We start from the raw sequence: 54,685 nt of genomic DNA, 5'->3' as shown, positions 1-54,685 counted from the left end.
TGAGAACAAGAAACAGAAGAGCAGTACGCAGAACAGCCTGTTTTTCTAAAAAACAACTAAATCACGAAAATGCAATGAAACTAACTTTCTTCTATAGAAACTATCATACATTCTAGACCACAACCATATTTTGAATATGAAGAAGCTATCAGGCTTTAAGAATGCCTGACGAAGAAGGAACAGTATGTACCTTTACAAGCGGATCTAAAACTCTTGCCGTTGTGAAACAGCTAAATTATGCAAATAAAAATACTCTTCCGGAGGTGATTTAGGCTGCCGGATGCATAGGGTTATTTAGCGGCGAGGGTGTTCTTTGCGCCAGCCTACCACCAGTAATATTATCCAGACAGAGTAAAAAGGAGTAAAAACAGCTGCCAAATAAGGATCTATGGCAAAAGCTACTACCAGCTGAACAAGTAGGGTAAGGCCAGCGCCAGCAAAGCCAATAGTATAATATTTGTTTCGCTTTCTCATGGTGTCCTGTTACGAGGAAAGCTGCCTGTAAGATAACCCGGTAGAGCGGTTGAAGAGTTTCAGGAGAAGGCTAGTAAAAGTAGTAGACGATTGTACGGACAAAAAAATACCCGCACTTAGGGGCGGGTATTCATTAATCTAAACGCTTGCGCTCTTGTAATCTTCTTTTCCAGAACGAGCGGCTTATCATCTTCCTTGGCAATTACCAGGTAGTACTTGTTATCTTTATCTTGGTAAAAGATTAGCGTCGTTAAATCTTCATATCCAATACTATAGATTTTCCGAGGCTCCTCCTTGCCAAACTTAAAATAGTCTAAACTAATATTTTTCCTTAGTTTCATGTTTCAACTCCTTAATACTCTATTAACGCTTATTTCGGGTTGCATTGTTTCATTATATTAGTAAGGTGCAAATACATTCTTTTAAAATTTACATAATTGGTTGTCAATAGTTTAAAACAATGTGAAATTTGCGTAAATTTTGGATTTTGCACATAAATCTGCACGTATGTTTAAACAGTATACGATTAAATTGAGGATCTGATTGTTTGAACAATGAATTTATGAGTGCAATTATATATTTTCTGGTGCTTATATATAAATGCCCTTAAGCACTTGATAGCTCTTTGTCATGCTTCGGAAAAGTTATATTTTGCTTACTTATCTCCTGCTACAGCCTCTCCTCTCCTGCTTTTTTCTGCACTCCCATTCTTTTGCTAGGAAATATAAAATCCTGATGAAACTTACAAGGGATAAAACGAGAAAGCTTAATTTTGAGCCGGCATAGTGGGTGTTATAGCAAAGGCCAGTGTGCCTGCTTTGCTTGCCAGCCAAAAAGTTGTTTTGTTGTTTCAGTGCCACGGTAACGAAGCTGTGGCTGCTACCTTCGTTATTATGCCAGATACCACTATGCCAGCAGCGCCTGGTTCGGCGGTTGCTTATCAGATAAAGGAAATATTGGGGTTGGAGGCTATGCTGGAGCAACACCACCTGATAGAGCAGTTGAATCCTACCATGAGTCGCAGCAGGTATGAAGACTTGTTGCAGCAAATGCTGCCCAATGGTTACCGAATGGTGGGTGTGTTTGTGGCAGGAAGGTGTGTTGGCTTATCCGGGTTTTGGGTAAATGCAAAGTTATACTCCGGAAAATACCTGGAGGTAGATAATTTCGTTGTAGAGGCGGCGCATCGTTCCTGTGGCCTGGGCAAGGCATTGTCTGATTGGCTGGAGCAGGAGGCCCGGCTGCACCTGTGCGATACAATCATGCTGGATGCCTATGTCACAAACAGTGCAGCGCATAAGTTCTATTTCAGGGAAGGGTATCACATAAAAAGCTATCATTTTTTCAAAACTCTACAGTAAACCAACAATTGTTAGGCAGTATGACCTAGATAGGTGTTATTGGTATGGGATTTGTGCTGTTTTATAACCAACCAAAAGCTCCTGGAGCTGGTATATCCATTATTAATTTCAAAAATAATATATAAAGTTTTGCATGAACCGTCTTAAAAATATATTTATTCTCTGCCTTTTGCTGCTGGCTACAGGGTTAACAGCCGAGGCGCAGAGTACCATGGGGCAGCCTCGCCAGTACTTTGTGCAGCTGCGCGGCGGAGAAGTGGTGTATGCCAATAAGGTGCAGATCAAATCTCCCATCTTTAAGTCAGACTACTTCCTGCTGGACGACAGCCTGCAGTATGGCATTGAAGTGGTAGATACTTATCAGAACAACCAGGGGTACTTTACCCGCATAGCCCCAGGCAGCAGCGCAGATGCCTTTGCCAAACGCATAAGCGAAGGTCCACGGATCTCTAAATTTTACTCTACCCGCAATTACTATAACTACGGGTACGGTGCCTATGGCTATGGCATGGGCATGCCTGGGCACAGCCGCCGGCGTATCTATTATTTCTCTAAAGACTATGGGCCGCTTTATGAGTATAACTACAACAACCTGCAGCAAGCTTTGGCAGACAATGCATCTAGCATGGCCATTTTAAGGCAGTACCGCAGAAACAAAATTATTCATACCGGCATATCTATAGCTGGTGCAGGTCTGCTGGCTTACGGAGCTATTTCGTCGGCAAATAATTCACAGAATGGCGGTATGCCTAATATCTCCCCTGCCGTATATGGTGGGGCTGCCCTTATTGCAACACCTTTCGTTATTCAGCTCTTCCAGAAAGACAAGCTTACACAGGCCATGGAAGTGTATAATTACGAAATCAAACAATAACCTTACTTAACCTAAAGGCTGTTGCAGGTGCCGGAGCACAGGCACCAGCTTTTAGCTAGTTAAGTCAAACAGCATCTCCAATAAACTTAAGCCAACATGATAGGATCTTTTCTGAAATATGGTGCTGTAGGCCGCGCCGGCACAAATGTGCTCCTGAGTTGCCTGCTGCTAACCGGTATGGCATCGTGTGCCACTAAAACAGCTCAGTTTGGGCAGCGTGGCTACATAGAAGAAGGTAAGGCATCTTATTACAGCAAAAAGCTTCAAGGGCGTAAAATGGCAAACGGACAACCTTACAGGCAAAACAGGCTGACTGCCGCCCACCGCACCTTGCCATTTGGTACCCGGGTTAAAGTTACCAACCTGCAATCGAATAAAACGGTGAAGGTTACCATAACAGACAGAGGGCCTTTTGTGAAAGGAAGGGTAATAGACTTATCGGGAAGTGCTGCGAAAAAAATTAATTCAGTGCAGGCAGGCGTAGTGCCGGTAAGAGTAAAAGTAGTACGTGCCGCCACTCCAAAATCATGAGCAGCAACGAGAGGTAAGTTAGAAAAGATGCAGCCGGAGTGCAGTTAGTTGCATTTGTTTTGGATTAAATGCTTCATAGAAATATCCTACTGTTTTCTTGTAATAATAAAAAAATGGACGTAGATTTGAGCATGAATAATCTCTTAAAATCGAATCAATTTATGTTGCCCATTATGGCTGTGTTGTTTTTTTCGGCACTGGCATCTCCATTGGCTTCTGTTCGATCAGATGTTCATGCCCCTGCAACCTGTGTGCTGGAGTCTTGCGAGACAAAAAAAACTGGGCCGTGTACGAAGTCGACTGCAAGACCTGAACAAAAATCGGTATTGGATGCAGAAGCGCTGGAAAGCCCTATTACATTTTTCAAAGACATGATGTCTACTGACTCCGAAGAGGAAGACAGGTCCGCTACTTCTCCTGCCGGTCCTGTGCTTATTGCTGTTAAAGGCTTAGTGGCTACTTTACTCTCTACTATTATCTAGGCCAAACCCAAAGCCATTTTAACTATTCCAACCCACCGGAAGGCCCATTTCATTCGAATGATTCTGTTACTTACACCGCTCATACTGTCTTAGCTATTTTATTCGGTGTTAATGTCGGTATCTTTTCGAGGCGCTAAATCTTAAGCTCAAATAATAGCCCGAGCTACAAATTTAGGTTGCCTTGCCGCACACAGTCGATTACATCCAAGACAATATGGATGACCAGGCCCAGTCCGATTAAGCGGGTTTTGGGAATAATGGCAAGCACTACATATACAGCGCTAAGCCAGTAGCTGTGCAAGAAATGAAATCCTACACTGCAGCGGTCAGAGTCTACAATGGGTGTGGCCGCCAGGTGATCCAGGTCGATAAGGATGCCCGCAAGCATAATAAGTGTAGCACGTTTCCACTCGTTGCGGAAAAACAACCAGGCAACTACCAGCGGCACCACCAGGTGCAGAAACATGTGGAATAAAAATCCGAGGTGCATATTAGTTCAATTTTGCTTTACATACTGCCACCTGCCATGTTTGGTTTAAAATGAAACAACAAGTACCTGCTATTCGGCTTGTAGCGTTGTGCACAGGGGCTCACATCCCTTAATTGCAAAGCAGCCAAAAAGTCTCTGGAAGGCCTGTTTCATTAGAATAATTGCTTGGGCTGCCCGCAATTCATAGTTAGAGATTATACATACCTTTAAAAGTACCTATATACCAGCAAAACCTTAGCTCTTTTTTATCTAAGAAAGCTCCTGAAGGCCAAAATCATTAAAATAATTTAACGAGGCGCTGCTAAATGTATTACAGCAGGAGAATATAAAGAGCACACGCCTATTAGGGAAAGAAGCAGAACTCTCAGCTTAAATTATAAATAGCGACATCCCCAGCTTTCCGAGCGAACTATGAAGTATATAGCAGTAAGAACAGGTTTCTCGGTAACCAATGAGCGCTACCCCCTTTTCCTGTTGCTTATTGTACATTTTTGGCATACATTTTCGCCAGCCTTTACAGGCAATGGCTGATTGCAGCGTAAGCAGACGCTCTTTAACGAAATGGAATATGTCAAGAACTAATAATAAATAGGAGTAAAAAGCCTCCTCCTCCTAAAGAAGTTGCTAATACGGCCAAAATTTCATAATTTTTGCCTCTGGTAGTGAACCCTGTGCTTAGCAAATACAGCGCAGTTAATTTTTACTTGTTTTGTATTGCTTAAACAAAAGTATGTTTAATAGATTTCTAACTGAAACTCGAAATTATAGTAAGTTGAAATAAAGAGGATTAGCAGACCGGTAGAAATAGTATATTCTTTATTTCAGTTAATCATATTTTGGCCAATTCAGCGTTATGGAATCGTTGCAGCTTATACATTAATCTTTAATTCTGGCCTGATGCGCTTATTATTACCTAAGCCTGTTTATTTACTTTTGTTCCTGATGCTTGGAGCTGTGGTGCAGCTACAGGCGCAGACTTGCCCCCTCCCCGCTCCTAACTTTGAAATTGTAAGCCCTCCTGATATAACAGATCCACAAAGGTCAGCTTGCTCCGGCGATACTATCCGGTTCAGGATTCTGTCGGCTGTGGAGGGGGTAGAGTACTCCTGGAACTTTGGCGACACATCTCCCCGACAAACCGGTGCTACTATTTTTCATGTGTATAACAACCCCGGTGTAAGTACTACTCCCGATGCTTTTACAGTTTCTGTTACAGCATCCATTCCTGGCTGTGTTTCCGATCCAAGTGAGCAAACAATATACATTCGCCAGAAACCAGTTATAAACTTTGCGGATGAGGATGCTGCACAAAACTTTCAGATATGCGTGCCAGATACCGTTACCGCCACCGACACTACTTTTACCATCATTAACACCACCGAGCAGCAGTACCAGAACGTTATAACCAACTATTTTGTAGATTGGGGCAATGGAGGGGCTGTGCTGCCATACAACCCAGGCGATTTTCCCTTAGAAAGTCCTGTTTACAGCGAGTTTGGTAGTTATAACATAAGGGTTACAGGCACAGGGCCAAGTGGCTGTGTGGCTTCCTGGGAACAGGTTTTTAACTACACCCAGAACCCTAAAGCCCACTTTACCCTCGACAAGCAACCTGAGAGCACACCCCAAAGTTGTACGCCAGTAATAGTATCGGTTGGCGATAGCTCCAGCGGCGCAAACCTGACTTACGAGTGGGAAGTAATTGACCAGGGCAATATAGGAGGCTGGTCCATTGTGTACGGTGGAGTAGACCAGGATACGTTGGGTGTACGGTTCGAGAAATCAGGGCAGTTCCAGATCCAGCTTATTGTATCGAATGGTTGCGGCCGCGACACTACGGAGCAAAGCTTTGTTGTAGGCTGGCCGTCGGTGCAGTTGCCTGCCGAAATTCAGGCCTGCGGCGATACTACTATTGTCTATAACCAATCGAGTGGGGTGCAGATAGATCCTAACTTTGGACATACGGTTTCCTACCAGTGGTTTGTAGATGGAAAACAGGTCTCTACCGAAGAGTCGCCCTCTATTAGATTTGATACGCCTGGTACCTACACCGTTAGTGCCCTGGTCACGAATGAGTGCGGCAACAGCGATCAGCCCCAGGCACCGCAACCACAGCGGGTCATCATTCATGCCATACCAGGTAAGCCGGTGCTCGCTAATCCCGATGTAACTACCTGCGAAGGGGGCGCCTTAACCATTCGGCCAACAGGTGGTGGACCAGGATACGTTGTATTCGACTCGCCAAACAATACTTCCAATCCGATAGTGCCGCCAGGCCTGGTGCTAACCATACCTGCCCCTGCTACCAGCACGACCTACTATGTGCGCTCTATTAACCAAATTGGTTGCCTTAGCGACGAATCCACCGCACTCAACATTACGGTTATTCCGCCCATACAAAACGTAATTGAGCCCGATAACAGTGGTAGCGTATGTGCCGGACCAGGCAGCTTCTTTATTTTTGGAAACAGCGACTCTGGCTACACTTACCTGTGGCAGGTGAGCACCAACAGCGACTCCACAGGATTTAGCGCAGCGCCAGGTACCAATACAGAGCAGGATTACGAAGTTACAAACATTAGCGCCCGCTCCTGGTTCAGACGTGTGGTCACATCCGGCGATTGTGAGCTGCCATCTAATGTGGTAGAAATAAACGTACAGGAGGCGCCACGTACACCCACGATACCAGGCGGCAGAGACATAAACGTATGCTTAGATAGTGTGGCAGTAGTGCAGGTAACACCGCAGCCAGGGCTGATTTATCGTTGGTACGATGTAGCCACCGGAGGTTCACCACGTGGCGAAGGCGTTTCTTACGAAGTACGTGGCGTAGGCAGCAGCACTATTTATGTAGAGGCTGTGAATGCAGCAGGTTGTGCCAGCCCTCGTGCAGCTGTTAACGTAAATGTAACCAATGCAGAGGCCAATGCCGGTCCTGATGTAACCATTATTCAGGGGCGGCCGGCAGAGCTGCGAGGATCAGGAGCCGGAAACAATGGCTCTTACCTCTGGGAACCTGCCGAAGGGTTAAATAACCCAGCTCTCCGGAACCCGATTGCACGACCAGAAGAAACAACTACCTACACCCTCACCATAACCACACCGGACGGCTGTACCGATACTGATACCGTAACCGTAACTGTTATTCCGGCTATTAAAGCTCCGAATGCATTTTCGCCGAACCGAGATGGTGTAAATGAGGTCTGGGAGATCGAGAATATTACAAACTATCCTGATGCACGCGTTGAGATCTTTAACCGATGGGGCAACAAGATATTTAGTTCTACCGGATATGGCGTACCTTGGGACGGCACCTACAACGGTTCCGACTTGCCAGTGGCCACTTACTACTATATTATTTACCTCAACAGCACAGAGAGGCCGATCTCTGGCAACGTGACTATTATCAGATAATGAAGATGAGGAAGCCGCTCCTGCTTTTGATCGTTTTGGCAGCTGTTGCAGTACAGGCAGTAGCACAACAGCGCCCCCAGTACAGCCAGTACATGGTTAATAACTATATTCTGAACCCTGCTATTACCGGAATAGAAGATTACGCCGATATACGCGTAAGCAACCGTAGGCAGTGGATGGGGCTCGACGGTGCGCCTGTTACCTATTATGTCTCAGGCCACATGCCCCTGAACAAAGGCGCTGCCAGCAACAAGTACCACAAGGCCCTGGCTCACCATGGCGTAGGCTTCTTGCTACACACCGACCAGACCGGGCCATTGCGCCGTACCGGCGTTACAGGTTCGTATGCGTATCATTTGCCGCTTACAAACAAAATTAATGTGTCGGCAGGAGCATCGGCTGGTCTTATTCGAAACTCACTCAACTCCAACGAACTTGAGTTCACCAACCCCAATGATCCTTTGGTGGGAGGCGGAAACATAAACCGGAACATGCTCGACCTTAACCTGGGGCTGTGGCTATATTCAAACAATTTCTCAGTGGGCTTCGCCGGTGCTCAGTTGCTCAAAGATGCAGCAGGTTTCCGTTTGGCTGATGAAGAGCGCGCCACCCTTGGCCTGCAGCGCCACTACTTTGCAACCGGTAGCTACCGCTTTAGTGCAACCAGTACCATCGATGTAATTCCATCGGTAATGGTAAAGTTGGCCGGTCCAAGCCCATCTGCTGTCGATGCAAACGTGCGGGTAATGTACGACCAGCGTTTCTGGGTAGGCGGCTCTTATCGGCATAAAGATGCCCTTGTAGCCATGGTTGGCGTGTATGTAAGTCCCTTGTTAGATGTATCTTACTCCTACGATGCCACTACCTCAAATCTAAATAGCGTAAGTGCCGGAACACACGAGATTGTCGTTGGCTTTAAACTGTTTAACGACCGCAGAATTATTTGCCCGCAGTGGGTTTGGTAAACTGCTTTTAAGAAATAACGATTGCAGTAGCTAGTTAAACGAATTATTGCTTTACAAATGCTAATCCTCTGCCGCAGACCAATCTGTGGCAGAGGATTTTTTGTTTCATGCCTGATGCTTTTAACTCTGGCGAGGCTTGCCCCAACTGCAAAACTCCAGATAAACACTTTGCGGAAGCCGCAATTATTATAATGAAATGGGCCTTCCTGAGACTTTTTAAGGCTGATGGTTACTAGGGTTTGATGACTGAGAAAAAACAGCCACTTAATCCAGTTCAAAAGGTCTAAGCCTGCATGGAACCAGAACAGGATGCCTTTGAATAGTCGTCTCAACGAATAGGTAGTAAGATGTAGATTTGCAATTTTTCAGTGCTGCCTTCAAGCTACCTGTTTTCAGGTAGTTTCGGCTAAAATTCTTGCCTATCGTTTTGCCACCGGTTTAAAAAGCAATACCTCCTTTTTTCCTACTCTTACAATACAAGTGAAATTTTATATATATTAAAAACCTTATCTAATTTCTTAACTTTATTGTTGCGACAATTGCACTACATTTGGAGCAAATTCTAATTTGATTAATTGATATTAGCAGTGGTAAAATAAAGTGATTATCAGAAAAATTCTATGGCATTTTAAGTTTAGCTACCTATTATTCGTGCTATTGCATTAGCTGATAAAATAAAGCAATACAAGGCATTAAATCGTTTTAACAGGGAAATGAACTAAAACGCTCATTACGTATTTATAGGAAGATCTTAAAAAAAGATATTTTAGTTGGAAAAAGGATATCCATATAAAAAATTATTTTTTTCATATCGACTCATTTTGCCATAATATTGTAATCAATTCTGAATTTTAAGGTATCCTTTAATCAATCCGCTTTTCGAAAGAAGTAAGACAAAGACAATTAAATCTCAACTATAAAGTATAGATTATTATAAAAATTTTACCATTTTACATGAAAATTTTTAAAAAGCAAGCCATCTTTTATTTAGTTGGCTTCTGTTTGGCTTCCTTGGCTGGTCAGCTACATACGGCAGCAGCTTTTGGTATTATCATTAATAATATATCACCAACAGAAACTGTAAGCAAGGAACAAAACATCACAGTGGTTGAGCGCATCCAGCACTCGTTAGCAAAGGGTGAACACGTGCAGGAAGCAGATACGGCAGCAGGTATTCCGGGGCAGAAAATCCTATCCAACCCGAAGCTTGGCAATTCAACACTTGCTGCCGGAGCTTACAAAGTTAGCGGTAATGCTTACTTGGATGGGCCACTTACAGTAGCAACAGGAGCTGCCACGGTAATTCAGGTAACAGGAGACCTTATTATAACCGAAAAATTTTCCCTTAGAACCATAGCTGGAACACCGGCTGCCAATGTGTTTTGGTTAGTAGATGGTGAAGTAAAATCGTCTGCGCAGGCAACACTACCGGCAAATATTATCGCCAGAAGCAACACGTCTGCTCTTGTGAAGAGTGCTACTCCTTCTGCAACAAGGCAGGGAGTGCAGGCTAATTCCCTTCTGAACACAAATGCCGCTGATTTGCGGGTGTCGTTGCAAATAACGCAAAATGGCGTGCCCATTGTGCCTGGCCGAGCTATTCCGTACGGAACTATACTCACCTACACCTATGTGGTCGAGAACAGAGGCCCGGACCGGGAAACAAATGTGTCTGCCGAACTGACCATTCCAGGCATCAACAATGATCCTAATTACAACTATATCTGGAACATTGGCACTCTCAACAGCGAGCAGCTCATAACCTTTAATGTAACCATCAGGCTGGATATACCTGGAGCCTCCACTGTAAGTATTGCCGCAGCAGGCGAAGGAACCGACAGTAACCCCGGCAACAACAGTGTGTCGCAGCCAATATGTGTAACACCTCCTGTCGCGGGTACTATCTCAACTAATGTCTCTGGGAATTATGTTTGCGAGGGCAGTAAAATTAGATTTAGTGTGCCAGCCATACAGGGAGCCACCACTTACAATTGGGTAGTGCCCCAAGGGTGGACATGGATTCCACTTAATCCGGCTCAATCTTCAATAGAAGTAACTGTAGGTACCGGCACCGGAGAAATAACAGTTTTTGGTAGCAACGGCTGCGGTAATGGCAACAGAGCCACCCCCAGAAGCTATGTTTCTGTTAGTCCTAATGCTACTCCTGTTATACCTGTTATCACCAGCGAAGGTAGCCTTTGTACTGGCAACCAGATTACCTTTCGCCTCAGCAACCCCGAGGCGGGCATCAGCTACCGCTGGAACCGCCCCTCCGACTGGACAGTCATTTCTCAAACAGCTACCGCTATTACATTTATTACTTCGAGCCCTGGTGCTGTAAGTGTTACAGCCACAAATGCCTGTAACAAAACCAGCGTGAGCAGAACAGTAGAAGTATCGGCTGTGCCACCTGCCGCTGTTATTGCAAGTGAAGGTAATTTATGTATAGGCGGAGAAATTACCTTCCGGATTGTTCAACCCGTAACCGGCATGATTTACCGATGGGTGCACCCGGCTGGGTGGCAGGTGTTAGGAACAGATGCCACTTCTATTAGGCTATTGGCTTTAAGTGCCGGCGAAGTGCGTGCCACAGTAACAGCAGAAGTAGCCATGAACTGTACAAGTGAACCCGGCGAGCCTATTTTAGTTTCTGGCGTACCAGCCGCCGCACCGGTTATTGTAAGCGATGGTATTCCGTGCGCGGGCGATCAGGTAACTTTTCAGGTAAGTAACCCGGAGGCTGGCCTTATTTACCAATGGGATTATCCTGCCTCCTGGACCTTTGTATCGAGAGGAGCTTCTTCTATTACGCTGGTAACTGGTGCAGGCGACATAGCAGCACGTGCCGTAAATGCAGCTGGTTGTGTGAGTGCCCCAAGCAATGCGGTAACTGTAACCGAACGCCCGGCGGCTCCGACATTGTCCATTGATGGTGAACTTTGTCCTGGTTCAGAAGTTACCTTCCGGATTATGAGTCCGGTGGCAGGTGTAACCTACCAATGGGATTACCCCGCCTCCTGGACCAGAGTATCACAAACAACTGCCAGTATAAGCGTAAGAGTTGCGGCAGGAGAAATAACGGCAAGAGGAGTAAATGCGGCAGGCTGTATAGGAGAGCCAAGTGAACCTGTTGTGGTACTGAGCCTACCAGCCACACCTGTTATTGCCAACGAAGGTGCGCTTTGCCCAGGCTCCGAAATAGTTTTCAGAGTAGAGAACCCAGAAACAGGTATTGTATATAGCTGGAGCTACCCTTCCTCCTGGTCTTTTGTTTCTCAGGACAATGCCTCTATTAATTTAGTGGCTGGTGCAGGCCAGATTACAGCTACTGCTGAAAATGGTGCTGGCTGCCAAACAGGGCCAAGCAATAGCATTGCAGTACCGGCAGCCCCTGCTACGCCCATCATCAGCAACCAAGGAGCGTTGTGTGTAGGTAATCAGTTAACATTCCAAATCACAAACCCAGAGGCTGGGCAGTCTTATGTCTGGAAGTACCCATCAAACTGGGTGCTTGTCTCCGAAAGCAACACTGCCATTACACTTACAGTAGCAACCGGCGAAATTACAGCCAGCGCAGCAGCAGGTCTGTGTGGGCCAGGTCCGGAGAGCAATGCATTGGTCGTTTCTGAAGTACCGGCAGCACCAGTCATTTTTAGCGAAGGAGAGCTTTGTCCTGGTACTACAAAAGAGTTTAGAGTAGAGAATCCAGTGGCAGGCATGCAGTATAACTGGAGCTATCCGGCTACCTGGTCTTTCGTTTCAAAGAGTGCCGCATCTATAAGAGTTGTAATAGGAGTAGGCGAAATATCGGCCAGAGCCAGAAGTGCTACAGGCTGCGAAAGTGCGGTTAGCAATACAATTTCTGTTACAGAAGAGCTCCCCCCTGCCCCAGTTATTACAAACGAAGGAGGTTTATGTGCTGGCTCAGAAGTTACCTTCAGAATTGTGAGCCCGGTTGCAGGTACAACCTACCAATGGAATTACCCTTCTAACTGGACTTTGCTCTCAAAAGACGAAGCGTCCATAAGGCTACTCATAAGCTCAGGTACCATAACCGCTACTGCTCTAAATAGCTGCGATACACCTGGCAGTGCCAGCAATGCCATTGTGGTATCCGGTGAGGAAGCACCAGTGCCAGCCTTTATTGTGAGCGAAGGCACACTTTGTATAGGCGCTGAAGTTACATTTAGAGTGGCAAGTCCAGAAGCTGGTGCTACATACCAGTGGAACTATCCTGCCGGTTGGACTCTCTTGTCTGAAGATGGTGGATCTATCAAGCTCAGAGTAGGTACTGGTCTTATTACAGCTACTACCCTTAACAGCTGTGGTACCCCAGGAGAAACAGGCAATACTATTATTGTTTCAGATAATACCCAACCAGGAGCACCAGTCATTACATATCAGGGGAGTTTATGTGTGGGCTCAGAAGTAGTATTCAGAGTGCAGAATCCTCAGCCAGGTATGTCATATCAATGGAGTTATCCATCTAACTGGGCGATTCTCTCAGAAAGTGCTTCCTCTATCAGATTGGTGGTTGGTGCAGGTGCCATTACAGCTAAAGCTATTAATGGCTGTGGCTTACAAAGTAATGCCAGCAATGCCTTGGCTATAGTACCTGGAGAAGGACAACTTGCCGCACCTGTAATTGGCAGCCAAGGCGGCCTGTGTGCTGGCTCAGAGGTTACATTCCGCGTGCTAAATTCAGAAGCGGGCGTAACTTATAAATGGAATTATCCGGCCGATTGGGCTTTAATTTCGCAGGATGCCGCTTCTGTCAGATTAACTGTTGGAGTAGGAACTATAACAGCCTTGGCCCTGCCAGGAGCAACAGGAGGTTGCCCAAGTGAGGGTAGCAATGCCATCACCATTTCAGATAATATACCTCCTGCCGTGCCAGTTCTTGTAAGCGAAGGAAGTTTATGCGCTGGCTCAGAAGTAGTTTTCAGAATTACAGCACCGCAGGCAGGCTTAGACTACCGATGGAATTATCCTGTAAGCTGGTCGCTTGTATCACAGGATGCCGCTTCTATAACATTAGTTACAGGAACAGGAAATGTTAGTGTTACGGCAACGAACACCTGTAATGGCTTAACTGCTCCCAGTAATGTAATAGAAGTTGCCCCTACTCCAGCAGAACCTGGTGCCATAACAGCTGATGGTGCTTTTTGCGTAGGGCAGCAGCTGGTACTTAGTGTAGCAGCTGTACCAAATGCCAGTTCTTATGTCTGGTCGCTACCAGAAGGTTGGATTGGTGCTTCTACAGGCAGAACCATTGCTGTAACCGTTGGTGCAACAGGTGGCACCGTATCGGTGAGTAGCAGGTTAGGTAATTGCATTAGTGCAGCCAGCACCTTAAATGTTACTCCAAATGCGCTGCCAGCCCAGCCGGGTACCATTTCTGTTAGCGGCGCCTTCTGCGTGGGGCGGCAGGTGACGCTGAGCGTTCCCGCCGTGGCCGGCATGAGCTACGCCTGGACCGTGCCCGCCGGCTGGACGATCGACTCGCCACAGGGCACCTCCTCCGTTAGTGTCACGGTGGGCACGACAGGCGGTGCGATCACCGTGCAGGCCGCCAACGCCTCTGGCTGCACAGGCAGTACCAGCACCTTAAATGCCACACCTTTCGTAACGCCTGCGCAGCCGGGAGCCATTACAGCCAACGGAGCGCTGTGCGTGGGGCAGCTGGTAAGCTTTAGCGTCCCGGGCGTGCCAGGAGCCACTTATTATACTTGGGTGGTGCCAAGCGGTTGGACTATTACCGCCGGACAGGGCACAGGCACTATCACAGCCAGAGTAGGAGCAGCGGCAGGAGCAATAGCCGTAACGGCCGGTACCGGAAATGAGGGAGCCTGTGCCAGTGCTGCCAGCACCTTAAATGTTACTCCAAATGCGCTGCCAGCCCAGCCGGGTACCATTTCTGTTAGCGGCGCCTTCTGCGTGGGGCGGCAGGTGACGCTGAGCGTTCCCGCCGTGGCCGGCATGAGCTACGCCTGGACCGTGCCCGCCGGCTGGACGATCGACTCGCCACAGGGCACCTCCTCCGTTAGTGTCACGGTGGGCACGGCAGGCGGTGCGATCACCGTGCAGGCCGCCAATGCTTCTGGCTGCACAGGCAGCATCAGAACCTTGAATGTGTCTCCTTTTGTGATACCGACTCAGCCAGGGGGCATTATTGCCAATGGGTCGCAATGTGTGGGGCAGCTGGTTACTTACAGTGTCGCCACCGTTTCTGGTGCCTCTTATTATACGTGGGCTGTACCAAGCGGCTGGACCATCACCGCTGGCCAGGGCACTACCAGCATAACGGCCAGAGTGGGAACAGCGGCAGGAGCAATAGCCGTAACGGCCGGTACCGGAAATGAGGGAGCCTGTGCCAGTGCCGCCAGCACCTTAAATGTTACTCCAGTTACACTGCCTGCTCAGCCAGGGGCCATCTCTGCAAGCGGTGCCTTCTGCTATGGAAGGGAGATAACCCTTAGTGTACCAGCAGTAGCAGGCATGAGTTATAATTGGATGTTACCAGATGGCTGGGTTGGTTCCTCCTCTACAAATACTATTTTAGTTACAGTAGGCGCAACAGGAGGCATGGTATCTGTATCAGCCAGTAATGCAACCGGTTGTATTAGCACACCCCGAACCTTATCTGCAACTCTCATAGCGGCGCCTTTACAACCTGGTGCTATTACAGCCAATGCGCCGCTTTGCGTAGGGCAGCAGGTGACCTTTAGCATACCAGCTGTCTCAGGACTAGAATATAACTGGTCGCTTCCGGATGGCTGGACAGGAAGCTCAACTACAAATACCATTACCGTAACCATAGGAACTACGGCAGGAGTAGTCTCTGTAATAGCTGTTAATGCAGGTGGCTGTACCAGTCCGGCAAGATCGTTGGATGTTAACCCATCGGTTGCTCCTGCCATGCCAGGTGCTATCTCCGCTACTGGTTCGCTTTGCGTGGGAAATCAGGTAACCTTTCGCGTGGAAAACCGAGCAGGAGTATCTGCTTATAACTGGATATTGCCTTCTGGCTGGAGTGGTTCTTCTACCACAAATAGCATTACCGTAACAGTTGGGGCCACCTCAGGAACAGTTTCTGTTACAGCAAGTGCGGGAGGGTGCCCGAGTCCACCAACCACATTGCCAGTTACTCCGGTGGCAGGGCCTGCGCAGCCAAGCAATATTACGGCAAGCGGCACCTTCTGCGCAGGTCGTGAGGTAACATTAAGCGTGCCGGCTGTTTCAGGCCTGAAATATAACTGGTCTGTTCCGGCAACCTGGAGTATTACATCTGCTAATGGTGCAGCTTCTATAACAGCTGTGGTTGGCACTGCCGGAGGTGCAATATCAGTAACGGCCTCTAATGCTGAAGGGTGTACAGGCACTGCCCGCACGCTAAGCGCTACCTTGGCTGCGGCTCCAACTACCCCGGGAGCTATTACAGCAAGTAGTTCGCTGTGCGTCGGTAGCCAAATTACCTTAAAAGTACCAGCTATAACAGGCGTAACTTTCAGATGGACACTCCCTGAGGGCTGGACCGGTACCTCTACCACCAGAACTATAACTGTAACTGTTGGGGCAACGCCAGGTACCGTATCGGTAGTATCAGTAAACACCGGTGGCTGTACCAGTTCGGCCAGTACGTTAGATGTGAACCCAGCTACACCGGCAACACCGGGAACCATCACAGCGAGTGCTCCATTCTGTGCCACACGCCAGGTAACCTTTAGCATAGAGCCAGTAGAGGGAGCAGCCTCCTATGCCTGGGCTCTGCCAACCGGCTGGACGGCAGTAGCAGCATCTAACACAACAAGCATTACAGTTACCGTTCCGAATAATACAACAGCCAGAACACTTTCTGTGAGAGCAGTAGGGGCAGGCGGTTGCCTCAGTGCAGCCAGTAACCTGAATGTTACGCCTGTTCTGCTTCCGGGGCTACCTGATGGTATTACCATTTTGCAGAATGCTTTATTATGTATTGGCAACCGGGTAACCTTTAGTGTAACGGCTGTGGCAGGTATGACTTACAATTGGCAATTACCTGAAGGCTGGGAAGGAGCTTCTACCACAAACACCATTACAGTAACAGTAGGATCAGGAGAAGGAACAGTATCAGTAACAGCAACAAACGAAACAGGTTGCACCAGCAATGCCAGAACGCGTGCTGTAACACCACTGGTAGTACCAGGCCAACCAGGCGAGATTACGGCAAGCGGGCCATATTGTGCCGGCGGAACGGTAATCTTTACTATAGAGCCAGTAGAAGGTGCTACTTCTTACCTCTGGACACTGCCAGGTTGGGCTGCCGTAGCAGCCTCTACTACAAGCTCCATTACCTACACGGTTCCTGCCAACACAACAATCCGTACCCTCACGGTAGTGCCAAGAGGCGCAGGTAACTGTCCGGGAGAATCACGTACGCTGGAGGTAAGACCACTTATTACGCCTGCTCTGCCAAGCGTAATTGCCGGACCAGCCACAGTTTGCCCTGATGCAGATGGAATTGTTTACTCTGTAACAGAGGTGGCCGGCCTAAGCTATAACTGGACACTGCCAGAGGATTGGATAATTACCGAAGGAGAAGGAACAGCTAGCATAACTGTTAAAACAGGAAAAGAACCAGGTGCTGTAACTGCTAGAGCGGCAAATGCCTGCTTTGCCAGTGTTAACAGCAGATCGCTGGCAGTCACACTACTACCAGGTATACCGGCCACACCGGGAACCATTACAAGCAGCGGACCACTTTGCGCAGGCACGGTCAATACCATTATCAGCATAGAGCCAGTACCGGGTGCAACCACTTATACCTGGGAGCTCCCTGCTGGCTGGGTTATTACGGCAGGCCAGGGCAGTACAGACATTGAAGTAACAGCAGGAACAACGGCAGGTGAAATAACTGTAACTGCCGGTAATAGCTGCGGTACAAGTGCTGCGAGCACCTTGGCTGTTAATGCACAACCAAGGCCGGAAATGCCACAGGCCATAACTGGTGACAGGGAACCTTGCGTGGGCCGCACCGATGTGGTTTATACTATACCGGCAGTAGCGGGTGCCCTAACTTATAACTGGACTGTGCCAAACGGCTGGGCCATACTGGCGGGGCAGCAAACGAACAGCATTCGGGTGCGGGTAGGAAACGCTCAGGGTACAGTTTCGGTTACCGCCGGAAACCCATGCGGTACCAGTGCCGCCAGCACCATGCCTGTAGTGCCGGTAGCTGGCGTTCCTACTGCCCCTGGCATGCTTACCGGAGAAACCGAAATATGTGTGGGCCGCAGTCTGACTTATTCGGTGGGAAGTGCGAGTAGAGCAACTTCTTATACCTGGACTCTGCCAGCCGGCTGGTCTATTACAGCAGGCCAGGGCACTACCCAGGTTACCGTAGTAGCAGGCAGTGGATCAGGGTTAATTTCGGTTGTAGCAAAAAATAGCTGTGGTACCAGTCTGAGCTCCTCTATGGAGGTTAGGACGGTGCAGGTTCCTGCTGTAGAGGCTATCAATGATTTAAGCAACATGTGCGAGGGCTTGATCTATGAAGTAGCTCCAGTGGCAGGAGCCCTAACCTATAACTGGACTGTGCCTTCAGGTTGGTCGGTTATCTCCGGGCAGGGAACTACACGCATTAGAGTAACGCCGGCAGGTAACAGTGTAGGAGCCATAACCGTGGTGGTAGACAATGGTACCTGCCTCAGCGAACCTGTTTCGCTTACACCAAACCTCGACCTTATCGCTAATGAGCTGGTGTTCCCTAACGTTTTCTCTCCTAACAACGATGGGAATAACGATACCTGGGTTATAAAGAACCTGGGCAACTATCCGAATAGCGAGGTTTCTATCATAAACCGCTGGGGCAACGAAGTGTACCGAAGCACTAACTACAAAAACGACTGGACCGGCGACAACCTGAGTGAAGGAACTTACTACTACGTAGCGCGGGTAAAGCAGTGCGATGGCAGCGATCAGGTGTTTAAAGGGTTTGTGATGATTATGAGATAATAAGGAGTGAACAAGAAATGACAAGGATAATTAAACACATACTGATTTTTTATGGCGTGCTGCTGTCCCCGGTGCTTTATGCCCAGCAGGCACCTCAGTACACGCAGTATATATTCAACGAAATGGTTATCAACCCGGCCTATACAGGTAGTAAGGAGTTGCTCAACATGAATGCAACGCACCGTAGCCAGTGGTCGGGGCTGGAAGGGTCGCCTACTTCGCAGGTGCTTAGCATAGATGGTCTCACCAGAAACGGAAGACTGGGGCTTGGCTTCAGTGCCCTGAACGATGAAATAGGGGTGCAGACACAGCTAAGTGCTTACGGCAATGCCTCTGTACGGCTTAACCTTAGCGAAACCTCCAGAATTGCGGTAGGGTTTGCCGGTGGATTTGCCCAATACACACTCGATGGTACCAAGCTTCGCCCTGGCAGCACGCTTGTGCCGGACGCCGCTATTCCGACAGGCCGCGAGTCGGAGCTGCTGCCAGATATAAGAGGCGGTGTGTTTTTTAACACAGAACGGTTCTATGCCGGTTTCTCTGCCGCCAACCTGATCCCTTTTAATGGGAATAACCCCCTGATTAGTACCCCGGCAAGGCAATATTTCCTCTCGACAGGCTATGTGTTCGACCTGAGTTCTGTTATCCGGTTTAAGCCAAGTATTTTGCTTCAGGAAGATTTTAAAGCGCCGGCTAAGGCTGACCTGAATGCTTTTTTAATGGTGTATGACCGGTTCTGGTTCGGTGGGTCGTACAGAACAGCTGTACCCTTGTTCAACAGGATGCCGGAAGATTATCACCTTCAAAAAAGAAATGCCTTTGCCCTTATTGCGCAACTGTTCCTGACGCCAAGCCTCCGACTAGGCTACTCGTACGACATCACGCTCAACGACCTGAGGGAATACCCTAGCCACGAGGTATCAATAGGATACACATTCTTCAAAAAGCAGGATACACGTACGCTTTCGCCACGCTTCTTCTAGAATTATACTTGCCGTAAAAAATGAAGATTATATCGCTACTAAAATTACTACTGCTCACAATATTTATAGCCGGAACCATGCCTGCGGCGGCGCAAAATGCACTGAAGCAGGCAAACAGGCATTTCGATAAATATGAGTATACATTAGCCGTAGCAGCTTATAAAAATGTACTGGCTGCCGGGGAACCAAGCCTGCCGGTGGTGCAGCGCATAGCCGACAGTTACCGGTTCATGAACAACAACCGCGAGGCCGAATTCTGGTATGCGCAGGTAGTTAACTTTCCGGATGCCGACCCTGTAAACTTGCTGCACTACGCGAATGCTGCCAAGTATAATGGCAATTTAGAAAAAGCAAAAGACCTTTACAGAAACTACGGCAGCAAAGCCAAAGACAAACGAGAACTAGCCACGCGGTTAATTGCTTCCTGCGACTCTGCCATGGCATGGCAAAATAATGCGAGACCTTACGAGTTTAAGAAGGCGATCGGCATAAATTCAAAAAGCTCTGACTTTAGCCCCATACAGGTTAAGGGCGGTATCATTTTCGCATCAGACCGTTTAGCAGGCGATACCACATCAACAAAACAACAGGCTGGCAGATCTGGCTGGACAGGGAATGGCTATACACACCTTTACTTTGCACCTGCCCTCTCCGACTCTACCTATGGCACTCCTGTAGCGTTGCCGGCCCCAATTAATACAGGCTTTCATAACGGACCTGCTGCTTTTCTGGAACAGGAAAACACCCTTTACTTTACCAGGGTTGCCGCTAAAAAGAAAGCCAGGCGCAAAGGCAATGCAGATCCTACGAGCTGGTTTACCAGCAATGCTAATCTTGAAACAAATAGGTTAGAGATTTACACCGCTGAACTAAAGAATGGAGCCTGGGAAAATATTAAGCCTTTCCGGTACAATAGGCCTGATGCTTATTCTGTGGGACACCCGGCTGTAACTCCAGATGGCAGGTACCTGTACTTTGTATCTGATATGCCGGGAGGAGCAGGAGCTACAGACATATATTATTGTGAGCGGCAGGAGAACGGCAGCTGGGGTAAGCCAACAAATGCCGGCAGTGCCATCAACACTGCCGGTCGCGAAAGTTTTCCTGCCATTGGTGCCGATGGCACCTTCTATTTCTCGTCAGACGGACACATAGGAATGGGTGGCCTCGATATTTTTAAGGCGGAAGGCGTGCATACCAGGTGGCTACGTGCCGAGAACATGGCACATCCTATCAACTCGTTTACAGATGACTTCGGAATAATGGTAGACAGTACCGGTAAAGCTGGGCTTCTTTCTTCTGATCGACTGCAGGCTAATACCACTGACAACCTCTTTGCCTTTAGCTATATCTCTATCCCGTGTAACATACAAGGCGTGGTGGCAGAAACGGTACAGGACGAAAAAACACGGCAGCGTGTGCAGATGCCTGTAGAAAATGCCCTCGTGCAGCTGCTGAACGAAGAGACAGGAAATTTTGAGCAAGTGGCAACCGATGCAAGAGGACGCTTCTTCTTTAAGGTAATGGGAGGAGTGCAGTATACCCTTAGAGGGAGCAAGGGCGGCTACCTGACACATGCCGTTACCATGATGATGGAGTGTAATGCCCAAACCGATACTTTAAACCTGGAAGTAGACTTTAACAGAGACACGCCAGATAAGCCGATTCTCCTCAAAAACATTTATTACGACCTGAACAAATCTGAGATCAGGCCCGATGCTGCCCGCGAACTCGATAAGCTGGTTAGAACGCTGCAGGAAAACCCACATATCAGGATTGAGCTTAGTTCGCACACCGACAGCCGCCAAAGTGCCCGCTACAACCAAACTTTATCTGAGGCCAGAGCCAAGGCAGCCGTAAATTACATTGTATCGAAAGGTATACCGAGCAGCAGGATTGTAGCGAAAGGTTACGGCGAGTCTATGATTTTGAACCGCTGTGTGGATGGCGTAAAATGTTCTGAAGAGGAACACCAGGAAAACCGCCGCACTGAGTTTAAAATTCTGGCTCCCAGCGTAACATTCTAGTTCTGCAAAACTTAAAACCGAACGGCTGGTTTAGGCAAAGAAGTTCTAATATCAATTTTCTAAAGAAATAGAATGGCTTTGCCATGCAGGCGCTTAACCCTGAATTTGAGTTTGACTTAATGTATAAGTTCAGGACAGAGCGCCTGCATAAAAATAATGTGCAGGCAAAGTAGTGCTCGTTGCCTTTAAAACCTTAAACTGGCAATTCTTTAGCTGCTAACACCACCTCTTTAGAATCAAATTCTTCTAATGAAAATGACCTTCCAGAGCCTTTTTGACCTTATACAGGCCTTGGGATGAGTAGGGCATCAACATTATCATTGTACCCAAGGGCTTGCCTGATGTTAAATTACCTTCGTCCTATATAAATGAAATACCGCTTACCTGATGGTGCCGAACTGCATTACGAACTGCACGGCAATTTAAAGGCCCCGCAATCGCTTGTTTTATTGAACGGGTTTTCTCAATCTACTGCAGCCTGGGCAGGAGTCGTGTTTGCCTTAGGTAAAACATTTCGGCTACTGTTGCTGGACTTTGTGAACCAGGGAAAATCAGACACGGTGCCTGAACTGCGTACCTTAGCGGCACACGCCGCCGATGTAGCCGAGCTACTTCAAAGCCTTGAGCTGCCGCAGCCAATTGTGGTGGGCATCTCAATGGGGGGAGCTGTGGCCCAGCACTTGCTAGTAAACCATCCGGAGCAGGTGCAGGCTGGCGTGCTGATCTCCAGCTTCGCACAGAAAGATGCTTATTTTGAGGCAGTGCTAAACAGCTGGCAGGAAATGCTATTGGCAGGCGGACCACCTCTCCTGCTCGAGGCTATGCTGCCCTTTGTGCTCGGAAGAAGTTATTTCACTAAACCCTTTCTAGTTAGCCTCGATCACCTTAAAAGCAGTAAAGCCTCCAGAAGCCTTACCACAGAGAGCCTGCTCCAGCAAGTTGCGACAATAAAAGCAAGTACTGATTATTTATCTGAGCTGAAAAAAATAAGAGTGCCTGTGCTCCTGGTGCATGGCCAGGAGGACGCTTTGTGTACCGTAGAGGCCGGAGAAGCTATGTGTATGGCCATACCAGGCGCTCAGCTAGAGGTACTGCCGCACAGTGGGCACACGCTGAATCTGGAGTGCATTCCTGATCTGGCAAAGCTTATAACTGCTTTTGCCGGGCAGCTGTAACCACTGCAGCAAGCCTGTGGACTATAAGTGTAAGCAGCTCCTGACGTCAGGAAGACAGATTCTTCTAATAAAAACTGCCTTCCGGAGCTATTTTTAGCTGATTTGCGCTTAGGGCATATGGTAGAGGTTTAGACATATGTGTGAGCCAAACCTTTGATTGTGTAGGTTTATGCTCCTGCTGATAAAGCGCCAGGCAAGAACTATCTAAACAATGGTCGTTCTTAATTTTAGATTTCGGGTAAGGGTTTCGATATACGGCTCGTCGAGCACTACATCTACACCTCCTATTACCTCGGGGCGGGCACGCACCAGAATTTTGCGGGTCTGGGAGTAGAAAACCAGTGCACAATCGTGCATCGCAATTTTTTCATTGCCCTCATTAAAATCCTGGTAAACCTCTATCATTAAAATTGGGTCGGAGAAAATGCGCAGGCTCGACAATTTGCCAAACTGTAAAGAGCCTTCCTGCCAGAGCGGAGCACTGCTGACATTAATGTCGAACTCATAATATGTGGCGGCATCGCGGTTAGAGAGCCTGTAATCGGCACTAATGTTGACATAGGTCCTGAAGTTTTCCAGACCATTATTGGTAGTGGAGAGCGCAATAGCAAAACCATTAGCCCAGAAAAGAAAATGGCCATTTTCGCCTTCTACCTGCAGCTTGTCTGAGTAAAAGAAATAAATTCTCTCCCCTAGTATATGCCTCAGAATTTTGGTCTGGTTATCTGATATCTTAACTATTTCTAACTGTTGCACCTTAAAAGTTCTTTAAATCGTTTTACTTCATACACCAGCACTGCCGTTACTGCTGATTGCCCGTAGCAGCCCCTCCACTACATACGCCTTGTCAGATACTTTTCAGCTTTAACAGCAAAGTTTACTAATACGCGATGTGGGCAAACAGGGTACGTTAAACGGCCAATAATTTTGGCTGAAGCAACAAAATTTTTAAAAGTCGCTTTTGCCATAGTCTCAGAGCATTAGCTTCTGTTGCTTGGCAAATTCTCTGGAGCTATTTTGCCACTATAAGCATAGTAGCCAACAGCAGCAAACGCTTATTTAGTGTTTGGTTTGCCGGAGAGGTTGGCAATGCGGCAGCACTAAACTGGTAACAGCTCCAGCAACCGTAAATTTACTTTATAGTTACAACATTAATCTTGCCAGTTTTTAGCTGTTGGGAGGTAATGGGTTGGTTTGCTGTAGAATAGAAAAGTTTTCTGCCTTAATCTTAAAAGTAAGGGGAATGGGCTGGTAATGAGTGGAAGGAATATAGCAGGAGGAAGAGCAGCCTTTTTGCTGCCAGTTGAGCAGAACAGGGGCTGCTTGACTGGCAAGAAATTGCCTGAAACAAGTGCATGTTCCGGAGAGAGAAGGAGCCGATCCTGGAGCTAGTAAAAATCAGGTGCTCTAAACGGCTGTATCAGGTTGTAAAAGGAGTAATCTTAATGGGGCAATGGTAGAAGCCAGTGCGCTGATAAAGTTATAGAAAGGCGCTCTGGCTTCAGTATTTTTATTAAGCTTCGGCTACCACACCATGCAGGCCTTCTTCGGCGAGCAGGTCATTAAAAGCTTCTGCTTGTTGTTTATTCTCAAAACGGCCCGCCTTTATCCGGTGAATCGTCATGCCATTAAATTGCTCTTCGCTGAGTTCAATAGACAAGTGCTTGTCAAACGCCTTCAGTTTTTCAGAAAACGCGATGGCGAACTGAGGCTTCAAAAACGAGCCAGCTTCAATAGTGAATACCTCATCGTCTTGTTCCAGCTCAGTTTCGTCGAGGCTTGCCATCTCAGCTCCTGGTGTGCCCAGAACCTCTACTTTAACCTCTCCTAAACCGGCACCTCTAATTTCTAATGCCTTGGCCGCAGCCTCCGATACATCAATAATGCGCTCGCCTACAAAAGGGCCCCGGTCATTTATCCGCACAATAACAGATTTGTTGTTGTCCAGGTTGGTTACTTTTACCTTGGTTCCGAATGGGAGTTTTTTGTGAGCGGCAGTCATTTCGAACCTGTTGTAGCGCTCGCCGCTGCTGGTCTTTCTGCCGTGGTATTTACTGCCGTACCAGGAAGCAATTCCAGTCTGAGATTTGGTGGCTTTTTGTGAAAAAGAAGGATTGCTAAAGCCGATAAATATGATAGTAATAAAGAAGAAAAAACAGTTTGTTCTATTAAAAATCATCTCATTTAATAGTTGGTGAAGTGGCAAAGATAAACAAAAATGTTTAAAACAAGCCTTTTAAACGATCGTGCCGCCCCAGCTGTAGGGGGATACAGTCTTTTAATTAAAATTGCTATAGGTCAAAATTTGCGAAAAACACTATTTTTAACGTATTTTGGAGGTATTGTTGTTTAAATATATATTGAAATATTTATAAAAAATAATTTTCGAATTTGTTAGTTAAATTTTTGAAACGTCAATTTATTGTTGAATAAGTACATTGGTTTTTTCTCTTAAAGACAGAAAATAGCAGCGCCAAAAGCGGGTTCAGAAACGTATAAATTGTAAAATAATTAGACTATGGATTTTGGGAAATTAGCCGACATCAGCAAAGTAGATTTTAGCCTGCCACCAGACCATCCAGATACCATTGCCACCTTACAGCACAACGCCACAAGTGGCACTGGAGCACCAGCTATTTTTATAGGCTTGCCGGTATGGGTAAACAAAGCCTGGGCCGGTCAGATTTACCCTGCCAGCATGCGCGAGAAAGACTCCTTGCATTGGTATGGCAAGCAGTTCAATACCATCGAGCTTAACAGTACCCACTACCATATTCCCAGCCCCGACACCATAGATCGCTGGCGCCATACCGTGCCGCAAGGCTTTAGGTTCTGCCCCAAATTTCCGCAGCTCATCAGTCACGAAGCACAGTTGCGGCGCACGCAGGACCTTACAGCCACCTTCTGCGAAGCCATAGCAGGTCTGGAAGAGAAGCTGGGGGCTTCTTTCCTGCAGCTTCCTCCCTTGTTTGGACCCAGGCAGCTCTCCGATCTGGAGGCACTTGTGCAGTTTGTGCCAGAGTCGGTGCCACTGGCGGTGGAGTTACGCCACCCCGACTGGTTTAAAAGCCAGGCAGCAGCGCAGGAACTGTACGAGGTGCTGGAGAAATACCGTGTAAGCACGGTGCTAACCGATGTGGCCGGTCGCCGCGATATGCTGCACATGCGCTTAACTACCCCGGTTGCCATGGTTCGGTTTGTAGGCAATGGCCTTCACCCCACCGACTACAGCCGTATAGATGCCTGGGTGGAACGCCTGCAGCATTGGCTGGAGGCTGGGCTGCAGCAGCTTTACTTCTTTGTGCACGAACCCGACAATACCGTTGCACCAGACCTGGCCATGTACCTGATCGAAAAGCTGAATACCGTTTGTAAACTGCACATAAAATCTCCCAAAAAGTTTGTGCAGGCAGTGCAGGGAGAATTGTTTTAGGGAAACAAAAGATACAAAATCTGTTAGTGCCTACTATTTGCCTCTTGCTTTCTAAAAAGTTGACATTAACCCTTAGCTCCAAGTGGGCTTAGGTGCATAAAGGGGGAATTATTCTAATGAAAACGGCCTTCCAGAGCTTTTGCAGTCATTTTAACTCCAGGTTATCCACATATAAAAACAAGGGCACCAATCCTTTATGATTGGTGCCCTTGTTAAGTTTTAATTAATGAAATACAGTAATCTAAAATCTAATTTATAGCGTCTCAGAGCTAATATCTATCTAAAGCTTAAACACATCTTCTGAAATCCCTTTATTTACCTCCACCGACTGCACCTCCGTTTTAATGACCTGAGGGCCGAAGCTGGTTTCGACGGTATGCGGAAACTTGATTCCGTTTACTTCTTTGTAATTTTTATAATTCCTGGTTTGGGTAATAATACCCTGAGGCGACTGCATACTGTTAATCGTCTTTATCAGCAAACCTGATTCTTTATCGAAGTAGTTGGTGGTGCGCTGGCCATTTGGCTGCTTTGCCTCCACCGCATACGCGGCTTTGCCATCTACATCTTCCATGCCCTTCAGTTCGGTTTTTACACCCAGCTTGTCGTAGAGCAGCACCCCGAAAATGGCTGCCTCGAGGAGCTGTGTGTTTAACTGATCGGCAGGTATTTCCTGGCTAATACCTTGGGCGGGCGCTTCCATTTTGCCTTTGCTGCCGTTAATAGTCACCTTTTGCATAGGGTTGCTGTTCATCAGAATGGCAACATAATATTTATCGGGCGACTTTTGCTGCTGCACAAACTCCAGTTGAGCCCCCTGCATGGTGGCGCTGCTTTTTATCGACACATCTTTTACCTTGTCGAGGTTAGCCTTGCCTCCCAGTGCCTGTACGTAATTGGCAAGTACAACTTCGGCTGTAAGGCCTGAAGGCAATGAGGCGGCCGTGCTGCGCTCCACTTTGTCGCCGGAGCTGTTATAGTAGCTCCGGCCGCCTCCTTTGTCGAAGGGCTCGAGTTTGGAGGCAATATCGCTGGCGTTTCCTACTGCTATAATATAGAGTTGGTCAGGTGTTATGTATTTCTGTGCCATGCGCTGCACATCGGCCACTGTTACAGCCTCTACTCTTTTGAGGTAGTTGGGATAATAGTCTTCTGGGAGATTGTAGCGGGCGGTGTTAATAGCATAAAAGGCAACTGTGTTAGGGTTCTCGAGGCCGCGGGCAAAGCTGCCGGTCATATAGGCCTTAGCGTCTTTAAGCTCCTGCTCGCTAACCTGCTCGTTGCGCACTCTGCTGAGCTCGTTTATAAATTCTACTACCGCGCTATCGGTAACGGCATTACGCACGTTGCCAGAGGCTGCAAAATATCCTAGCAGCTTGTCTGATGATATGGAGGAGTAGGCACCGTAGGTGTAGCCGTGCTTTTCGCGGAGGTTCATAAAGAGCCTGGCGGTGCTGGTGCCACCCAAAATGTTGTTCATGAGTTGGGTCGGAATAGATTCGGGGCTGCCTGGTTTTAGCTCGGCAGGGTTGGCCAGCGCCAGTGAAGTTTGCACGGCACTGGGTCGATCTACAATCACGACTTCAGTCTGAGCTGGCTTCTGAGGCAGTTCATAAGTAAATTGCTGTACCTCGCCTTTCTTCCAGTTTTTAAACGCAGATTTCTTTAGGAGTTTTTTTACATCCTTTGCTTTTACATCGCCTACCACAGCGAGGTAGCCGATGTTGGGTTTAAAGTAGCTGTTGTAATAGTTCTGTATATCTGCCAGCGTAATGCTTTCTACGCTCTTTTCCGTCATTTGCTCGCCATAAGGATGGTTTTTGCCAAACAGCAGCACCTGGCGCACTTTGCGGGCAATAGCATCTGGGTTTTCTTTATCCTGTGCCAGGCTGGCCAGCATTTGCTTTTTAACCTTATCCAACTCCTCCTGTTTAAAATCAGGGTTCAGAAGGGCATCGGCTGAAAGGTCGAGCAGGGTGGGCAGGTGCTTGGTAAGAGAGGAGGCGCTAAAGCCGGTGGAGGTAAACGAAAGCTCCGCTCCGATAAAGTCTACTGCTTCATCGAGCTGATCTTTGCTACGGCTCTTGGTGCCGGTGCGCATCATTTGCCCGGCCGCTGATACATAACCTGCTTTGTCGCCTTCTAAAATCGGGTCTCGGTCCAGCACCAGCGATAAGGAAACCACCGGTACTTTATGGTTCTCCACCACATACACTTTCAGCCCGTTTTTGAGGGTAAACGATTCATATTTGCCAAGCTCTATTTTGGGAGCAGGTCCTGGCTCCGGAGGTGTTTGTCTGGTTTGTGCCTTAACCGTGCTTACAATAACCAGCAGCAGGAAAAGGAAATAATATGTTTTTCTCATGGTCTGAAAGGCTTATTTAGGTTGTGCTGATTTAGGGAGGTAGTGCAGCACCACGCGGTTTTCTTTGGTTAAATACTGGTTGGCAACGCGCCTGATGTCTTCTTTCGTTACCTTTTGGTAGCGGGCCAACTCGGTGTTGATCAGGTTGGCATCGCCGAAGTACACGTGGTAATTAGCTAGTTGCTCGGCTCTGCCTGCTACCGTGGTGCTTTGTTGCACAAACTGGCTTTCTATCTGGTTGTGCAGCTTCTGGAACTCCCGGTCTTCGAGCGGCTCCTTCTTCACACGCTCAATCTCTGCATCCATAGCTGCTTCAAGGTCGGCTACGTCTACGCCCATGTTGGCGATGGCATAGGTCAGGAACAAGCCAGGGTCTTCCGTCGGAAACGGAACAGAGGCAGCTGCTACGGCTTTCTGCTGCTTGTCTACCAGGGCTTTGGGCAGGCGCGCGCTCTCGCCTCCGGAAAGGAGGGTAGTGAGCATTGAGAGCGCATAAAAATCTTCGGTGCCCTGTGCCGGAATGTGGTAACCTTGTATCACGGCAGGAAGCTGTATATTGTCGTACACCGTTTTGCGGCGCTCGGCTGTCTGCTTCGGCTCCTGCACGTTAGGCCTCGGAATTTCCTTTGTTCCTCTCGGGATGCTGGCAAAATACTGCTCTACCAGTTTTCGGGTTTTGGCCACGTCTATATCGCCGGCTATGGAAAGGGTGGCATTGTTGGGCACATAAAAGGTTTTGTAGAAGTCACGAAACTCCTCAATAGAAGCTTTTTTCAGGTCCTCAAAAGAGCCGATGGGCATCCATTTGTAAGGATGCACCTGGAAGGCGGTACCGAACATGTTTTCGCCCATGGAGCCATACGGTTGGTTGTCGATGCGTTCGCGCTTTTCCTCCTGCACTACCTTACGCTGCGTTTCTACGCCCACCTCATCTATTTTGGCGGCACGCATGCGCTCAGCTTCCATCCAGAGCCCTAGCTCCAGCTGGTTAGAGGGCAGTAGCTCGTAGTAATAGGTGCGGTCGAAGGAGGTGTTGGCGTTGAGGGTGCCACCTGCTTTGCTGACCATACTCATATACTCTCCCCGGCCAATATTCTCGGTGCCTTCAAACATCAGGTGCTCAAAAAAGTGCGCAAAGCCGCTGCGGCCTTCCACTTCGTTCTTAGAACCGACATGGTAGAGCACCGATACAGCCACATTGGGAGTAGAGTTGTCCTGGTGCAGGATCACATGCAGCCCATTGTTAAGGGTGAATTGAGTAAATTCGATTTTGTTGCTCTTGCCTTGCGCCAAAGCTCCAATACTGGCAGCGCACCACAAAAGGCAGCTGAATACAGTGCGTTTCATGCAGAGGTTGTTTTATAAGGTTGTGAGGCGGCGTGTAAAATGTGCTGCCTTAATCTCTTAAAATTAACAGAATCTGTGCAAAAGGTCTACCTGCAAAGGCAATAAAACGCAACAAGCACGGCTGGTTTCTACCAAGCAATTGCGTCGCTATACTAACAGCCTAATTTTATCGATTAGTAGTATGCGGGAGTAACCAGTGCTGTTAAATTTTTCTAATAAAAAAGGCCTTCCTGATGCATTTTGGAGAGTATAGATAATAGATGTGAGATGATAGACTTTCTTAAACAATGTCTTGATATCGATCTGCTTCCCCCAGACGCTCGCAGGAGCTATGCACGCTGTGAAGTCTTAGTTGCTAATTCTGGCTCAACCATTAAGCCATTTTAGAGCAACCAATTCTTCTAATAAAAATAGCCTTCCACAGGCAAAATGACCTGTTGAAGGCTTAGGGTTGGCTGGTTAAAAAAACAAAGAAGTCGTTAGCTTGATCCTGAAATTATCGGAGGCTTTGTCTAAGGCGTAGGGGCCGTAACGGTAGAAGAAGCCTACACCTACACCAGAAAAGGGAGAGGCAATAATGTCGTTCAGCAGCAGGCCAGATTCATAGAAACCGCGTGTCATGGTTTGGAAGTGCTGCGCCTGCTCTGCAAACTGCTGGCTCTTCATATCTCCGAAACCGATGTTGGTGAGCAGCACCACGTTGGGCTGAAAGAAGCGGGTGCGCAGTAGGCGTTTGCCAATGTCTTGCTGCAGAAAAAGTGAGGTATAGCGGTCGGAGAAGAACTCGTAAGGCGTCATAGTTTCAAATCCTTCGCCGGTATACACCTTATAAGAGGGGTTAAAGCTGCCGTAGCCATTGTACATGGCTAGTAGCGGGAGCTCGCCTTTTATTAACCCGCCAGTCAGCAGCACCCTGGTTTCGCCGGTGGTGCGGTGCCTGAAGGAAGCAGCAAGCCTTGCATCGTATTTATGGTAGTCGTATTCGCCTTCTAATACGCCCTTCAGGCCACGGCTATACTGCGCCCACAGCACCGGGAAACCGGTAGGAACAGGCCTTGTTTGGTTAAACAGCCGCACCAGTTGCTCGCCATAAGCATAACGCAAGCCCAGCATTGCCTCTGCTGTGGTATACTGAGCCGGAGTTTGGGGTATTTCTGCTGCCAGTGTTGGTCTTCGCTCTTCCTGCCGCAGCATGGCCTGCACCTGCAGGTGGCGGAGCAGCCTGCCAGAAAGCGCGGTGCTCCTGTGCGTGGCATAGTCGAGGTGCGTGAGCAAGGCTGGGCGCAGGCTGTTAAAACCGCTGCGTGGCATAAAGGGCAAGCGTCTGCCGCCTGGCTCCAGCACATCTTCAAAAACCTCAGCGCCTAGTTTAAGTTCAGATGCTTTGTGGAGCAGCAGGCTGGCATCTGCACCGTATTTATGTTGTTCATCTCCAAAACCATATCCCCAGTAGCCACCCACTACAAATCGCTCCGAAAAACGGTTATTTGTGTGTGCACCAACACCCAGTCGTAATCCTTCAAAATCGCTGAGTCGCAGGAAGCGGTTCAGGTCGAGGCTGATTTTTCCGATTGGAATCTGACGGGCGCTCAGGTATTCTACCACCCGTATTTTCTGTTCCAGGTTATCGGCTTTGCCTACGCTATCGAGCTGCTGGTAGGTGCGCTGCTCCAGTTGGTTCAGCGAGTCGGGCCGGTACTGCTGCCAGAAAGTTAAAGGCTGCCGATGCGCCTCCGGTGCCTGCGACAGGGCAATCAGGTCGAAGTCTCGCCTGCGGAGCGGTGGGTTCAGTTCTATATTAGTAATATAGGTTCTTAGGTGACCGAAAGGTTGGTGGCCCCGCATCTGCACCTGCGGAATAGTAGTCTCCACATCGAGTTCCTTGGGGAACCAATACCCTTGTACCTGCTGAAATTGCTGCTGCAGCTTCATGCCGCGTTTGTCGTCGTCGGCCGCTGATGCTGCTATTACATTCTGTACCGCCCAACCACGGCTGTTGATGTACAAAATGCCAGAGAGCCCATCAAAGTTCTTGCCTTCGGCAGGGCTGTAGGAGATAACATAAACAGTGTCTGGACCGATGACGGAAGTTTCTTCGAGCAGAAATTTGTACTTGCGGGTACTGCCGGAGCTGAGAGGGCTGAGGTAGCGTTTGCCAAAAAATACGGGCATGTCGTCATACACCGAAAAAGCTCGTGCCTCGGCGGCCACTATGCCAAAGCTTGGCTGCTCCAACCCCGACACCCGGGTGGCCCGGATCGTCTCCTTTTGTTTGTTCGGCTTCAGGAAAGCGAAATCGGTAATACTTTCAGAGAGGAACAGGTGCTGCTCGTTTAGCAGTTTTCCCATTTTAAGGTAAGCCGAGTCCTGGCGCGAAAGCGAGGGCTGCGCGCGTATGGCAGCTGCATCTGCAGTGCCCACTGCCGTTAATATAAACTTATTGTAAGAGCGGTAGGTGTAGGCATCCAGGTTCTCGAGCTTGTGCTGCTCCCGGTGCTGGCTCGCCAGTTTAATAATGCGGTGTGCCGGATTCTCACCGGATCGAACCACTACTTCTGCCAGCCTTGCTGCGGCTGGTTGAAGCAATACCTGTAGCCTACCCGTAGAATCGGGAGTGGCAAACTGCGTTGTGTACCCTACATAGCTTAAGCGCACCGATTTTATAGGCCGGTTGTGCCGAAGCAGGAATTCGCCATCCAGGTTGGTTGTGGTGCCTGCTTCTCCTTCGTTTACGATTACGTTCACAAAGGCCAGTTTTTCGCGTGTGCGGGCATCTTGTACCGTGCCTTGTATTTGCGTAGGCTGTGCAAGAGCGGCCGTTGCAACAAACAAACCGAAAAAGAACAAAAAGCAGCTGCGGAGTTCAAACATTTTAAGAATGTTAGCGACCATTTGCCGTACTTTCAATAAAAAGTCGCGTTATAAATTTCTATGCAAATTAAGAAGTCCTGTTATTTTATGTTCGCTGCCTGTCTCTTTTTTTAAGTTAAAACGCAATTGTAAGTGCCATGCCCTTTGCACCTCCGGGGAGCACAACCGGCACAAATGTAGTATTAAGCCCTCCGCCTTTTGTTAGCTTTGCATGCACCCAATACACCGTGTTTACCGAGATAATACCCACACCGGCACCAGCCAATACATCGGCCATCCAATGTGCATTGTTTAACACGCGCATCACGCCGGTGGCACCTGCAATACCGTAGCTGGCTACGCTTATCCAGGGGCTTTTGTGCCGGAATTCTTTATCCATAAACGTGGCTATGGTGAAGGCATAAGTAGTATGGCCCGATGGGAAAGCGTGCGGCTCTCCGTTAGGACGATCTATGTTGGTGAGCCCTTTTACCGGCCAGACAACCGCCGAAGCAAGTACACCAGACAGACCAAGAAGTAAGGTTTGCCGCCCCAGCTCATGCCTGTTCTGCGATGAAATTAGGTTGAAGCCATACAACCCAACCAGCGGCGCAAGCATTATAAAATCATCTGCTTCTGTGCTAAAGTTCGGAAAGGCTCTGTTTCGGGCATCGCGGGTATCAAAACTACTGATAAGGCCTCTCCCCTGAATGGTAAGTATGCCTGCTCCAACCAGTGCTACAGATGGTATGACAGCTCGCTTCAGAAAACGACTGTTGCTGGCCTCCAGGCGCTGAGCATCGGTAAAAGGATTTTTCTGGCCCGGAAGCACTGTGTCTGCCGGCAACGCATTGGCTGTGTCTTTATCTATAGGTTGTATCTGAGCTATTGTTTGTGCAGGAGCAAACAGCACCATTAGCCAGAGCAGGTGAATCGAAAGCAGTTTATTCATAAAGTAATCAATCAGCGTGGAGTCATCATTTTAAGATTATTCAGAACGATGATACGAAACTGATGTTTTATACTTTGGTAACAATTTGGTAACAGGTGCCTCAGATGCTGTTAAACAACCTTTTGATGCTGTTACCTGTCGAGTTCGCCCAGCACAATGTCTACAGAGCCTACAATGGCAATAAGGTCGGCTACCATGCAGCCTTTCGATATTTCATGTAGTACCGACAGGTTAGAGAAGCAGGGAGAGCGGCCTTTGCAGCGAAATGGAACATCGCTACGGTCGGTGGTGCGGAAAAAGTAACCCAGTTCGCCCCGGGGCGTCTCGGCCCGGAAGTAAAGTTCTTTGCTGCCAGTGGTGCGCAGTTTTTTGGGGCAGGCTGCCTGCGGATCGAAGTCGGGAGTGCGCTTATAGTCGCCGAGCAGCCGGTCGAGGCACTGCCGTATTATTTTGGCTGATTCGCGGCACTCCTGCATGCGCACATAGTTTCTGTCCCAGCAGTCGCCGGTGGTGCCTGCCAATCCCTGCCCAATCGGCACCTCAAACTCCAGCTCCGGGTATACGGAGTAGCCATCTACACGACGCAGGTCGTATTTAAGACCGGAGCCACGCAGCATAGGGCCTGAGCAGCCGTAGTTTATAGCCACATCCAGCGGTAGAATGCCTACATTGGCGGTTCGGTTAATAAATATGGAGTTGTCGAACAAGATAGTTTCCAACTCATCGAGTTTTGGCATGAGGTAATTTATAAACTCGCGGCAGCGCTCCTCAAAGCCTATGGGCAGGTCGTAGTACAGGCCTCCAACCCAAATGTAGTTGTAAAGCATACGCGCACCCGATGCCCACTCCAGTAGCCGTTGAATATGCTCTCGGTCGCGTAGCAGCCAAAGAAAGGGTGTAAAAGCTCCAATATCGATGCCGTAGGTACCAATGGCTACAAAGTGCGATGCCAAACGGTTAAGCTCCGCCACCAGCACCCGGATATACTCTACCCGCTTTGGAATCTGGTCAGTAATGCCCAGCAGCTTCTCCACGCCCATGCACCACACATGCTCTGAGTTCATGGCGGCCAGGTAGTCCATGCGGTCTACATAAGGAATGGTCTGGTTATAGGCCATGCTCTCGGCGTGCTTTTCGAAGCAGCGGTGCAGGTAGCCAATGTGCGGCACCACATCCGTAATGAGCTCTCCATCTGTAACCACTTCCAGGCGCAGTACACCGTGGGTTGAGGGGTGTTGCGGCCCCATGTTAATGATCATCTCGCCTGCCTTCAGGCTGGCCACATCGAACTTATTAGGCTCTGACTGCAGCAGGTAGTTCTGGTAGATGGATGAAGTGCTCAAGTATATAGCAGAATTAAGAAATCTAAAAAGATATACAAAGTACGGAAAAAGCAGGAACTTCTGTAAGTGTTAATTGCTACCTGAATAGGACAGAAGATATCATCAGTATCGGGATGTACAGGATTAAAAGATCAGTAAGAGTATGCGTTAAACCGAATTTTATTCCCTCATCGATAACTCTCTCAGAATTTCTCCAAAGTACCCATTTAACAAGTAAGCCATTTTACTAGCAGCAACCAATTATTCAAATGAAAAGGCACTCCCGGAGGTTTTGGAGCTATTTTGAGCTAAGGGTTACCTATGTAGATGAGCACAACACAGAAGCTGATGCCACAGCTTTTCTACTCTGGCTTCTCCCGTTTATCAGAAAAAGGAGTTGGGGTGCCGGTGAGCCACTGCGGTTCGCTCTTGAAACCGTTGTTTTCGTTGTGGTCGTCGTAGGGTACTTTTATGCCGTGGTAGTAATCCTGGAGTTTATAATCTCTGCGAAGCGGGTGGCCCTCCCAGTCGGCGGCGCAAAGAATGCGGCGCATGTCGGGGTGGCCGCTAAAGCGGATCCCCACCAGATCAAATACTTCTCGCTCGTGCCAGTCAGCGGTGCGCCAGATATGGCTTACGGTAGGCACCTGCGGCAGCGGCTCTGTTTCCTGCTGGTTGCGCGGCACTAGTACCTTCAGCATCAGGTGGTGGTCGTAAGGTATAGAATATAGATTATATACGACTTCCATTGTGCCTGCTTCAGGGCCATTATCGAGGCCGGTGAGGCAGGAGAGAAAGTCGAAGTAAGTCTGCTCGTTATCGTGCAGTTGCAGGCACACATCGGCCAGGCGCTCGGTCTGCAGCACCAGGTAGGGCTGCAGGTTATCTCTCTTCTCAGCCACAACTACCTCCTGCCCAAACAGCTCCACAATCAAATTCCTGATTTCTTCGAACAACATAAGAGATGCTAGATTTTAGATACTAGATTTTAGATTTTTCTCAATACCTGCAGACTAATTCTGCCTGACGCAGCATTCCTAATCTTTATTCTTTAATTAAACCCGCAGCGCCTGTTGCTCCTTGCTTAGCTGGCGTTTAGCCATTAAGGCCTGTACAGCACGGGGAGCACGTATGGTTTCTTTTCTGATGATCTCCTGCAGCTTCAGGAAGCCTCCTATCAACGCTTCGGGGCGGGGCGGGCAGCCGGGCACATACACATCTACAGGTATAATGCGGTCTACACCTTTTACTACATGGTAGCCATGTTCCCAGTAGGGGCCGCCGCAGTTGGAGCAGGACCCCATTGAAATAACATAGCGCGGCTCCGGCATCTGCTCATAAAGCCGCCTTACCCGATCCGCCATTTTAAAGGTAACAGTGCCGGCTACAATCATCACATCCGACTGCCGGGGTGAGGCACGCGGAATAACGCCAAATCGGTCTATATCGTAACCGGAGCTGTAGGCTCCCATCATTTCTATGGCGCAGCAGGCAAGGCCAAAACCCATAGGCCAGAGCGCCGTTAAACGAGCCCAGTTCAGCAGGTCATCTAACTTTGTAATCACAAGTCCGCCTTCTCCTGTCTTCTCTTCCATTGGTTTAATTAGATGCTAGTTTAGCGTAAGGCTAAATTAAAAATTCAAAATTAGGAATGATACCGCGGTTACACTGAAGAATTGCTGATGGCTAATTTCATAAGCACAAGTACTCGCCCTATTATAAAATTCCAAATCAACTTTTTACCCCTGCAGCAATTTAACAAGCAGGCCATTCAAGAATTCTTCTAATGAAAATGCCCTTCCAGAGGCTTTTGACCTATAAAAGGTTACAGGCTTTGTTTATCGTTAAACCGCTGATACATTTCCATTGGTATTTTAGAGCGGCTTTTTGGAATTACCGGGTTTGGTTTAATCCAGTCGAGGTGACCTTTGGCCCACACGTAAGCCAGCCCCAGCACCAGCACGCCTATAAAAATAAACATTTCTACCAACGAGAACCAGCCCCACAAGCCATCGGTAGCTGCGATCAAATCGCTTCTGCCAAACACTACGGCCCACGGAAAGAGAAACGCCAGCTCCACATCAAAAATAATGAAGATAAGCGCCACCACATAAAAGCGTGGGTTAAACTGTATCCAGGAGTTTCCAACCGGCTCCTCCCCCGATTCATAGGTTGCCAGTTTCTCAGGATTCGGGTTGTGCGGGCGCAGCAGCTTGGCTGTAAACAAGCCAATAACCACAAAAATAGCCCCACCGATCAGGTACAGCAAAATGGTTCCGAAATCAGAATAATACGTTTCTGCCATAGTAATTTGCAGCTGTTTGTACAAAGTTACAACGAAATTCTGGTTTGATGTCCATTTCTTCCCCTCCGCTTGCAGCTAAGTTGGTGGGGCAAGGAGTATAGAAATAATTGAAACAGATTTAAGAACCAGATTTTAAATTATTCAAATCAAAACTGCCTCCTGAAGGATTTTCTTTAAAATTCTGCTAAGGGAATAAGGAGCATAATTGACTTGTATAAATTTAGCAGGCAAGCATACTCCCAGGCCGCATGCAACATGGCTAGTCAAAACTACGTTCAGCCTGCTGTTTACCCGCTCCATGGCCATTTAAGTTCCCTAACTTTGCAGAGAAGCCTAAGGAGCAGGAAATGCCGAAAGCTTTTGTATAAGTCTTGTAAAGCTACGTTTTGCAGTAAGTTAAGGTGGCGGCTTTATATAAAACACGCGTTTATTGAATCTTATTCAAAAAGCTGCGTTTTACTTTTAATTCAACATCCGCAAACAGCCTCATGCAAATATCCGGAGACAGCATAAAAGCGAAAGTAATCATTGGTTTCGGTCTGGCCATTTCGGTAGTGGCAGTGGCCGTTTACCTCTTCTACGCCAGCTTTACGCAGTTACTCGGCTCTGTAGACGACTTGGCCAAGCCAAACCACAAATTAGCCAAACTCCAGCACATACTCGCCGACATTGCCACAGCCGAAAGCTCCATCAGGGCCTACACCCTCACCACTGACGAAAAATATTTTAAAGCCTACATTCAGGAACTTGAAGGCATAGACAAACAGGTAGACTCGTTGCGCCTGCTCATGAACCGCAATCCGGCCGAACTGGCCCGGCTCGATTCTATTGCTGCCCTCTTGCAGGAAAAAGAAAAAAGCATGGAGCGCTATGTGGCCCTACGGAAGCAGGAGCAAAAAGCAAGTTACCCCGATCAGGCTTTGCGCAAAATTAACTCTAAGGCCACAGTACAACCTGCCACTACTATTATAAAGCGGCACACCACCACCACCATCTCCGATAAAGCACCCGTACCAGAAATAGTTGAAACTAAGCCAGCCCAGAGCAACAACCGGCGTGGCCTGTTCAGTAAAATTTTCTCTAAAAAGAACGACGATAAAGAGGAAGAAGTAAAAGAGGAAGTGCCGTTAAAACCTATTTCGGTGCCTCAGCTGCAGGTTAAAATGGATGTGTCGGTAGATACTAGTTCGGCTTCTTCGTCGCAGCAGGTGGCCCAGGTAACCGAAATCAAAAGTATTCTGCAAACGCTCAAGCAGGAGGTAAGAAAACAGGAAGCCATGCTCACGGCAAGAGAACTGGCTATGCTGCAGCAAGACAAGGTAATTATGGACCGCATCCGGACGATGCTCTACGACCTCGAAAAAAGCGAGACGCAGCAGGCGAGTCTTAACGCCGAGAGTGCCAAAGCAGTGGTACATAAAAACTCAATGGTGCTGCTGCTGGTTGGAATTTTCGGGCTCATCAGCAGTATTTCTTTTATTTTGATCATTCTACGCGATATTACCCGCAGCAATGCCTATAAAGCGCAGCTCATTCGGGCTCAGAAAGAAGCGATTCAACTTGCTCGTGCCAAGGAGGCCTTTGTGGCCAACATGAGCCACGAAATTCGGACGCCGCTAAACGTAGTGCTCGGTTTTTCGGAGCAGTTGCGCCACACACCGCTCCATGCCACGCAGCAAGAGCACCTGCAGGCTATCAGCAGCGCTGGTGAGCACCTGCTGCACATCGTAAACGATGTACTGGACCTTTCGAAGCTCGAAGCCGGCAAGCTGCAGCTGGATGTGGTGCCTTTCTCGCCCCAGCATTTGCTGCAGGAACTGGAGCAGGCTTTTAAACTCAAAGCCGAGACAAAAGGAATAACTTTTGATTGCCAGGCAGATGAAAAGCTGCCACAACAGCTCCTGGGAGATTCGCTCCGTCTGAAGCAGGTGCTCTTTAACTTGGTAGACAACGCGATTAAATTTACACACGAAGGGCAGGTAACGGTAAGGTGCAAGCTTAAGTCGCACCGTCGTAACCGGGTGGCGGTACAGCTGGAGGTATCCGACACAGGCATTGGCATACCTATGGAGCAGACAGAGCACGTATTCGGCGAGTTTAACCAGGCCGACGGCTCTATTATCCGGAAATATGGCGGCACTGGCCTTGGCCTTTCTATTAGTAAGCAACTGGTAGAGGCACAGAATGGCGTCTTATCGCTACGCAGCGAGGTAGGAAAAGGCACGACCTTTACAGTGGTGCTTCCGTTCAGGGAGCTCAAAACCATTGACGTTCCTGATACTGCCGATGCCACAGAAGAGAACGACATACCGCAACCGGTTTTAAAAGGAAAGCAAGTGCTGGTGGTAGACGATGACCCGTATAGCCGCACGCTCTGTGAGCTTATGCTAAAGCGCTGGGGCATGCAATCCCGCCTGGCAAACGACCCAAAACAGGCACTGAAACTTCTGGAGCAGTATACCTTCGACCTGGTGCTGACCGATATTCAGCTGCCGGGTATGAGCGGCAAAGCACTGGCCAAGATAATCCGGAAAAAGAATCCGACTTTGCCTATTCTGGCGCTCACGGCTAATATCATGAGCCGTAATAAAGAATTTTTTGCTAAAACAGGCATTTCCGATTATTTGCTTAAGCCTTACTCAGAGCAGGAGCTGCACCAGAAGCTAAGCAAAGCCCTACATATACTACCTGCACCCCCCAAGCCGGAACCTGTTGCACCAGAACCTGCGCCTGTGCTTGCTGCGCCTGTTACCACTGCTACCTCGGTTCATGCCGCTGCAGAAACAGTAGAACCTCTATTCGACCTGACCGAGATAAAGCTTTTTGCAGGAGACGACAGTGCCGCCATGGCTGCTATTCTGGAAGTACTTGTTGCTGATAACCGCCAGAATTTGCAATTGCTGCTGGAGGAGGCTTCGGCTGGCAACTGGCAAAAGGTTGGTGGTATTGCTCATAAAATGCAGACAGCCTTTAAGCACCTGCACGCACACTCTGTTACCGGTGCCTTACAGGAGCTCGAACAAGTACTGCACCAAGGTAAGCCAACACCCGCAAATTGCCAAAAAGCGGTTACACATCTTCAGGAGCAGGTTCCTTTGTTACTGGCTGCCCTGGAACAGGAACTTTCAGTTCCACAGGAATAGGCATTAGCTGCTCGCCATGCAGCTAGCCAGGCAGCAGGTGCTTGGTCTATAATTTCTACCGCTCAAAAACAACAACCATCTGGCATCTGCTTGTATTTCAGGAGAATTGTTTAACTTATGCCGCTAATGCGCATAAGTTAAAAAGATAGTGCGCCTGCAAAAGCCTGGTTTAGCTAACAACAAGATTCTCTATATGAATAAACTATCAAGAAGATCGTTTTTGGGAAGCAGTGCATTTTTGTCGCTTGCCAGCGTTTTGGGCTTTGTGCCCTCTCTGTACAAATCCAGACAAAAAAAGAAAGATATGTTTGTACACCATGTTTATTTCTGGCTTAAAAACCCGGATTCTGCAGCAGATAAGGCCAAACTGATCGAAGGCCTGAACACCCTGAAAAGTATTAAACAAATTAAAATGGCGCACATTGGTGTGCCTGCCAACACAAACCGTTCTGTTATAGAACGTGGCTATGCGGTGTCGTGGCTTTTGTTTTTTGATAACCAGCAGGAGCAGGATGTGTACCAGGAGCACCCGGTGCATTTAAAGTTCGTAGAAAATTATTCTCATTTGTGGGAGAAGGTAATTGTGTACGACTCTGTAGACGCTTGATGCTAAATACCCTTGACCTAAAAGCCCTTCCGGAAGCTGAAAATTCTTCCGAAGGGCTTTTTTATTAGAATAATTATGAACAAAAAGTAAGGCTTTTTAGGTAGCTAATTTAAATTATTGTTCCTACTACGCCTCTATGTTGTACTGTCGTAACTTGTTGTAAAGTGTTTTCCGGTCTATGTTCAGGAGCCTGGCTGCTTTAGATTTATTATATTTTACCCTTTCCAGCATAGCCAGAATTAATTCCTTCTCGCTTTGGCCGGTGGCGCTACGCAAGTCGGTAGCCACTTGCGGCTCAGGTTCTGCTGTAAAAGGTGTAGGAGCAGCAGCTACAAACGTGGGAGCCGGCTCCACAATTTCTGGAGGCAGTTGCTGTAAGGTAATGAGATCTGACTTGGCCAGCAGCACAGAGCGCCTTACCACATTGCGTAGCTCACGCAGGTTGCCCGGCCAGGCATAATTCTCCAGTACAATAGCTGCTTCCTGATCAAAGCCAACCACATTTCGCTCTAGCTCCTGGTTAGCCTGCTGTAAAAAGTGATTAGCAAATTGCAATATGTCTTGTGTTCGCTCCCGAAGCGGGGTAGTATTAATCTTAAACTCGTTCAGGCGGTGGTACAGGTCCTCTCTAAACTCGCCACGGCCCACAGCCTGCACCAGGTCCTCATTTGTAGCCGCTATAATGCGAACGTCTACCTCAGTATCGGTGGTGCTGCCAATCTTTTTTACCTTCCGCTCCTGCAGTGCCCGCAATAGTTGCACCTGCACCTCATACGATAGGTTTCCGATCTCATCCAGAAACAGAGTTCCGCCACTGGCAGCTTCAAACTGACCTTCTTTGTTATTCAGGGCTCCCGTAAAAGCACCTTTTACGTAACCAAACAATTCGCTGGCTGCCAGGTCCTTAGATAAAGCGCCGCAGTCTATGGCTACATAAGGTTTATCGTGGCGCTTGCTGCTGAGGTGTATTTTGCGGGCTACAAATTCTTTGCCGGTTCCACTTTCGCCCTCTATGATAACCGACATGTTAGTGGGTGCTATCAGGGCAATATAGTCTTCTATCTTGGCTGCCTCTGGGCTGCGGCCGCTCACAAACTCAAAGTTACCAGATACGCCTGCACGTGTTTTACCGGCCGGTTCTTCCGTTTTTTTCTGAAGGGCCTTCTTAATCGTGAGCAGCGTTTCGTCTGGGTTGATAGGCTTTGTTATATACTCAAATGCCCCCATTTTTATGGCTCTCACTGCCGTTCGGATGTCAGCATATGTAGTCATCAAGATTACGGGCACATCGGTTGAGTATACCCGAATCTGGCTCAGCAATTCTATGCCATCGCGGTCGGGTAACCTGAAGTCGGTTAAAACAAGATCGAAGGGCTGGCCTTTGAGCAGGCGAAGCCCCTCCTCGGCTGTGTAGGCCGTTTGAACGTTATATTGCTGCTTCTGCAGAAAGGTCCGCAGCATCAGGCAAAACGTTGGGTCGTCGTCGATTAAAAGTATATTCGGCATAAATCAGCAGAAATATACGTATATCCAAAATAAAGGACGTGCGAATTTTGCTCTGGTTAAATTTTTTCTGTTTCAAGAAAAGAAAGGACAATTTTATAATAGGTAGCTAGCCTTGAAGGAGTACAAGCCTTTGGTGCCAAAAAATGCTCTGGAAGGCTTTTTTTATTTAAATAATTCTAACGAGGCAGGCTGTGCAGATTTTTACCTGTAACTCAGTTTTTTTGCGCACAAAATAAACTAGAGTGGCATAAAAACAGAGAAACCTCCACTAGGGAGGTTTCTCTGTTAAGTTTGGGTTGGCTATTGGTTGGCTTTGGCTAAAAGCTGAAAGTTAGGTAGGGTTGGTTCGGTTATTGTTTTGGTTCTTCTTTCAGAACAGTACCAGCTTCGTCTATACGAACGATACCTTTTTCCTGAGCACTGTTAGTGCAAATTACTTCGTAGGTGTCTTTGTCGCCTTCAGCATCACCGGCTACTTTATAAACTTCATCAACTTTCCACTCTTGGAAGGCCTCTTGTGCTAGTACTTGTTTTACTGGCTCAGGAAGTTGATCTTGTGTAACTTTCACTTTTTCTTTATCCTGAGCGGTAGCAGCAGTTCCTTGCTGAGTTGTTGATTGCTCAGTAGGAGGAGTTTGAGTTTGAGTTTCTGTTTGGGCGTTTGCATCTATAGATATAAAGCCGAAAAGGGCGATTGCTGCTGCTATTACGGTTACTTTTTTCATGTTTCTTAATTTTAGTTTACTAAACATTTAAATTGTATTTGCCCTATTGAGATAACTGTGCCAGAAATTTATTTATATATAAAATATTGAAAATCAGTTATTTATAAATTAGTGCAAATTCTACAAACTGTGGAACTGTGGGGCGTAGTGTGGAATAAATTCCACACTTTGTGGAGCGCGGGGCAGTTGTCTACACAAAAGCAAAAAACTGTTTACAGGATATACGTTTTAAGAATCACCAGATTGGCGCTTACTTATACTTGTAAATATTGACTAAATTGCCGCATGAGCGAACCTAGAAAAAAACTATTCCTGCTAGATGCCCTGGCACTGATCTACCGGGCGCATTTTGCTTTCAGTAAAACACCGCGCATAAACTCCAAAGGCATGAGCACCGGAGCAGCGCTGGGCTTTACCAACACGCTAGTGGAAGTGCTTACAAAGGAGCAGCCCACACATATTGGCGTTGCTTTCGACTCACCGTCAAAAACCTTTCGCCACGACAGCTTTCCGGAGTACAAAGCCAACCGGCAGGCGCAGCCCGAAGATATTTCTATTGCCATTCCGTACTGCAAAAAAATTGTAGAAGCCTTTAACATACCAGTGCTGATTATGGATGGGTTTGAGGCCGACGATATTATAGGCACACTCTCCTGCAAAGCCGAGCAAGCCGGATTTGATGTGTACATGATGACACCCGACAAAGACTATTGCCAGATGGTGACCAAACATGTGTACCTCTATAAGCCAGCCTTTCTGGGCAACGCCGTAGAGGTGTGGGATGTGCAGAAGGTACTGGATAAATGGGAAATTGAGCGGGTGGAGCAGGTAATCGACATTCTGGGTTTGCAGGGTGATGCCGTAGACAACATTCCCGGTATACCGGGCATTGGTGAGAAAACAGCCAAGTCGCTTATAAAACAATTTGGCTCTGTAGAGAACCTGGTAGCCAGCACAGATCAACTAAAAGGAAAGCAAAAAGAGAACGTAGTAAACTTTGCCGCGCAGGGCCTGCTTTCAAAAGAACTGGCAACGATTCACCGCGATGTGCCTATTGCGTTCAACGAAGATGCCTTACTGTATAACGGCCCGAACGAGGAGCAACTCACGGAGTTGTTTGCGGAGTTAGAGTTCCGGCAGCTGGCGCAGCGTGTGCTAGGCAAATCGCTGGCAGAGGCTACAACAGCGGCACCAGCCATTGGCCGCAGAGCAAAAGCGGCAGATGCGGCCCAAACGTCGCTTTTTGGCGCTGCAGCCCCTGAGGCAACAGAAGCTTCTGCCGCCGCAGAGGCTGCCGACCTGGTGCCTACGCAGCTGCAGACCATCAACACCACCCTGCACGACTACCACCTGATCGATACACCAGAGCTTCGCAAAAGCCTGGTGCAGTACCTGAAGCTGCAGGACGAAATATCGTGGGACACTGAAACTACCGGCATAGATCCGATTACGGCGCGGCTGGTGGGTATGTCGTTTTGCTACCGCCCCGGCGAGGCCTATTATGTACCGGTGCCGCACCAGAATACCGACGAGGCGCAGCAGCTGGTAGAGGAGTTTCGGGAGGTGCTGGAGAACCCGAACATCGCCAAAGTAGGTCAGAACATAAAGTACGACATTACGGTGTTGAAAAAATATAACGTGGAGGTGCAGGGGCCGATTTTCGATACCATGCTGGCGCACTACCTGCTGGAGCCTGAAATGCGCCACAACATGGATGTGCTCTCTGAAACCTACCTCCACTACAGTCCGGTTTCTATTACGGAGCTTATTGGGCCAAAAGGCAAAAACCAGCTCACCATGGCCGACCTGAAGCCCGAGCAGGTAAGCGACTACGCCTGTGAAGACGCGGATATTACGCTGCGCCTGAAAAATCATTTTGAGCCGCTGCTGCAGGAGCAAGGGCTCATGAAGCTGTTCCGGGAGGTGGAAACGCCGCTGGTGCAGGTTTTGGCCGACATGGAGCATGAGGGCATCAGTATAGATGCCAATGCCCTGGCCGATATTTCGATACAGCTGGAGCAGGAGATCGGGCAGATTGAGCAAAGCATTTTTGAGATAGCCGGCGAGAAATTTAATATTGGCTCGCCTAAGCAGCTAGGAGATATTCTGTTCGACAAACTGCAGCTGCATGGGAAGAACAAAATAAAGAAAACCAAGACTGGCCAATATGCCACCGGCGAAGAAATCCTCTCTAAGCTGGCTGGCGAGCACAAAATTGTAAAGCTGATACTAGACCACCGGGAGCTCTCGAAGCTGAAGTCGACGTATGTGGATGCGCTGCCGCAGCTGGTGTGCTCACTCGACAACCGGGTGCACACTTCCTTTAACCAGGCGGTAACTGCTACAGGCCGCCTCAGCTCTACTAACCCCAACCTGCAGAACATTCCGATTCGTACTGAGAGGGGCCGCGAGATCCGGAAAGCCTTTGTGCCACGCGACAGCAAGCACCAAATTATTTCGGCTGATTACTCGCAGATAGAGCTGCGCATTATGGCCCACTTTAGTGGTGATGAAACCATGAAGACCGCCTTTCGCAACGGCCTCGATATACATGCCTCTACGGCTAGCAAAGTGTTTCATGTGCCGCTGGAAGAAGTGACTTCTGAGATGCGCCGCAAAGCCAAAACCATAAACTTTGGTATTATTTACGGCATCTCGGCTTTTGGTTTGTCGGAGCGGTTGGCCATACCGCGCCGCGAAGCTGTAGATATTATAGAGGCTTATTTTCAAGAGTTTGATGCTGTAAAGGCGTACATGGATGGTGCTGTTGAGAAGGCGCGGGAGCTGGAGTATGCCGAAACACTGCTGGGCCGCCGCCGTTACCTCCGCGACATTAACTCGCGCAATGCTACCATCCGGAACTTTGCCGAGCGAAACGCTATTAACGCGCCCATACAAGGCACCGCTGCCGACATCATTAAGATCGCCATGATCAACATTCAGGATTATCTGCGGCAGGAAAAGCTGCAGACTCGCATGGTGCTACAGGTACATGACGAACTTCTGTTTGATGCTCCCAAAGAAGAAGTTGAAATAGTAACGCCAAAAGTTGTAGAGCTCATGACCAACGCGCTGCAGCTGAGTGTACCAATGGAAGTAGGTTTAGGTGTTGGCAACGATTGGCTGGAGGCGCATTAAAAATTTTGAATGAGTGAATGAGTGGTTTAGAGAATGAACAGAGCCACTCCTAACCCTGGACTCAAAAATGCCTAAAAGCCTTTGGAAGGCCGATTCCATTAGAATAATTGCGGATTATTAAACTGTTAAATTGTTTGATGGTTAAATTGCTGGTTTTGGGTAAGATGCATTTTGAATCGTATTTGAAAGAAAGATTAAGAAATTTAGTGTTCAGTCAGATCTTAACCCTTGACTAAAAAATGCTTAAAAGCCTTTGGAAGGCCATTTTCATTAGAATAATTGGTTTATTTACCACAAAAAAGGCTGCCAATTGCTGGCAGCCTTTTTTGTAATGCTTGTGTGAAAATTATGGCAGTAGCACTGCACGGTACTTTGTTGCATCCACTGTTGGTATCTGGGCGCTATACTTGGCGTTTATTGTTTTGATCATTTCGTTGGCCAGTATGGCGTATCCTCTTGGCGTTAGGTGAATGCCGTCTAAAGAAAACAGATTTCCGGTAACAAAAGTTGGGGCGTATGTTACTGCATCCATCACGAAGCCTCCTTTTATGGTGTTAAAGTAGTTGTTAACGTCAAAGAAAGCTAAGTTCTTGGAAGTGGCAATGTTTCTGATTACCTGGTTATAGCTTGAGGTATAATCGTTAATTTGGTTAATCTCGCTCTCGCTTAAAAACAAGTTGCTCGGCAGCGGAACCTGCGAGCCGTACCCCTGCCCGGCTATTCCCTCTAAAGCAGGAAGCAGCACCAGTTCATTAGACTTAATTTGCCGGAAGCCTGCGGGGGCAGCAGGATCACGCACAACGAGTGGGTTGGGGCCCAGCGCAAACGTAATGCCCAAAGCGCCGCTGCCGTAAGCTGCATTTAGAGCGTCTACCTGCGCTTGAGTGGTTAGCGTAAGCGCATTGTAGGGTACTGTTGTGAAAAATGGGACTGTCTTCACATCCGGAATATTTACCAAAATTCCTTCTGCGCCATTTGCAGTAAGGTTGTTTATAAAATTGGTGTAAATGTTCTCAAATATTGTCGTGTCGGTAAGCGCCTGCGTAACATTGGCTGGCTCGCCTCCTGCCAGCGCATATCCTAAAATGTCGTTGTTGCCGAGCCACATAGAGAAGAAAGTTGGCTGAGACTCCAGAACTTCTTGTATATATGTTTTATTGCCAACCTCAGCAGGTTGCAGAAGCCTTTCTAAGTAAGGGTTGCTGGCACCATAGGCAGCAGATGCACTGGTTAGCACCGATATTCCCGGGATGCCCAGGTTCTGCACGGGTTCTAAATGTTTGGTAAGAGCTTCGGCACCACCGGGTAGTGTGCCTCCTCTTGTAGCCTGTGCCGCAACAGGTTCCGGAATAGGGATTCCGCCCACAAAGCTTCCGACCTTTATATACCCACTGCCATTTGCCTCAGCCTCAGAGAACAGCGGTTGTGTAAACTCGCCACCTCCTACTGTTTCAAATTGTTGTGCAAGTATAGCAGGGTAAGAACTAAGCTGACCTTCGCGGTACAGGCCTCTATCCTGAAAACCTGCTGTAAGCGAGTTGCCAACAGCTACATATTTAGTAAGATCAAGCTGGCTTCCTGCCGAGATACTTGGAGCTTCTATTTCTGGATCGCAACTGGCAAGAAACATACCGACAGCAAGAGCCAGTATGCTGGGTTTATAGAAAAATTTTTTCATATTCGTTTAATAGCTAATCAAAATTTATAATTCAGGGCAACACCAGGTATATAGGCAACCGACTTGTAAGTGCCTGCTATGCCACCGGAAAGGTCAGAGGCATCTGTTCTTTTCTTTTTGTTGATGTACAGGAAAGAAGCATCGATGCTCAGGTCTTCAGACAGCTTGTAACCAAAACCTACGGAAAGGCCTCTAGAGTCTGAATCTGGTGTTTCAGGTGTTAAATAGCCTTCCTGCACAGGAGTGCCGTCGTAATAAGCACCGGCACGTAGTGCAAAGACATCAGAAAGGTTGTATTCAGCACCAATTCTATAAATATAGGCATCTTTATAGTTGCGGGCATTCTCTGCGTAGTTGCTTCCGTTTACATCCTGACTATAGTCGAAGCGCAGGCTTTTGTAGGCGCTCCAGCCCACGTGGCTCACATCTACGGCAATGGTCAGGTCCTGAGTAGGCATAAAACCTGCTCCTAAAGTAAGGGTTGCTGGAAGAGGCAAGGTGGCATCGAACTCGGTGCCTGCCGGAAAGCGTCCTGCAATGGCTGGAGAAGTAGGCATGTTAGAGAAGGTAACATCACCTCCTGATACTTTCATGTCTACTTTAGAGCGGTAGCTAAGACCAAACGAAAGCTGCTCTGAAGGTTTAAAGAAAATGCCGGCATTAAAACCAACTCCGTTTGCCTTACCATCGAGCTCTGCACTACCATAAGCTCCTTGCGAGTTTTGCAGCGGTATGTTGCGTTGCAGGTTTACGCCACCAATAGCATATACAAAACCAGCGCCAATGCCCAGTTGGTCGGTGATCTGATAGCTAAGAGTTGGCTGAATAAAAATGGCTTGTAAGCTAAGTTCTGATAAGGCAAATCGGCCGTTCCAGTCGTTGCCCCAGTTTACGGTGCTGCCAAACGGTGTGTATATGCCCAAACCTGCCTTTAATTTATCGTTGATGCCAAAGACACCGTACACTTGAAATGGAGTGCCTATAGGGTTATCTGTCATAGCTGTTGCACCACTTGGCTCGGGTGCCTGGTAGGCTATTTTAGATATAATGCCCGATGCACCAATTGTTACGCCATTCTCGCGCAGATAGCTCATGGCACCAGGGTTAAAGAAGATACTGGAGGTACCGGTTGTAATGCCTGTACCCGTGTGGCCCATACCGATCTGGCGCTGGCTTGCCAGGTTTACCTGGTACCCTCCTGCCATAGCCGCCCCTGATAGCAAAGAACCAGTAATCAGAGCTAAAATTTTTCGTTTCATAAATAAGTGTTTATTATTTGAAATGCACTGGCTGTAATTCAACGAAGCTATTACTAAACACAGCGGTTACATGTTATGGAAAAATGAAAAGATGTTGTTAGAGTTTGGCGCTATGAAACTAAAATACATTTAAATATAAATATATCTATATGTGTAATAGTAGTAAGCCGTTTTTTAACTAACAAACGTAATCAATATTTCGCTAGAGTAAAGCGGTTGTGCAGAAAATTATTTAAAAAAATATACCGATGTTCCTATCCTGTAGGAGGTATAGGCGGGGCAAATGAACTATGATCACTAAAAGTTTATAATTTTAGTCGGTAATGCCTTGATAATGAATAAAATATAATTTTACAGACTAGCATGTATATCGTAAATATCAGAAATCAACCTTTATTTCATTAATTTAATATTGTTGCTTAAGGCAGTACTGTTTTAGTACGTGCTGCCTGCTAAAAACGGTTTTGGTTTGTAGATCCCTTGGTTCATCTGAAGTGGTTACTTATAACTTTTCCTGTCAAACCATATGCTGGGGCCGCTGCTCTTGCTACGGTTTAAAACTTTCTGCTAAATGGCACTATCTTTAACCTGAGCAATCCGTTTAATTAGTCTCAAAAGAAGACAGAGAACTGATGTACGATGTAATAATAATAGGTGGCGGACCAGCAGGTTTGAACGCTGCCATGGTGTTGGGGCGCTGCAGGCGCAAAGTGTTGTTGTTAGACACGGGCAAGACACGTAACCGCTGGTCGCACAGCATGAATGGCTTTATTACCCGCGACGGTACAAACCCAAAAGAATTCTTAGAAATCGGAAGAGCCGAACTTCAAAAGTATAATGTAGAGTTTATTTGCAAGCTTGTAATAACAGCTACCTACAGCAAAGGGCATTTTGTAGTCAACGACGAAGATGGCACAGTTTACACCTCGCACAAGCTGTTGTTGGCAACCGGCCTGAAAGACAAGTTGCCGGAACTGCCTGGCCTTGAAGAACTGTATGGCATAAGTGTACACCACTGCCAGTATTGCGATGGCTGGGAATCTAGCGACAAAGCCATTGCAGTGTATGGCAAAGACAGGAAAGGCGTGGGACAATCGCTTGCCATGAAAACCTGGAGCGACAATATTACCCTCTACACCGATGGCACCGACAAACTGACTCAAAGCGACTGGGACAGACTTAAACTTAACGGTGTAGCGGTTTGCACCGATAAAATAGAAAGGCTGGAAGGAGCAGATGGCAGGCTACAACGGATCGTTCTTAAAAATGGCAATGTTAAGGAGCAGGAGGTAATGTTCTTTAATACAGGCACAAAGCAACAGTGTGACCTGGGCGTGCAGTTGGGCTGTGAGTTTACAAACAAAGGTGTTATTAAAACCCGCCGACTTCAAAAATCGAATATACCCGGGCTTTTTGTGGCTGGCGATGCTGCCCGCGATATGCAAATGGTAATTGTAGCCGCAGCCGAAGGTGCAAAAGCTGGCGTTGCTATAAATATGGAGCTAGAACAGCTTTACCTGGAGCGTGAGCCTATGCTGGCTAAAAGTTAACAAACTACCTGCCTTAACTAGTGCAGGGGTTGTTAGCCTTTGCATTGGTTAAGGTTTAACATGAGAAGGAGCCTTTGCAGCCTCAGATCAAGGGGTTAACAAGCAGCAACCAACAGGCATAACCTGAATTGTTCTAATGAAAATGGCCTTCCGGAGTCATTTTTTGAGATACAAAGCATAGGCAGAAAAAGAATATATCTTTTTCTGCCTATGCTGCTGTGTTAAGTGATACACTGTATCAAATTTAGTACAACCACCTAAAAGGTTAGATATAGGCCAGGAGCAAAGCTCCTTTTTATTCTGATGAAATGGGTGCCTGATTAGGTTCGGTCTGAGAAGTAGCGGCTGGAATTGCCTGAAACAGGTGCTCCTTTAGGCAGTAGCGGTAACCTTCTACCAGCAGGTGCATGATCAGGTGTTCTACGGCAATAGGCTCGTTTTCTTCTACCTGGCGGGTGTTAGAAAACCGTACGCTCCCGGCATCGATTATTGTAACTACTCCGGTGCCAAACACCTCCACCTGGTCGCCATTTTTTATAATAATGCCAGTTTCTTCGCTCAGGCCAATACCAATATACTCCTGGTCGTGTGCCACCGCGTGCGCCAATCGGCCAAAACGTCCACGCTCTGCAAAATGCGTATCTATGTACACCTGGCGAATAAAACCGAACCCTTGTGTAATCTTCATTTCGCCTTTTATTAGCGAATAATGCCCGTAGCCATCGTAAATCATTCTATCAGACATAACGGCTGCCCCTGCACTGGTGCCGGCAATGATTATGTCGTCTTCTATGTATCGCCTGCGCATGATGTCGAGCAGCTTTGTACCCTCCAGGAAGTTGGCAAGGCGCACCTGGTCTCCTCCGGTAAAAAAAACAACTTCCGCATCTTGAATACCTGCTAGGTTTGCGGTAGTATCGGCCTCGTTTGTCTCGTCTATGTGCAGGAGTCTTACGTTTCTGCAGCCAAACTCCTCAAACGCTGCCTTATACGCATTACCAGAGTCTTCTACCTCTGTGGCAGCTGTAGCAATTACCACAATATGCGATTGCGCACTGCAGATCTGAGAACGGATTAGCTTTAGCAACCCATCGTCATCACCTCCTCCTAAAGCTATTAACCTGCCTTTTATCATAAAATTACTGCTGTTGTTTAAAAGATTATAGTATACTTGATGAGGTGCTCCTGAGTTAGGAATTACTGCCTTTGCAATTTGCTTAAGGCAGCAGATCTGTGGCCACATTGCCGGAGTAGGCGCGGGTGGGGGTGCTGCCATTGGGCAGTTTCCATTCCCGTTGCTTTTTAAAGGGCAGTAGCAGCAGCCAGCCTGGAGTCTGTTCGGCCACATTGCGATAAGCTGGTGCACCAATGGTTAGGGCGTGCTGTGGCACGTGCAGCTGCAGCGTTTTGTGTAACCTGTCCCAGAAAGAAAAAATTACAGAAAAGTTGCTGTTGGTTTCCTGTGCTACAATAGAATGATGAATGCCATGCATGCGTGGCGTAACCATAACCTGCAGCAGGCGCCGCTCCAACTGGTAGGGCAACCGCACATTGCTATGATGAAACGCTGTACAAGCTTCAAAAAAGAACTCATAAACCACCACCAGCTTAGGTGGCACCCCCAGTAAGGCCACCATAGCCCCTCTAAAAGGAACAGAGGCAATGTTTTCTCCTACATGAAATCGCCAGGCGGTAGATAAGTCCAGGTCCAGGTCTATGTGGTGCACGTTATGGAAGCGCCACAATATAGTAAGCCGGTGCAGCAGCACATGCCACAGGTAATTGCTGTAGTCCAGCAACAGGAAGCCTGCCGCTACATTAGCCCAGGCTGGTAGCTTTAACTGTGGCAAAAGCCCGAATTGCCTTTTATTTGCCCACTTGGCTACCGCATATAGCGCAGGCAGCAGCAGCAGCCGAAGCGCCGGAAGTGCAAGTGCGGCTACTGAAGCGTTCTGGCGAAGCCGCACGAGTTTAGGCTGCGATGGTATTCGGAGCTGTTGGCGGGTTTCGAGCACCAGCAGCGCCAGTCCAAGCATGCCAAGTAAGGGAGCGCCTATTTTATCGAATTTAGGGAATCTGAATTTCATTTCTATAGCTAACAGCAATTTGCTTCAATAGTTTCGGCAGCACAGCATGTTGCACCTGATCAGTTGGTGTTGCAAACAACTACCGCTGGCTGAATACGGACACAATGCCGTTCCATTATGAGCACTTTTACGAATGAATGGCTATGGTAAATTCGTAAATTAGAATGAACAACTGCTATATCTGATATTGGCACAAAAACTGCTTTAGGCAAATTACGCTCATGAGCTTTCGTAGGCTATAAAATTATTTGATAGCCAGCTGATTACTGTATTGAAATATTGGCCGTGATTGATTGTCGTTTTATTAGTTGCTGTTGCCGCTTTGGTAAGAAAACAGCCAGCAATGAACAGGAGAATGCAGAGGTGTCTGGAATAAAATAATCCTGATAACCTGCATTCTACTATAGAGGCAAAGTGCTTGCCGTTTACAGAAGTACGATAAAAAGCACAGCCAACAGCCTCAATACAGCACCAGTGAGACGAATTTTGCTTGCTTTAGCTCTGGCTTTTCCGGTAGAGCCGCTACCAATACTCCATTATTGTTACACCGGGTATTTTTCAGAAGGTGTTATCTTTTGAGCTTCAGGGAATTACTTTAAGGAGTTTTCTGAGTAAACTAAGTTTCAATTTGATACAGGTGGTTTCGGAATAGTGATGTCTAGTCTCTTGCTTTCATGTTACGATTTATCCCGAAAGTGCCCGGTTTTTTACAGTGTTTTACCTAAGTATCGCTTAATTTGTGCTTTAAACCATGTTTTAGATCATTGGATAGGATGTTACGCAGTAGGCCCAAAATTCCTTTTCAGAATAGATGATCTTAAGTAAATTTGTATGGTTGGGGTGCAACAGGAGATTAAGAGTGATGCTGCACTTTTTATACAATGGGAAAGATACAATTACTCAGCCGCCATTATGGTGTGCATAGCCTCTATTTAGAGAAAGCGTACCTACTTTTTTTTAAAGTACTACAGCAAATCAGGCAATTAGCTATAACTAGAAACACAACTACAGATAAATTTTTTGCGACTGCTCTTACCTGTACTAAAGAACCGACTGCTCTTAGCCAGGAAGCAGTTATCCAGATAGAGCACACTGTATTGTGGGAATGTATGGCACAACCCGCGCAATTTTACGATTTATTAAAACTCTTGCCCCTCGAAGCTAAAAATAAATCCTTATCTTTTGATCTCGGTGAGGACTTGGCACGTAAAGGGTTGGCAGAAACCTGTTTTAGAGCGGGCAGGATATGCATTAAAATAACGCCGCAAGGCATAAACTATTTAAAAGCACAGGAAAGCAGAGAAACTATAAACCCTAGTTGCCTTTAGCACAGCTACAATTCATCCTGATAGGCTCAGAAACGCAACGGCCCCCACCGAAGCGATCAGGTGCAGTAAAAACAAGTTAAAAACAAGCTTAAATCCAGGAATTTCACTGCTGCTAAAGTCATTTTGCTTTCCAAAAGAGTCCGGCCACCCCGCCGGACTCTTTTATTTTACAACAGCCAGTCCTTCCGTAATTATTACGTGAACTCGGGAATTAAGCCAATGTTCTGGCGAGGTTAAACTTTTTGTTTTTGTGGTCGAGAAAGGTGTAGGCGGTCAGACCTGAGAGGATGTGGACCAGGGCGTTGATGGGGTTTCGGTGGC

General features: G+C 47.7%; 35 protein-coding genes. 16 read left to right on the top strand and 19 right to left on the bottom strand.

Translation table 11 applies throughout. The features are described 5' to 3' along the window. Positions 1-294: 294 nt before the first annotated feature. A complete protein-coding gene (locus ACMA1I_RS21175) occupies positions 295-474 on the bottom strand; it encodes a hypothetical protein (RefSeq protein WP_337070477.1) in 180 nt (59 codons plus the stop codon). A 116-nt stretch (positions 475-590) separates the two neighbouring features. Continuing rightward, positions 591-815: a hypothetical protein gene (locus ACMA1I_RS21170; RefSeq protein ID WP_337070476.1), complete on the bottom strand. Its 225-nt coding sequence runs from the start codon at positions 813-815 to the stop codon at positions 591-593. A 444-nt stretch (positions 816-1,259) separates the two neighbouring features. Here ACMA1I_RS21170 and ACMA1I_RS21165 point away from each other — a divergent pair, with 444 nt between their 5' ends. From ACMA1I_RS21165 to ACMA1I_RS21150, 4 genes are all read left to right on the top strand, one after another. Further along, positions 1,260-1,835 (top strand): GNAT family N-acetyltransferase, encoded by a 576-nt coding sequence (locus ACMA1I_RS21165; protein WP_337070475.1) that lies wholly within the window; start codon positions 1,260-1,262, stop codon positions 1,833-1,835. Positions 1,836-1,968: 133 nt separating this feature from the next. Further along, entirely contained in the window at positions 1,969-2,709 is a 741-nt protein-coding gene (locus ACMA1I_RS21160; protein WP_337070474.1) for a hypothetical protein, read from the top strand. A 96-nt stretch (positions 2,710-2,805) separates the two neighbouring features. Then, positions 2,806-3,240 (top strand): septal ring lytic transglycosylase RlpA family protein, encoded by a 435-nt coding sequence (locus tag ACMA1I_RS21155; protein ID WP_337070473.1) that lies wholly within the window; start codon positions 2,806-2,808, stop codon positions 3,238-3,240. A gap of 131 nt (positions 3,241-3,371) precedes the next feature. After that, positions 3,372-3,722 carry a hypothetical protein gene (locus tag ACMA1I_RS21150; protein WP_337070472.1) on the top strand — a complete coding sequence of 117 codons (351 nt, stop codon included), beginning with the start codon at positions 3,372-3,374 and terminating at the stop codon, positions 3,720-3,722. A 163-nt stretch (positions 3,723-3,885) separates the two neighbouring features. Here ACMA1I_RS21150 and ACMA1I_RS21145 read toward each other — a convergent pair whose 3' ends face one another. After that, a complete protein-coding gene (locus tag ACMA1I_RS21145) occupies positions 3,886-4,212 on the bottom strand; it encodes a DUF6122 family protein (RefSeq protein ID WP_337070471.1) in 327 nt (108 codons plus the stop codon). Between the two features lie 897 nt (positions 4,213-5,109). Here ACMA1I_RS21145 and ACMA1I_RS21140 point away from each other — a divergent pair. The 6 genes from ACMA1I_RS21140 (at position 5,110) to ACMA1I_RS21115 (ending at position 22,769) form a co-directional block, all read left to right on the top strand. Then, positions 5,110-7,626, top strand: coding sequence for a gliding motility-associated C-terminal domain-containing protein (locus ACMA1I_RS21140; RefSeq protein ID WP_337070470.1), 2,517 nt, complete (start codon positions 5,110-5,112; stop codon positions 7,624-7,626). Beyond that, complete coding sequence (locus ACMA1I_RS21135) at positions 7,626-8,591, top strand: type IX secretion system membrane protein PorP/SprF (RefSeq protein WP_337070469.1); 966 nt, start codon at positions 7,626-7,628, stop codon at positions 8,589-8,591. Before ACMA1I_RS21140 ends, ACMA1I_RS21135 begins: the two co-directional genes overlap by 1 nt. A 954-nt stretch (positions 8,592-9,545) precedes the next feature. Then, complete coding sequence (locus ACMA1I_RS21130; RefSeq protein ID WP_337070468.1) at positions 9,546-18,584, top strand: gliding motility-associated C-terminal domain-containing protein; 9,039 nt, start codon at positions 9,546-9,548, stop codon at positions 18,582-18,584. Between the two features lie 17 nt (positions 18,585-18,601). Beyond that, positions 18,602-19,567, top strand: coding sequence for a type IX secretion system membrane protein PorP/SprF (locus tag ACMA1I_RS21125; protein WP_337070467.1), 966 nt, complete (start codon positions 18,602-18,604; stop codon positions 19,565-19,567). 20 nt (positions 19,568-19,587) lie between these two features. Beyond that, positions 19,588-21,594, top strand: a complete 2,007-nt coding sequence (locus ACMA1I_RS21120) for an OmpA family protein (protein ID WP_337070466.1) — start codon at positions 19,588-19,590, stop codon at positions 21,592-21,594. A 368-nt stretch (positions 21,595-21,962) separates the two neighbouring features. Next, the gene (locus ACMA1I_RS21115) at positions 21,963-22,769 is read left to right on the top strand and encodes an alpha/beta hydrolase (protein ID WP_337070465.1); all 807 of its coding nucleotides are present in this window, start codon (positions 21,963-21,965) and stop codon (positions 22,767-22,769) included. Between the two features lie 204 nt (positions 22,770-22,973). Here ACMA1I_RS21115 and ACMA1I_RS21110 read toward each other — a convergent pair whose 3' ends face one another. Both ACMA1I_RS21110 and ACMA1I_RS21105 read right to left on the bottom strand, forming a co-directional pair. Continuing rightward, positions 22,974-23,525 carry a hypothetical protein gene (locus ACMA1I_RS21110; protein ID WP_337070464.1) on the bottom strand — a complete coding sequence of 184 codons (552 nt, stop codon included), beginning with the start codon at positions 23,523-23,525 and terminating at the stop codon, positions 22,974-22,976. A 757-nt stretch (positions 23,526-24,282) separates the two neighbouring features. Then, positions 24,283-24,948 (bottom strand): septal ring lytic transglycosylase RlpA family protein, encoded by a 666-nt coding sequence (locus tag ACMA1I_RS21105; RefSeq protein WP_337070463.1) that lies wholly within the window; start codon positions 24,946-24,948, stop codon positions 24,283-24,285. Between the two features lie 339 nt (positions 24,949-25,287). Here ACMA1I_RS21105 and ACMA1I_RS21100 point away from each other — a divergent pair, with 339 nt between their 5' ends. Beyond that, complete coding sequence (locus ACMA1I_RS21100) at positions 25,288-26,202, top strand: DUF72 domain-containing protein (protein WP_337070462.1); 915 nt, start codon at positions 25,288-25,290, stop codon at positions 26,200-26,202. A 280-nt stretch (positions 26,203-26,482) separates the two neighbouring features. Here ACMA1I_RS21100 and ACMA1I_RS21095 read toward each other — a convergent pair whose 3' ends face one another. From ACMA1I_RS21095 to ACMA1I_RS21060, 8 genes are all read right to left on the bottom strand, one after another. After that, on the bottom strand, positions 26,483-28,567 hold the full coding sequence (locus tag ACMA1I_RS21095) for an insulinase family protein (RefSeq protein ID WP_337070461.1): 2,085 nt from the start codon (positions 28,565-28,567) through the stop codon (positions 26,483-26,485). 12 nt (positions 28,568-28,579) lie between these two features. Then, on the bottom strand, positions 28,580-29,914 hold the full coding sequence (locus tag ACMA1I_RS21090) for a pitrilysin family protein (protein WP_337070460.1): 1,335 nt from the start codon (positions 29,912-29,914) through the stop codon (positions 28,580-28,582). 459 nt (positions 29,915-30,373) lie between these two features. Continuing rightward, on the bottom strand, positions 30,374-32,785 hold the full coding sequence (locus tag ACMA1I_RS21085; protein WP_337070459.1) for a DUF5686 and carboxypeptidase-like regulatory domain-containing protein: 2,412 nt from the start codon (positions 32,783-32,785) through the stop codon (positions 30,374-30,376). A 115-nt stretch (positions 32,786-32,900) separates the two neighbouring features. Further along, complete coding sequence (locus tag ACMA1I_RS21080; protein WP_337070458.1) at positions 32,901-33,716, bottom strand: phosphatase PAP2 family protein; 816 nt, start codon at positions 33,714-33,716, stop codon at positions 32,901-32,903. Between the two features lie 131 nt (positions 33,717-33,847). Next, the gene (locus ACMA1I_RS21075) at positions 33,848-35,059 is read right to left on the bottom strand and encodes an NADH-quinone oxidoreductase subunit D (RefSeq protein ID WP_414703960.1); all 1,212 of its coding nucleotides are present in this window, start codon (positions 35,057-35,059) and stop codon (positions 33,848-33,850) included. Between the two features lie 341 nt (positions 35,060-35,400). Then, positions 35,401-35,997 carry an NADH-quinone oxidoreductase subunit C gene (locus ACMA1I_RS21070; protein WP_337070457.1) on the bottom strand — a complete coding sequence of 199 codons (597 nt, stop codon included), beginning with the start codon at positions 35,995-35,997 and terminating at the stop codon, positions 35,401-35,403. A gap of 96 nt (positions 35,998-36,093) precedes the next feature. Beyond that, complete coding sequence (gene nuoB, locus ACMA1I_RS21065; protein ID WP_414703959.1) at positions 36,094-36,633, bottom strand: NADH-quinone oxidoreductase subunit NuoB; 540 nt, start codon at positions 36,631-36,633, stop codon at positions 36,094-36,096. 230 nt (positions 36,634-36,863) lie between these two features. Further along, positions 36,864-37,343, bottom strand: a complete 480-nt coding sequence (locus ACMA1I_RS21060) for an NADH-quinone oxidoreductase subunit A (protein ID WP_337070456.1) — start codon at positions 37,341-37,343, stop codon at positions 36,864-36,866. Between the two features lie 488 nt (positions 37,344-37,831). Here ACMA1I_RS21060 and ACMA1I_RS21055 point away from each other — a divergent pair, with 488 nt between their 5' ends. Together ACMA1I_RS21055 and ACMA1I_RS21050 are read left to right on the top strand one after the other, a co-directional pair. After that, positions 37,832-40,486 carry an ATP-binding protein gene (locus tag ACMA1I_RS21055; RefSeq protein ID WP_337070455.1) on the top strand — a complete coding sequence of 885 codons (2,655 nt, stop codon included), beginning with the start codon at positions 37,832-37,834 and terminating at the stop codon, positions 40,484-40,486. A 193-nt stretch (positions 40,487-40,679) separates the two neighbouring features. Next, the gene (locus ACMA1I_RS21050) at positions 40,680-41,093 is read left to right on the top strand and encodes a Dabb family protein (protein WP_337070454.1); all 414 of its coding nucleotides are present in this window, start codon (positions 40,680-40,682) and stop codon (positions 41,091-41,093) included. A gap of 126 nt (positions 41,094-41,219) precedes the next feature. Here ACMA1I_RS21050 and ACMA1I_RS21045 read toward each other — a convergent pair whose 3' ends face one another. Continuing rightward, positions 41,220-42,599, bottom strand: coding sequence for a sigma-54 dependent transcriptional regulator (locus ACMA1I_RS21045; protein ID WP_337070453.1), 1,380 nt, complete (start codon positions 42,597-42,599; stop codon positions 41,220-41,222). A 350-nt stretch (positions 42,600-42,949) separates the two neighbouring features. Then, the gene (locus ACMA1I_RS21040; protein ID WP_337070452.1) at positions 42,950-43,324 is read right to left on the bottom strand and encodes a hypothetical protein; all 375 of its coding nucleotides are present in this window, start codon (positions 43,322-43,324) and stop codon (positions 42,950-42,952) included. A gap of 285 nt (positions 43,325-43,609) precedes the next feature. On the opposite strand from ACMA1I_RS21040, the gene polA reads away from it, so the two are divergent. Beyond that, entirely contained in the window at positions 43,610-46,462 is a 2,853-nt protein-coding gene (gene polA / locus ACMA1I_RS21035; protein ID WP_337070451.1) for a DNA polymerase I, read from the top strand. Positions 46,463-46,808: 346 nt separating this feature from the next. Here polA and ACMA1I_RS21030 read toward each other — a convergent pair whose 3' ends face one another. Beyond that, positions 46,809-48,140 carry an SGNH/GDSL hydrolase family protein gene (locus tag ACMA1I_RS21030; protein WP_337070450.1) on the bottom strand — a complete coding sequence of 444 codons (1,332 nt, stop codon included), beginning with the start codon at positions 48,138-48,140 and terminating at the stop codon, positions 46,809-46,811. Between the two features lie 17 nt (positions 48,141-48,157). Further along, entirely contained in the window at positions 48,158-49,399 is a 1,242-nt protein-coding gene (locus ACMA1I_RS21025) for an OmpP1/FadL family transporter (RefSeq protein ID WP_337070449.1), read from the bottom strand. Positions 49,400-50,031: 632 nt separating this feature from the next. Here ACMA1I_RS21025 and ACMA1I_RS21020 point away from each other — a divergent pair. Then, positions 50,032-50,949, top strand: a complete 918-nt coding sequence (locus tag ACMA1I_RS21020; protein ID WP_337070448.1) for an NAD(P)/FAD-dependent oxidoreductase — start codon at positions 50,032-50,034, stop codon at positions 50,947-50,949. A 295-nt stretch (positions 50,950-51,244) separates the two neighbouring features. Here ACMA1I_RS21020 and ACMA1I_RS21015 read toward each other — a convergent pair whose 3' ends face one another. Beyond that, entirely contained in the window at positions 51,245-52,084 is an 840-nt protein-coding gene (locus tag ACMA1I_RS21015) for a cyanophycinase (protein ID WP_337070447.1), read from the bottom strand. An 82-nt stretch (positions 52,085-52,166) separates the two neighbouring features. Next, positions 52,167-53,036 (bottom strand): sterol desaturase family protein, encoded by an 870-nt coding sequence (locus ACMA1I_RS21010; protein ID WP_337070446.1) that lies wholly within the window; start codon positions 53,034-53,036, stop codon positions 52,167-52,169. Positions 53,037-53,917: 881 nt separating this feature from the next. Between ACMA1I_RS21010 and ACMA1I_RS21005 the strand changes: the two genes are divergently transcribed. Beyond that, a complete protein-coding gene (locus tag ACMA1I_RS21005; protein WP_337070445.1) occupies positions 53,918-54,364 on the top strand; it encodes a hypothetical protein in 447 nt (148 codons plus the stop codon). Positions 54,365-54,685: the final 321 nt, after the last annotated feature.

This window comes from Pontibacter sp. 13R65 (genome assembly GCF_047525655.1).
GTDB lineage: Bacteria > Bacteroidota > Bacteroidia > Cytophagales > Hymenobacteraceae > Pontibacter.
The sequence above is the reverse complement of the archived record's forward strand: the minus strand, read 5'-3'. Positions and strand labels throughout refer to the sequence as shown.

Coding starts and splice junctions, on each gene's coding strand:
- ACMA1I_RS21160 (WP_337070474.1), top strand. CDS start 1,969: ATGAACCGTCTTAAAAATATATTTATTCTCTGCCTTTTGCTGCTGGCT.
- ACMA1I_RS21130 (WP_337070468.1), top strand. CDS start 9,546: ATGAAAATTTTTAAAAAGCAAGCCATCTTTTATTTAGTTGGCTTCTGT.
- ACMA1I_RS21105 (WP_337070463.1), bottom strand. CDS start 24,948: ATGATTTTTAATAGAACAAACTGTTTTTTCTTCTTTATTACTATCATA.
- ACMA1I_RS21070 (WP_337070457.1), bottom strand. CDS start 35,997: ATGTTGTTCGAAGAAATCAGGAATTTGATTGTGGAGCTGTTTGGGCAG.
- ACMA1I_RS21090 (WP_337070460.1), bottom strand. CDS start 29,914: ATGAAACGCACTGTATTCAGCTGCCTTTTGTGGTGCGCTGCCAGTATT.
- ACMA1I_RS21015 (WP_337070447.1), bottom strand. CDS start 52,084: ATGATAAAAGGCAGGTTAATAGCTTTAGGAGGAGGTGATGACGATGGG.
- ACMA1I_RS21140 (WP_337070470.1), top strand. CDS start 5,110: ATGCGCTTATTATTACCTAAGCCTGTTTATTTACTTTTGTTCCTGATG.
- ACMA1I_RS21150 (WP_337070472.1), top strand. CDS start 3,372: ATGAATAATCTCTTAAAATCGAATCAATTTATGTTGCCCATTATGGCT.
- ACMA1I_RS21115 (WP_337070465.1), top strand. CDS start 21,963: ATGAAATACCGCTTACCTGATGGTGCCGAACTGCATTACGAACTGCAC.
- nuoB (WP_414703959.1), bottom strand. CDS start 36,633: ATGGAAGAGAAGACAGGAGAAGGCGGACTTGTGATTACAAAGTTAGAT.
- ACMA1I_RS21170 (WP_337070476.1), bottom strand. CDS start 815: ATGAAACTAAGGAAAAATATTAGTTTAGACTATTTTAAGTTTGGCAAG.
- ACMA1I_RS21060 (WP_337070456.1), bottom strand. CDS start 37,343: ATGGCAGAAACGTATTATTCTGATTTCGGAACCATTTTGCTGTACCTG.
- ACMA1I_RS21030 (WP_337070450.1), bottom strand. CDS start 48,140: ATGAAAAAATTTTTCTATAAACCCAGCATACTGGCTCTTGCTGTCGGT.
- ACMA1I_RS21025 (WP_337070449.1), bottom strand. CDS start 49,399: ATGAAACGAAAAATTTTAGCTCTGATTACTGGTTCTTTGCTATCAGGG.
- ACMA1I_RS21055 (WP_337070455.1), top strand. CDS start 37,832: ATGCAAATATCCGGAGACAGCATAAAAGCGAAAGTAATCATTGGTTTC.
- ACMA1I_RS21095 (WP_337070461.1), bottom strand. CDS start 28,567: ATGAGAAAAACATATTATTTCCTTTTCCTGCTGCTGGTTATTGTAAGC.
- ACMA1I_RS21125 (WP_337070467.1), top strand. CDS start 18,602: ATGACAAGGATAATTAAACACATACTGATTTTTTATGGCGTGCTGCTG.
- ACMA1I_RS21100 (WP_337070462.1), top strand. CDS start 25,288: ATGGATTTTGGGAAATTAGCCGACATCAGCAAAGTAGATTTTAGCCTG.
- ACMA1I_RS21175 (WP_337070477.1), bottom strand. CDS start 474: ATGAGAAAGCGAAACAAATATTATACTATTGGCTTTGCTGGCGCTGGC.
- ACMA1I_RS21040 (WP_337070452.1), bottom strand. CDS start 43,324: ATGAAAAAAGTAACCGTAATAGCAGCAGCAATCGCCCTTTTCGGCTTT.
- polA (WP_337070451.1), top strand. CDS start 43,610: ATGAGCGAACCTAGAAAAAAACTATTCCTGCTAGATGCCCTGGCACTG.
- ACMA1I_RS21085 (WP_337070459.1), bottom strand. CDS start 32,785: ATGTTTGAACTCCGCAGCTGCTTTTTGTTCTTTTTCGGTTTGTTTGTT.
- ACMA1I_RS21050 (WP_337070454.1), top strand. CDS start 40,680: ATGAATAAACTATCAAGAAGATCGTTTTTGGGAAGCAGTGCATTTTTG.
- ACMA1I_RS21005 (WP_337070445.1), top strand. CDS start 53,918: ATGGGAAAGATACAATTACTCAGCCGCCATTATGGTGTGCATAGCCTC.
- ACMA1I_RS21135 (WP_337070469.1), top strand. CDS start 7,626: ATGAAGATGAGGAAGCCGCTCCTGCTTTTGATCGTTTTGGCAGCTGTT.
- ACMA1I_RS21120 (WP_337070466.1), top strand. CDS start 19,588: ATGAAGATTATATCGCTACTAAAATTACTACTGCTCACAATATTTATA.
- ACMA1I_RS21045 (WP_337070453.1), bottom strand. CDS start 42,599: ATGCCGAATATACTTTTAATCGACGACGACCCAACGTTTTGCCTGATG.
- ACMA1I_RS21080 (WP_337070458.1), bottom strand. CDS start 33,716: ATGAATAAACTGCTTTCGATTCACCTGCTCTGGCTAATGGTGCTGTTT.
- ACMA1I_RS21155 (WP_337070473.1), top strand. CDS start 2,806: ATGATAGGATCTTTTCTGAAATATGGTGCTGTAGGCCGCGCCGGCACA.
- ACMA1I_RS21010 (WP_337070446.1), bottom strand. CDS start 53,036: ATGAAATTCAGATTCCCTAAATTCGATAAAATAGGCGCTCCCTTACTT.
- ACMA1I_RS21145 (WP_337070471.1), bottom strand. CDS start 4,212: ATGCACCTCGGATTTTTATTCCACATGTTTCTGCACCTGGTGGTGCCG.
- ACMA1I_RS21020 (WP_337070448.1), top strand. CDS start 50,032: ATGTACGATGTAATAATAATAGGTGGCGGACCAGCAGGTTTGAACGCT.